Source organism: Pseudomonas sp. HD6422 (assembly GCF_025377065.1).
GTDB classification, from domain to species: Bacteria; Pseudomonadota; Gammaproteobacteria; order Pseudomonadales; family Pseudomonadaceae; genus Aquipseudomonas; species Aquipseudomonas putida_U.
Genome location: NZ_JAHWIW010000016.1, coordinates 57018 through 114349, shown reverse-complemented (window position 1 = coordinate 114349; position 57332 = coordinate 57018). Strand labels below are relative to the sequence as shown.

The window sequence follows — 57332 nt, the reverse complement described above, 5'->3', positions numbered from 1 at the left end:
GGCGAGCAGCGCCTGGCCGTCGCGTGCGGGACGCACTGCCGGCACGGGCAGGCCCTGCTCGCGCAGGTAGGCCAACGCCGCATGCTGCGCCTCGAGCTCTACCTGGGCATAGCTGGCGTGGCAGACCTTGAGCACGAACCGTCCCTGATCGCTGTCGACCCTGAAATTGAGGTCCTGCTGGCTGCCCAGCGACTGCAGGCTGCCCGCCAGATCGTAGTGCGCCCGCAGCAGGGCATGCGCCTGAGCTTCGCTGAGCGAAGGGGTGGGCTGACTGGAACGCTGGATCAGGGTGCGGAGGGGCATGAACGGGGAACCTCGGTTTTTTTCTGCGTATATCGCCACTAGCGCGGCGAATAAACAAGAGGGCTTTGAGACAAAGCGTCGGATACACGGTGCAGCCGGCACTTGCCTAGGGGGGCCGCAGCCGACAAGCTACTCTGATTAAGCACACCACCGCTGGCCAGAAGGCAATCGCACATGCGCATCCTCGTCACCGGGGGAGCCGGTTTCATCGGTTCGGCCCTGATTCGTTACCTGATCAAACACACAGAGCACGAGGTGCTGAATCTCGATAAGCTCACCTACGCAGGTAACCTCGAATCACTTCACTGCATTGCGAGCAACAGCCGCTACGAATTCGCCAAGGCAGACATCTGCGACCAGCGTACCGTCGCCGCATTGCTGGAGCGTTTCCAACCCGATGCGATCATGCATCTAGCCGCCGAGTCGCATGTCGACCGCTCCATCGAAGGCCCTGCCGCCTTCATTCAGACCAACATCCTCGGTACCTACACCCTGCTCGAAACCACCCGTGCCTGGTGGCAACGTCTGTCGACGGACAAACGCCAAGCCTTCCGCTTCCACCATGTTTCCACAGATGAGGTGTATGGCGACCTGCACGGTGTCGATGACCTGTTCACCGAAACCACGCCCTACGCGCCGAGCTCGCCGTACTCCGCCAGCAAGGCGGCATCCGATCATCTGGTCCGTGCCTGGTACCGCACCTACGACATGCCGGTGCTGCTGAGCAACTGCTCGAATAACTATGGCCCTTTCCAATTTCCGGAGAAACTCATACCACGGGTCATTCTCAACGCTCTGGCTGGCGAACCCTTGCCGGTGTACGGCAACGGCCTGCAGATACGCGACTGGTTGTTCGTCGATGACCACGCCCGAGCCCTGCTTCAGGTGCTGATCCGGGGCACGGTTGGTGAGACCTACAACATCGGCGGGCACAACGAACAGAAGAACATCGATGTGGTACGCAGCATCTGCGCGCTGCTCGAAGAGCTGGCGCCGGAGCGTCCAGCGGGCGTGGCACACTATACCGACCTGATCGCCTTCGTTAAGGATCGCCCCGGCCACGACGTACGCTACGCCATCGATGCGAGCAAGATCGAGCGCGAGCTCGGTTGGACTCCGGAAGAAAGCTTCGAGTCCGGCCTGCGCAAGACCGTGCAGTGGTACCTGGGCAACCTTGAATGGTGCGCGCATGTCCAGGATGGCAGTTACCGAGGTGTCCCCTTGGCCCACTCCGACTCGAATGACCTGATCGCATGACCAAAGGTATCGTCCTGGCGGGCGGCTCCGGCACCCGCCTGCACCCCATCACTCTCGGCGTCTCCAAGCAGCTGCTGCCGATCTACGACAAGCCGATGATCTACTACCCGATCTCGGTGCTGATGCTGGCCGGTATCCGTGACATTCTGCTTATCTCCACCCCGCAGGACCTGCCCCAGTACCGCCAGTTGTTCGGTGATGGTCATCAGTTCGGCCTCAACCTCAGCTATGCCGAACAACCGTCTCCAGACGGTTTGGCCCAGGCGTTCCTGATCGGCGAATCGTTCATTGGTGACGACTCGGTCTGCCTCATCCTGGGCGACAACATCTTCCACGGACAAGGCTTCAGCGAGCAGCTTCTGCGGGCTGTACGCCAATCCTCAGGGGCAACGATATTCGGCTACTGGATCAAAGACCCGGAACGCTTCGGTGTGGTCGAGTTCGACGACCAGGGCAAAGCCCTGTCAATCGAGGAGAAGCCGCTCGAACCGAAGTCCAGCTATGCCGTCACCGGGCTGTACTTCTACGACAACGACGTGGTCAAGATCGCCAAGGGCATCAAGCCGTCGCCACGCGGCGAGCTGGAGATCACCGACGTCAATAATGCCTACCTGCAACGCGGCGACCTGCGTGTCGAGCGTTTTGGCCGTGGCTTCGCCTGGCTCGACACCGGCACCCACGACAGCCTGCTGGAAGCTTCCCAGTACGTGCAGACCATCGAACACCGCCAGGGCCTGAAAGTGGCCTGCCTGGAAGAGATTGCCTTCCAGAAGGGCTGGATCGGTCGTGACCAGTTGCAGGCCAAAGCCGAGGAACTGAAGAAGACCGGTTACGGGCAATACCTACACACCCTGGCGAAAGAGCACGCTTGACATCCTCCCCACCCTAAAGGACGGGGATTCCTACAGGTAGACGGCCATGCCCGACCGCGAGAATGTTCCTCGCCGCGTTAATGTCGCGGTCGTGAGTGACACCACACTCACAAGTCCATTCTCTTATTCCAAGGCCGGTCCTACCTTTCGGACTACTGGGCGGGAGTGCGCCGCAATGCGAACAGGCTTGGGTGGTGTACGCTTCGTTGACTTCACGAAAAACGATGCCTGCGCTATCGCATTTGTAAGACAGCATCGTTTTCAACATGCCCCAACCGGCGTCGTGCACCGACTTGGCCATTTGGGTCTTAGCCAACGCTTTGGGCTTGACGTTGCCAACAACGATCAGCCCGCACCGCTGCACAAGCGCGGTGCTGAAGTTCGTTCAGGTAATTCCAGGCAGTGTTAACCGACCGCGCCCACGCGCGCAGAACGGGCGCATGCCTGTCCTTGATGCGCAATTGGAGGGTTTTGGTGGTTTTCATTCTGGATTGGCCTTTATCCATATTGTTCAGCAAAATAGCGCGTTTACCATGGTTTTATCAAGGTTGGTCTAGTGGAGGATTCGTTGCGTGTTATTTCCCGGAATTGATGCAACCAGCCTGGCAGGGGAATGCGTTATGGTCGGCGTCGTATTTCGCCGGCAGCGTAGGCGGTGCGTCATTGGACGGGGTTCGGCGCTACATCGAGGAGCAAGACAGGCCGGCGTAAGGGCGCGCAGTTCGCACGCCTCGCTATCCCTCCCCGCACTAAAGTACGGGGTATGTCGCGGAGAAAACCGATGAATATCATCAAGACCGCTATCCCCGATGTCGTGATCATCGAACCCAAGGTGTTCGGCGACAGCCGCGGCTTCTTCTTCGAAAGCTTCAATGCCCGCGCCTTCGCCGACCAGACCGGAGTCGATGTGACGTTTGTCCAGGACAACCACTCGCGCTCGCAGAAAGGCGTGCTGCGCGGCCTGCACTACCAACTGCAGAACCCTCAGAGCAAACTGGTGCGCGTGGTCCAGGGCGAAGTGCTGGACGTGGCCGTGGACATCCGCAAGCACTCGCCAACCTTTGGCCAGTGGGTTGCCGTGCGCCTGTCCGCCGACAACCACCGCCAGCTGTGGGTACCGGCAGGCTTCGCCCACGGTTTCGTGGTGCTGAGCGAATCGGCCGAATGCCTCTACAAGACCACCGACTACTACAACCCATCCGCCGAGCGCTGTATCCGTTGGGATGACCCGACCCTGGCGATCGACTGGGAGCTGGCCGAGCAACCGCAGCTGTCGGCCAAGGACCAGGCTGGCGTGTCGTTCAAGGACGCGGAGCTGTTCCCATGAAGGTCCTGGTGTGTGGCCGCAACGGCCAGGTCGCCCAGGCCCTGCAAGCGGAACTGGGCGGCCTCGGCGAGTTGCACCTATTGGGCCGCGAACAACTCGATCTGGCTCAACCCGAAGCGCTGCGCGAACCCTTGCGGGAACTGGCGCCCGACCTGATCATCAACGCCGCCGCACACACGGCGGTGGACCAGGCCGAACACGAAACCGAACTGGCCTTCGCGATCAACGCCGAAAGCCCCCGGGTTCTGGCCGAGGAAGCCGCCCGCCTAGGCGTGCCGCTGATCCATTACTCCACCGACTACGTGTTCGATGGCGACAAACCGGCCCCCTACACCGAGGACGACGCACCGAATCCGCTGGGGGTGTATGGCCGCAGCAAGCTGGCCGGCGAACAAGCCATCGCTGCCGTCGGTGGCGAGCACCTGATCCTGCGCACCAGCTGGGTGTATTCGCTGCACGGGCGCAATTTCCTGCTGACCATGCAACGCCTGCTCCAGGAAAAGCCCGAGCTGCGCATCGTCTGTGACCAGATCGGCGCACCGACCTGGGCCAGTACCATCGCATTCAGCACCCGCGCGCTGATCGAACGCTGGCAAAACGGCCAGGCCGGCGCCTGGGGTACCTACCACCTCACCGCCCAGGGCGAGACGTCCTGGTTCGGCTTCGCCCAGGCCATCGGCGAACAGCTCAAGGCCCGGGGGCTGCCATGCGCCGAGCTGCTGCCGATCCCGTCCAGCGAGTATCCGACCCCTGCGCGCCGACCACTCAACTCCCGGCTCGACTGCTCGCGCCTGGCCCGTGAGTGGCAGGTCAGCCAACCGCACTGGCAGCAGGCGCTGATCGACTGCCTGAAGTAGCGCATAATTGCGCCAGACCCTTCTGGCGCATTCCACCCGATGATTGCAAAGCCCACGCCTCCCCGCCGCCCACGCTGGCGCAGCCTTGCCCTCCTGGCCCTGTGCCTGGCTCCCTTGCTCTGGCCGCTGCACCACCTGGCCGAGCGCTATTATCAGGACCAACTGGCATCGCAGAATCGCCAGACCCTCGACCTGTACGTGGCCAATCTGCTCGGCACCTTGCATCGGTACGAGACCTTGCCGCAGATCCTGGGTGACCTGCCGGCATTGCGTAGCGTGCTGGCCGACCCATTGCGCCTCGAAGCGGTCACCAACGCCAATCGCCTGCTCAAGGACATCACCCGGCAGACCGGCGCCGAAGTGATGTACCTGATGGACGTCCGCGGCAACACCTTGGCCGCTTCCAATTGGGACAAGCGCGACACCTTCGTGGGACGCAACTTCGCCTTCCGCCCCTATTTCAATGAAGCCATGGCCGGCCACCTGGGTCGTTTCTTCGGTCAGGGCACCACCTCGGCCAAACGCGGCTACTTCTTCGCCGCTGCTGTGCGCGACCGCGAGCGGGTGATCGGCGTGCTGGTGGTCAAGGTCGATCTCGACCACACCGAAACCCTCTGGGGACGCACACCGGAGCAATTGCTGGTGACCGACCACAACGGTGTGGTGGTGCTCACATCGCGACCGGAATGGCGCTTTCGTGCCACGCGCCCGCTGAGCGACGCCGAGCGCCAGGCCATCATCGCCATCCAACCCTACCCGACCCAGGCGCCGCAACCATTGCAACTCAACCATGACGCCTGGATCTCGCAGAGCCGCGACATCAAGGAAACCGGCTGGCAGGTCAGCATCCTGGCGCCGCGCATGCTGGTCGACCGCTCGGTGCAGACGGTGATGGCCATCGGTGGCGCCACGCTGCTGGTGCTGATGCTATTGGCCGGCCTGCTGATGCAGCGACGCCGTCACTACATCGACCGCATCGACTTCGAGGCCAAGGGCCGCCAGGAGCTGGAAAAGCGCGTGGCCGCCCGCACCGCGGACCTAGAAGGACTCAACACCCGCCTGAAAAGCGCCGTGCTCGAGCGCGAAAACGCCCAGCAGGAGTTGGTGCGGGCCCAGGACGAGCTGGTCCAGGCCGGCAAGCTGTCGGTGTTGGGCACCATGTCGGCGAGCATCAGCCACGAACTCAACCAACCCCTGGCGGCGATTCGCAGCTATGCGGAAAACGCCGAGATCCTGCTCGACCACCAGCGTACCGAGGACGTGCGCGGCAACCTCAAGCTGATCGGCGAGCTGACCGGGCGCATGGCCTCGATCATCGCCCATCTGCGCGCCTTTGCCCGCCGCGACCGCCATGCGCCGGAAAGCGTGGCCTTGCAACCGGCGCTGGACGACGCACTGGCATTGCTGGCCAAGCGCAGGCGGGCGATGGCCGTCGAGCTGATCCGCGACTTGCCCGAGGCCACCTTCTGGGTGCAAGCCGGCGAAACCCGATTGCGTCAAGTGCTGGGCAACCTGCTGGCCAATGCCCTCGACGCCCTGACCGAGAAGGCCAACCCGCGCAAGCTCTGGCTAAGTGCCGAAAGACGTGACGACGACGTCTACCTGTACATCCGTGACAATGGCCCGGGCTTCAGCCGCCAGGCCTTGGAGCATGCCAAGGAACCTTTCTTCACCACCAAGACCCGCACTCAGGGCCTGGGCCTAGGCCTGGCCATTTGCGAGAGTCTGATGCTGGCCCTGGGCGGCGAACTGCTGCTGGGCAATCACCCGGAAGGCGGTGCCTTGCTCACCCTGCGCCTACGCGTGGCCAAGCCCGGAGCCAACCTGCAATCTTCGGAGGATACGTCGGCATGACGACCGAGCCCCTGATCGACAGCCGCGCCCAGGTGATCCTGGTCGACGACGACCCCCACCTGCGCCAGGCCCTGAGCCAAACCCTGGACCTGGCCGGGCTCAAGGTGCTCGCCCTGGCCGATGCCCAGGGCCTTGCCGAGCGTATCGAGCCGGACTGGCCGGGGGTGGTGGTCAGCGATATCCGCATGCCCGGCATCGATGGTCTGCAACTGCTCGAACAGCTGCACGGACGCGACAACGAACTGCCAGTGCTGCTGATCACCGGCCACGGTGACGTACCGCTGGCGGTGCAGGCAATGCGCGCCGGTGCCTACGACTTCCTGGAAAAGCCCTTCGCCAGCGATGCGCTGCTCGACAGCGTGCGCCGCGCCCTGGACCTGCGCCGCCTGGTCCTGGACAACCGAAGCCTGCGCCTGGCCCTGAGCGACCGCCAGCAGCTGGCCACGCGCCTGGTCGGCCATTCGCCGGCCATGCAGCGGCTGCGTGAACAGATCGGTGCACTGGCCGGGACCCGCGCCGACGTGCTGATCTTGGGCGAAACCGGCGCCGGCAAGGAAGTGGTGGCGCGGGCGCTGCACGACTTGTCCAGCCGTCGCGACGGCCCCTTCGTCGCCATCAACGCCGGCGCCCTCGCCGAGTCGGTGGTCGAGAGCGAGCTGTTCGGACACGAACCCGGCGCGTTCACCGGCGCGCAGAAGCGCCGCATCGGAAAGTTCGAGTTCGCCAACGGCGGCACGCTGTTCCTTGACGAGATCGAGAGCATGAGCCTGGACGTACAGGTGAAACTGCTGCGTCTGCTTCAGGAGCGCGTGGTCGAGCGCCTGGGCGGCAACCAGTTGATCCCCCTCGACCTACGCATCATCGCCGCGACCAAGGAGGACCTGCGCCAGGCCGCCGACCAAGGGCGCTTCCGCGCCGACCTCTACTATCGACTCAACGTGGCGCCGCTGCGCATCCCGGCCCTGCGCGAGCGCGGTGACGACATTCTGGTGCTGTTCCAGCACTTCGCCGATGCCGCCAGCGAGCGCCACGGCCTGACGCCCCATAGCCTGCAACCCGCCCACCGCGCCATGCTCTTGCGCCACGAATGGCCAGGCAATGTGCGCGAACTGCAGAACGCGGCGGAACGCTTCGCCCTGGGCCTGGAGCTGGCCCTGGATGGCCAGGCACCCACAGCGCCGGCGCCGGCCACAGCAGTCGTGACCGGCAACCTCAGCGAGCAGGTCGAACAGTTCGAGCGCTCGCTGATCGCCGCCGAACTGGGCCAACCCCACGGCTCCATGCGCAGCCTGGCCGAGGCGCTCGGCATTCCGCGCAAGACCCTGCACGACAAGCTGCGCAAGCATGGCCTCAATTTCGAAGGCGGCAGCAGCGGGCATGACGACCAAGAGGACAACCGCCCATGACCACCGACAGCCAGTACCTGCAAACGGTGCTGCATAACGACATTCCCCTGACCCGCGAGATGGGCCTGGAGGTCATCGATTGGCAGGCCCACTGCCTGCGCCTGCAACTGCCGCTGGCGGCCAACGTCAACCACAAGAGCACCATGTTCGGCGGCAGCCTTTACTGCGCCGCAGTGCTGGTGGGATGGGGCTGGTTACACCTGCGCCTGCGCGAGCTGGGCATCGACGACGGCCATATCGTCATCCAGGAAGGCCAGATCAGCTACCCGCTGCCGGTGACCGGCGCTGCGGTGGCGCGCTGCCCAGCGCCGGACGAGAAAACCTGGGAGCGTTTCCTGACCCTGTACCAGCGGCGTGGCCGAGCACGCCTGACGCTGCACACCACGGTGAGCAACGCAGGCAGCGATGAGCCCGCCGTGACCTTCAGCGGCCAATACGTGCTACATCGCTAGCGCGAGCTGGACCAACGCCTGGCGCCACCTGGCAGTGCCGGGCAACGCCAGGAAGAACGGGTTGAGCAGTGACTCACGAGGCGGATAACGGAATGCCTGGCCATCGAGCCCGATCACCTCTCCGCCAGCCCCTTCCAGCACGCCCTGGGCCGCAGCCGTATCCCACTGCGAGGTCGGCGCCAGACGCGGATAGCAGTCGGCACTGCCTTCGGCCAGCAGGCAGAACTTCAACGAGCTGCCGATATTGGCCAACTCCAGTTCTCCCACCGCAGCCCCCAGCCCGGCCAGCAACGCTTCCTGCTCGGGGCTGGAGTGACGGCGGCTGGCTACCACGGTGAAGCGGCCATCGGCTGGCGGGGTGTTGCGCACCTGTATCGCCACGACCTGTCCATCGGCCTCGGCGCGCCAGGCGCCCAGGCCGCGTCCACCGAAGTAGGCGCGCCCGTTGGTAGGCATGGTCACCACGCCAAATACCACCTCGCCATTCTCGATCAGCGCAATGTTGACGGTGAATTCCTCGCTGCCGGCGATGAATTCCTTGGTCCCGTCCAATGGATCGACTAGCCACCAGCGTTGCCAGCCCTGGCGTTCGGCCAGGGGGATATTGCAATCTTCCTCGGACAGTACCGGGATCTGCGGCGCCAGCGCCTGCAAACCGTCGACAATGACCTGATGCGCTGCCAGGTCGGCAGCGGTCACCGGGGAGTCGTCGGCCTTGCTCTGCACGGCAACGTCGGCCCGCCAGTAAGGTAGGATCGCGTTGCCGGCCAGAAGGGCGAGCTTGACGACTTCATGCATCAGTTGCTGGTCACTCATGACTCGAACAACCCCCGCTGGATCAGTAGGTCACGGGCCAGGTACAAGGCCGCCAGGGCGCGCCCTTCGGTGAACTGCGGGTGCATGGCCAGGGCCGAAAGCTCGCGCAGGTTGACCTTGTCGACCCGCATCGGCTCCGGCTCGTCGCCTTCCAGGCGCTCCTCGTAAAGGTCACTGGCCAGCACCACCTGGATCTTCTGGCTCATGTAGCCCGGCGACAGCGACAACTCGGTCAGGTGTTCCAGCTGACGCGCGCCGAAGCCGGCTTCTTCCTTGAGCTCCCGTTCAGCCGCGGCCAGCACGTCTTCGCCTGGTTCGATCAGGCCCTTGGGCAGCGACAGCTCGTACTCATCAGTGCCCCCGCAATACTCTTCCACCAGCACGGCGTGCTCAGCGTCCAGCATTGCCACGATCATTACCGCGCCGTAGCCGTTGCCCCGCCCGACCAGCCGTTCGTAGGTCCGCTCGTTGCCATTGCTGAAGCGCAGTTGCACGGCCTCGACACGGAACAGGCGGCTGCTGGCGACGATTTCGCGACTGAGGACGGTGGGTTTCTGGCGCATGGGGCGGCTCCTTGGCGTGAACGGGTTACTATACCGTGGCTTGCCGACTGATCGAGAGTTTCCCATGCCTGTTCTTCCCTGGCCCGCCATCGATACCGTCCTGCTGGACATGGACGGTACCCTGCTCGACCTGCACTACGACAACCGCTTCTGGCTGGACCACCTGCCGCAACGCTATGCCGAGCTGCATGGGGTGAGCCGGACAATGGCGGAGCTGGAACTGCAGCCGCTGTTCGAGCGCAACGCCGGCACCCTGAACTGGTACTGCCTGGACTTCTGGAGCCGCGAACTGAAGCTGCCGATCCGCGAGCTCAAGCGCGAAATCGCCGATCTGATCGCCCTGCGCCCGGATGCCGATACCTTTCTCGCAGCAATCCGCCAGGCCGGCAAGCGCGTGGTGCTGATCACCAATGCCCACCGCGATTCGCTGTCGCTTAAGTTGGAGCGGGTGGAACTGGCCCCCTACTTCGAGCGGTTGATCAGTTCACACGATTACGGTTATCCGAAGGAGAGTCCGCAGTTCTGGGATGCGTTGCAGGCCGATATCGGCTTCGAGCCGCAACGCAGTCTGTTCATCGACGATACCCTGGCGATCCTGCGCAGTGCCCGACGGTTCGGCGTAGGACACCTGCTGGCAGTGCGCCAGCCCGATAGCCAGGCACAGCCTCGCGATACCGAGGAGTTCGCGGCGGTGGAGGATTACCGGGAGTTACTGGTTGGCCTGTGAGGGCCTCTTCGCGGGCAAGCCCGCTCCCACAGGATCTCCACAGGTCCGAACATTGTGGGTTACTTGTGGGCTTGCCCTCGAAAGGGCCGAGACAGCAGGTAGAAATCAGTCAGGAATACGCAGCACCTGACCTGGGTAGATCTTGTCCGGATGCTTGAGCATCGGCTTGTTGGCCTCGAAAATCTTGTTGTACTGGTTGGCATCGCCGTATACGACAACCGAAATGGCCGACAGCGTGTCTCCTTTTTTCACAGTGACGAACCTCGCTGCCGCCACCACCGGCCCGGTCACGGTGATCTGATCATCGACGCTGGCCACCCCAGCGATGTTGCCAGCGGCGAGAATGATCTTCTCTTTCTCCTCCTGGCTGGCAACCTCCCCCTTGAGGATGACCTTATCGCCCTCTACAGTGGCGCTGATGTTCGGATTGCCCAGGCCTACGCTTTCAACGTGCTTCTTGAGCTGCTCCTCGGCATTGGCGTTGCCGGGGGTCAGCAGGTCGATCAACTTCTCGCCGGCTTCTTTCACGAAACTGAACAGGCTCATAGCGTTCTCCTTGTCGATATGGACTCGAACCTTGGAGTCTAGGGCATGAATGACAATCCCGCCCCGCTGCGACCCATCGACGCAGTCTATCAAGGCATAGACCCTAGCGATTAGACGTCACCGGCCCACACGCCTAGGCTTGTGCTATCAAATAGCCGCCGGTAATCCACGCCGATGCACAGCAAACCCCCGGTCTGCGCGGCGTCATCGCCCCTGACCCTGCCCGCTGCCAGCAACACCTACGACTACGTCCAGCTCGACGACGGCGCGAAGGCGCGCACGCCGCTGGCCGAGGAAGTGGCCCTGGCGATCGTCTACAACGGCCTCAACCAGGCAGTGATGCTGGTCAGCCCCACCGACCTCGAGGACTTCGCGGTCGGCTTCAGCGTCGGCAGTGGCATCGTCGAAGGCACCACGGAAATCTACGACCTCAAGCTTTCCGGCAGCGGATCGGCGATGTACGCCGATCTGGAAATCTCCAGCCGTGCGTTCTGGAACCTGAAGAACCAGCGCCGGCAATTGGCCGGGACCAGCGGCTGTGGCCTGTGTGGGGTCGAAGCCCTGGAGCAGGCCTTGCCGGAGTTGGCCGTGCTGCCGGGCGCACCACTGCCGCCGGCGCACTGGCTGGCCAACCTGCGTGAACGGATCGATGCCTTCCAACCGCTCGGCCAGCACTGCGGCGCAGTGCACGCGGCGCTGTTCATGAACGATCAGGGCGACCTGCTGCTGGGCCGTGAAGACATCGGCCGGCACAACGCCCTGGACAAGCTGATCGGCGCGCTGCTGCGCCAAGGCATCGACGCCACGGGTGGCCTGGCCATCGTCACCAGCCGCTGCAGCCTGGAGCTGATCCAGAAAGTCCTGCGCGCTGGCATCCAAACCCTGGTCAGCCTGTCGGCACCGACCGGCCTCGCCCTGCAATGGGCACGCAAGCACAACCTCAATCTCATCCATCTGCCCAAACACAGCGCACCGCGGGTCTATAGTCCTGCGGCGGAGTCCCATCAGTCGTGACCTCGTACCAACACATTCCAGACAACACCCCCGCCTCTTCCCCACGCTACAAGCCCTACCACGGCCCCGCCGGTGGCTGGGGCGCGCTGCGCAGCGTGGCCAAGGCCTGGGTGAGCAGCGACAACGCGTTGAAGAACATCCGCGCGCTGCTCAAGACCAACCAGAACGGCGGTTTCGACTGCCCCGGCTGCGCCTGGGGCGACTCGCCCGAAAGCGGCATGGTCAAGTTCTGCGAGAACGGCGCCAAGGCCGTCAACTGGGAAGCCACCAAGCGCCGCGTCGACGCCGCCTTCTTCGCCCGCTACAGCGTCAGCGCGCTGTTGGCGCAGAGCGACTATTGGCTCGAATACCAGGGTCGGCTCACCGAACCCATGGTCTATGACCCGCAGACCGACCGCTACCAGCCGATCGAATGGGACGCCGCCTTCGCCCTGATCGCGCGCCATCTGAACGACCTGACCAGCCCCGATCAGGCCGAGTTCTACACCTCCGGACGTGCCAGCAACGAAGCGGCCTACCTCTACCAGCTGTTCGTGCGCGCCTACGGCACCAACAACTTCCCGGACTGCTCGAACATGTGCCACGAAGCCAGTGGCGTGGCGCTCGGGCAGAGTGTCGGCGTCGGCAAAGGCACCGTGACCTTCGATGACTTCGAGCATGCCGACGCGATCTTCGTCTGGGGCCAGAACCCAGGCACCAACCACCCACGTATGCTCGACCCCCTGCGCGACGCGGTGAAGCGCGGCGCCCAGGTGGTATGCGTCAACCCGCTCAAGGAACGCGGCCTGGAACGTTTCCAGCACCCGCAGAACCCACTGGAGATGCTCACCAACAGTGACCGTCCGACCAACACCGCCTTCTTCCGTCCGGCGCTGGGCGGCGACATGGCGCTGTTGCGCGGCATGGCCAAGTTTCTCCTGCAGTGGGAACGCGAGGCCCAGGCCAAGGGCGAGCCCGCGGTGTTCGACCACCTGTTCATCGCCGAGCATGGCCATGGCGTCAATGAATACCTCGCCGTGGTCGACAGCACCTCGTGGGAGCACATCCAACAGCAATCAGGACTGGACCTGGCTGACATCGAGCTTGCCGCGCGCATGTACTGCCGCGGCAAGCGCGTGATCATGTGCTGGGCCATGGGTATTACCCAACACCGCCATTCGGTGCCGACCATCCAGGAAATCGTCAACCTGCAGATGCTGCGCGGCAACATTGGCGTACCAGGTGCTGGCCTGTGCCCGGTACGCGGCCACAGCAACGTGCAGGGCGACCGCACCATGGGCATCAACGAGCGCCCGCCGGCGGCGCTGCTCGATGCCATTGAGCGACGATTCAACTTCCCGGTCCCGCGGCACAATGGCCACAACACCGTCGAAGCCATTCACGCCATGCTCGAGGGCCGGGCCAAGGTGTTCATCGGTCTGGGCGGCAACTTCGCCCAGGCAACCCCGGATACCGAGCGTACCGCCCAAGCGCTGCGTAACTGCGAGCTGACCGTGCACATCAGCACCAAGCTCAATCGCAGTCACCTGGTCCATGGCAAACAGGCGCTGATCCTGCCCTGCCTGGGTCGCACCGACATCGACCTGCAGGCCGACGGCCCGCAAGCGGTCACCGTGGAAGACTCGTTCAGCATGGTCCACGCCTCGAACGGCCAGCTCAAGCCACTATCCCCCCAGATGCGCTCGGAGCCTGCGGTGATCGCTGGCATCGCGGCGGCCACCCTGGGCAAGAAACCGGTGGACTGGCACTGGTTGGTGGCCGACTACGACCGCATCCGCGACCTGATCGGCGACACCATCGCCGGCTTTGCCGGATTCAACGAACGCCTGCGCCACCCAGGCGGGTTCTATCTCGGCAACAGCGCCGGCAGCCGTGAATGGAAGACCAACACTGGCCGGGCCAACTTCAAGGCCAACCTGCTGCCCGACACCCTGCTCGACGAACGCGTGCGCGCCAGCGGTCAGCTACCCGACCTGATCATGCAGTCGATGCGCTCCCACGATCAGTACAACACCACCATCTATGGACTGGACGATCGCTACCGTGGCGTGCGCGGCCAACGTGAGGTGCTGTTCGTCAACGAAGCCGACATCGTGCGCCTAGGCTTCCAGCCTGGGCAGAAGGTCGACATCGTCTCGCTGTGGGGTGATGGCCACGTACGCCGGGTACAGGGCTTCACGCTCCTGGCGTTCGACATCCCCGCCGGCCAGGCAGCGGCGTATTATCCCGAGGTGAACCCGCTCATTCCGCTGGAGAGCATTGGCGACGGCAGCCATACCCCGACCTCGAAATTCGTCGCCATCAAGCTCGAGCGAGCCCGGGACGACGGGCGTATCGTGTAGACGTCAGAGGGTTGGCAATACCCTCTTGCAGCATTGAAAAAGCCCTGTTCCGCAACGGTTCAGGGCTTTGTCTTAACCTACTGAGACACGAGAAAATTCATAAAGTTTCATCATAAAAACAATAACTTAGATAATTGTGTACAACTCGTGCTACTCGTCGGATTTGCGTTGCCAGGCGCCTTCGAGACCTTCACATTTCGCCTCGTCATCCCTATGAGGCTCTCTTGATGAAGAAGTACTCCTCGATTCTGTTGTTGTCTTTCAGCTTGCTCAGCGGCGTTGCCATGGCAGGCGGCTCCACCGAGGCCGGCATTGGCGGCGCATTGGGTGGGGTACTGGGTTCAGTCGTCGGCCAGTCGATTGGCGGTAGCACCGGTGGCGCGATCGGTGCCGGCCTGGGTGGCGCCGCGGGCAGTGCCGTCGGTGCCGACAAGCACCAGCGCGGCGAAGCCGCCATCGGTGGCGCGCTGGGCGCCGCGGGCGGCAACGTGATCGGTCGCTCGGTAGGCGGCACCACCGGCAGCTATATAGGCGCGGCCGCAGGCGGCGGTGCCGGTGGCGCGCTGGGCAACTATATGGGCAACAAGGCCGATGAAGACGACCGTCATGACGGACGCCGCTACCGTCGCGGCTACGACGACGATCGTCGCCACTGGGACCGCGGCCACCACTATGGCCACCGCAAGCACAAGCGCCACTGGCGTCACTGATACCTGGAGCTAGGCCCAGGCAGTTAGAAGAGCCCCGCCCTTGCTGGCGGGGCTTTTTCATGCCGGCCGGTCGAGCGCCAGGCCGGCCAGGATGGCCTGCAACGTCTCTGGCAAGGCCAACGGACGGCCACTGGACCGCTCGACGAACACCTGCACCACCGAGCCCGCCGCGCAGGCCTCAGCCTCTCCTGGACGGAACAACGCCAGGCGGTATTCCACCGTGCTGCCCACAAGCCGCGTGACTCCCAGCCCGACCTCAAGCACGTCCGGGAAACCGGGCAGGGCGTAGAAGTCCGCCGCTGAACTGACCACGAACGCCGCCACCTCGCCTTCGCGAAGGTCCAATCCGGCCTGCTCGACCAGGAAGGCCTGGATCGCGGTTTCGAAGAAACCGTGGACGGTAGCACCGGCAATATGACCGTTGAGATCGTTGTCCTGGGGACGGGTGAGGATCGGGTGGAAGTGGAAGAAGGCGGTGCGATTGGGGGATTCGGTCATGGGAGTGGGCTCGATATCCGCGACGGGTCTATCAAGTGAAACAGAAAAGCCGCCCCAAGGGGCGGCTTTCTCATTCCAACCAGCGACAGCTTACAACTGAGGACCAGCAGCCTTGATGGCCTCGGACACGTCGAACTTCTTGAAGTTCTCGGTGAACAGCTTGGCCAGGCCTTTGGCGGCCTCGTCGTATGCAGCCTTGTCAGCCCAGGTGTTGCGCGGGTTGAGCAGCTCGGTGTCGACGCCCGGAACGGCCTTCGGCACGTCCAGGTTGATGATGTCCAGGTGCTCGGTCTCGGCACCGACCAGAGCACCGCTCTGGATGGCAGCGATCACGCCACGGGTGGTCGGGATGCTGAAGCGCTTGCCAACACCGTAGCCACCGCCGGTCCAGCCGGTATTGACCAGGTAGACCTTGGAGCCGAAAGCATTGATACGCTTGATCAGCAGCTCGGCATACTCACCGGCCGGACGCGGGAAGAACGGTGCGCCGAAGCAGGTGGAGAAGGTCGACTTGATGCCGCCGCCCGAACCCATTTCAGTGGAACCGACCAGTGCGGTGTAGCCGGACAGGAAGTGGTAAGCCGCCTGCTCGTTGTTCAGGATCGACACCGGAGGCAGAACACCGGTCAGGTCGCAGGTCAGGAAGATCACTGCGTTAGGCTCGCCACCCAGGTTGGCCTCGGCACGCTTGGCCACGTGCTCCAGCGGGTAGGCGGCACGGCTGTTCTGAGTCAGGCTGACATCGGCGTAGTCGGCGTGCTTGTTGGCATCGAGAACGACGTTCTCCAGGACTGCGCCGTGCTTGATGGCTTTCCAGATGACTGGCTCGTTCTTCTCGGACAGGTCGATGCACTTGGCGTAGCAGCCACCTTCCATGTTGAAGACGACACCTTCGCCCCAACCGTGCTCGTCGTCACCGATCAGGTAACGGCTTTCGTCGGCCGACAGGGTGGTCTTGCCGGTACCGGACAGGCCGAAGAACAGGGTCACGTCGCCTGCTTCGCCGATGTTAGCCGCACAGTGCATCGGCAGTACGTCGGCAGCCGGCAGCAGGAAGTTCTGCACCGAGAACATGGCTTTCTTCATTTCGCCGGCATAACGCATGCCAGCGATCAGCACTTTTTTGGCGGCGAAGTTGATGATCACGCAGCCGTCGGAATTGGTGCCGTCACGCTCAGGCTCGCAGACGAAGTTGGCGACGTTGAGAATCTGCCACTGGTCGCGGCCAGCCGGATTGAACTGCTCAGGGTTGATGAACAGGCAACGGCCGAACAGGTTCTGCCAGGCAGTCTGGGTGGTCATCTTCACCGGCAGGTAGTGCTCGGCGGCCGCCCCTACGTGAACGTAGGAAACGAAGTGATCCTGGGCGTTGTTGAACGCCTCGACGCGGTCCCACAGGGCATCGAACTTGTCGGCCGGGAACTTGCGGTTGATCGGGCCCCAGGCAATGGCGTCCTGGGTGGAAGGTTCTTCTACGATGAAACGGTCGGCTGGCGAGCGGCCGGTACGGTGGCCGGTCTCGACTACCAGTGCGCCAGTATCGGCCAGCACGCCTTCACCGCGTTGCAGCGCTTCTTTGACCAGTTCATCGACGCTCAGGTCGGTGTACACGGTGTTGTTGGCTTGCGTCATGAGATACCCCATCCGGCCCGAGGCCGAGTGCTCCAAACGTTTTGTAGTTGTCTCGAAAAAACTACTACAGCGAAAAAAGTGGCCGGATTATGCCAGAAACGCCCAAAAAAAGTAGGCCCCTCCTGTCAGATCCGCTCTTTTGCGCAATTCGACAGGAGATTTCCCTAAACTTAAACGTTTCAGTGACGAGTGTCTGACGCCAGGGCAGTGCCACCACCGGCAAACAGCTGGGCCACGTCGCTGGCATCGAAGAAGTAGCGTTCGTTGCAGAACTGGCAGTCGATCTCCACCGTTCCCCCGCACTCTTCCACCAGCTGCTTGGCGTCATGCTCGCCAAGACTGACCAGTGCATTGCCGGATCGTTCGCGCGAGCAACTGCATTTGAAGCGCAGCGGCTGGATATCGAACAGGCGCACGGCATCTTCGTGATACAGGCGGTGCAGCAGGGTTTCGTTTTCCAGGCTCCACTCCTCGGGCTTGAGCGTACTGGCCAAGGCGATCACATGTTGCCAGCTTTCCTCACGCTCTTCATCGTCCGGCTGACGGTCCCGCGGCAGTTGCTGCAGCAGAAGACCGCGAGCCTTGCCCGTGGTGGTATCGAGCCAGAAGCGGGTGTTGAGTTGTTGGGACTGAACGAAATAGTTGGTGAAACACTCAGACAGGTTGGCACCGTCGAGGTCGACGGTACCCTGGTAGCGCTGGCCCTTGACCGGATCGATGGTCAGGGTCAGATGGCCATCGGGCATCAACTGAGCCAGGCTCGCATCAGCCGGGATCTGGTCCGCTTCATAACGGGCCATGCCGCGGATGTCACGCTCACCCGAGCACTCGACCATCAGCAATGGGATCGGCCCCTGCGATCGCGCCTGCAGGATCAGCAGCCCGTCGAACTTCAACGCGCCCACCAACAGGGCGGTAGCAGCCATCAGTTCGCCGAGCAGCGCCTGTACGGGAGCGGGGTACTGATGACGTGCCAGCACCGCGGCATAGCTGTCCTCGAGCGTCACCCACTCGCCGCGGACATCGCGGTCGTCGAAGATGAAACGTTGGGTGAAATCGGTATCTGGCAAATCGCTCATAGGTTTTGGCTATCTGAAAATGATGACAAAATGGTTACACCGGCTATCGCGCCCTGCGAAAGCCCATGACAGAGCACTCACAAGGCGCTCCGATTTCTGTTTGCAATAGAGGCATTTTATGGACAATCGACCCCTGTTCCAAGCAAGGTGGTCTTGGGGCCCCCTGGTAGCCTGCACCGTGCTACCCATCGCTCTACTGTGTTTCTGGTTGTGGCCTTTTGGCCAGATACTCTGCCTGACTTTCGACGAGTGGCTGTTCCACAGCCTCAATGCGCCACTGGCAGACAACACCGCTTGGCGGTATGTGTGGACCGTCGGCAGCCTGCGGCCCTTCGACATCGTCGTTGGCCTGATCCTGCTGGCCGTGCTGATCCGGGGCAACTTCGTGTTCAAGGCCGGCCAGGTGCGAGAGGCCTTTTTCGGCTTTCTGGTCACGCTGATCCTATTAGTGGTGATTCGCGCACTGTTTTCCAAGTGGGTGGATGCAATGGGTTGGCAACATGACAGCCCATCGATAGTGTTCGACAACGTCGTGCACCTGAGCGACTACTACCCCAATCTGGAAAAAGCCTGGGAACTGAAAGACCGTTCCAGCAACAGCTTCCCGGGCGACCACGCCTCGGTACTGTTGATCTGGGCGCTGTTCATGAGCCTGTTCAGCCGCCGCCTGGTGCAGTACCTGGTGATCTGGGGCCTGGCCTTCCTGTTCATGATGCCGCGCCTGGTGGCCGGTGCCCACTGGGGTCAGGACGACTATATCGGCGGCCTGCTGATGGCGGTACTGGCGCTGGGCTGGAGCTGCCATACGCCACTGGCGGCCAAGGGGAGCGCCTTGCTGCTGCGTTGGACGGCGCCGCTGTTCAGGCTGATGGGCAAGTTGCCATTGGTCGGCCGGCTGGCAGTCGTTCGCTAGCAAACCGGCTCCTACAGGTATAGCGCCGGCCTGTAGGAGCCGGCTTGCTGGCTGATGAGCGCTACTCGAAACTGCCATGCAGCTGGTGAATCTGCCGGCGCTGCTTCTTGTTCGGCCGACCGTCGGTAGTCATTCCCAACGCCCCAGCCTTTCGCAGCTCGGCCGCTTGCTCGCGACGGCGCACGCTTTCCTCGGTTTCTTCATACAACGTCTGCGCCTCGGGTGCCCCACGCCGCACGACCGACAACGCCTTGACCACCACCGTGCGTTCGTCGAAGCCGGTACGCAGCACGAACTCGTCACCCACCCGGGGTTCCTTGCCTGGTTTGCAGCGCTCGCCACGGCAGTGCACCTTGCCACTCTCGATGGCCGCTTTGGCCAGCGCCCGTGTCTTGTAGAAACGTGCCGCCCAAAGCCATTTATCCAGACGAACCTTGTCGTCCTCCGCCTGCTTGCCTGCCATCCCTCTACCTCTGATTCTGTCTTTCATCGAACTGTACTACCGTAACCAGCGGATGCAAAAAATCGCTGCCGTGCTTACAGTTCACCACCTCATCCGCAGGGTGCGCTTCGTGAAGACATTTGACCATCTGACAATGATCGGCCTGCGCGAGTGGGTCGCGCTGCCCGACCTGGGCGTCGCTGGGCTGCGCGCCAAGATCGACACCGGTGCCAGCACCTCCAGTCTGCATGCCACCGAGGTGGAACCCTTCGAACGCGATGGTCAGCGCTGGGTGCGCTTTACCGCCCACCTGGGCTCGGTGGTGCAGTTGCGCCACCGCCGTTGCGAAGCGCCGCTGGTCGCCATGAAAACCATCAAGAGTTCCAATGGCCAGGCCCAGATTCGTTACGTGATCCGTACGTCGCTGGCGCTGGGCGATGAAGTCTGGGAGGTCGAATTTACCTTGGCCTGCCGAAAGAACATGCGTTACCGCCTGCTGCTCGGCTCCAAGGCGCTCGTCCAGGCGCAATTGGTCGTCAACCCTGGTCTCAAATACGTTCAAGACAAACCGGCCTTCCCGGCCACACTCTCTCCTGTCACAGGTGCTGCATGAAGATCGCTGTGCTGTCGCGCAATCCGCGTCTGTATTCCACCCGCCGCCTGGTCGAAGCCGGCACCCAGCGTGGCCACGAAATGGTAGTGATCGATACGCTGCGGGCCTACATGAACATCGCCAGCCACAAGCCGCAGATCCATTACCGCGGCAAACCGTTGGAAGGCTTCGATGCGGTGATACCGCGCATCGGCGCCTCGGTGACCTTCTATGGCTGCGCCGTGCTGCGCCAGTTCGAGATGATGGGGGTCTATCCGCTCAACGAGTCGGTGGCCATCGCCCGCTCGCGCGACAAGCTGCGCTCGCTGCAGTTGCTGTCGCGGCGCGGTGTCGGCCTGCCGGTCACCGGTTTCGCTCATTCGCCAGACGATATTCCCGACCTGATCCAGATGGTCAACGGCGCGCCGCTGGTGATCAAGGTGCTCGAAGGCACCCAGGGTATCGGCGTGGTGCTGTGCGAAACCACCAAGGCTGCCGAGTCGGTGATCGAAGCCTTCATGGGTTTGAAGCAGAACATCATGGTTCAGGAGTACATCAAGGAAGCCGGCGGCGCCGACATCCGCTGCTTCGTGGTCGGTGACAAGGTGATCGCCTCGATGAAGCGCCAGGCCAAACCTGGCGAGTTCCGCTCGAACCTGCACCGAGGTGGCGTGGCGAGCCTGATCAAGATCACGCCCGAAGAGCGCATGACCGCCATTCGTGCGGCCAAGGTCATGGGGTTGAGCGTGGCGGGGGTGGATATCCTGCGCTCCAACCATGGCCCGTTGGTGATGGAGGTGAATTCATCGCCAGGCCTGGAAGGCATCGAGGTGACCACCGGCAAGGACGTGGCCGGGATGATCATCGAGCACCTGGAGAAGAACGGCGGACCTAATCAGACCCGAACCAAAGGCAAGGGTTGATCCGAACCGCAACGGTCCCTTCACGGGCGAGCTCGCGAAGGGACCGTGCAGTCCATCACATTCAAACGGCGTTACGCGGCAGCAAGAGCCCCAGCGGCAGTCTCACCCGCGCCTCGATCCCCCCGCCGGAGCGGTTACGCAGTTCGACGTTGCCACCGTGCTGCGCGGCGATCCGCTTGACGATCGCCAGACCCAAGCCAGTGCCCTTGCCACCTCGCGCCCGATCACCGCGAATGAACGGGTTGAAGATGGTCTCCAGCTCCGACTCATCGATCCCCGCGCCGCGGTCCAGTACGCTCAGCACCACGTACGGTGCGCTCTCGTCACCCGATACGTAGGCGGCCACCTCGACCCCCTTGCCGGCGTGGTGCAAGGCATTGCCGATCAGGTTGCCCAACATGCGCTTCAAGGAAACCCGGCGCAGCGGAAACGGCGGGATCGGCTCCAGACACAGGCGCACACGCTCTTCCGGCTGGTTGTAAGGGGCCACGACTTCCCGCACCAGGTCAGCCAGGTCGACCTCCTCCACCGGCTCGTCACGGCCATCGCGGATGAAGGCCAGGAACTGGTCGAGGATCGCGTCCATGTCCTCGATGTCGCGCACCATGTCCTCGCTCAGTTCGCTGTCATTGCCCATCAGCGACAACGAAAGACGCAGGCGGGTCAACGGTGTGCGCAGGTCATGGGACACGCCCGCCAGCATCAGCTCACGCTCTCGTCCGGCCTGCTCGACATCCTCGGCCATCTGGTTGAACGCACGGTACACCTCGGTCATTTCGCTCGGCGTATCGCTGATCGGCAACCGTACGCTGCGCCCCTGCCCCAGCTGGCGAGCAGCGAAGACCAGGCGCTTGAGCGGTTGGTTGAGCTGACGTACGAAGATCCACGCCGACGCCGTGGACAGCAGGCCGATCGCCAGGAACCAACCCAGCACGTTCCAGATCTTCTGTCCGCGCAGCGGGTGCGGGTACAGCGGCACCTTCAACCAGCCGGGTCCCAGGCTCGGCGCATTCACCCACAAGGCGGGTGGTGCGTGGATGCGCAGGCGGACTTCGGTGTCCTCGCCCAACTCGGCCTGCATCTGCCGCTGGTAGATTTCACTGTACGGCCAGTGCTGCTCGCCTTCCGGCACGCCGGAGCCCGTCACGCGGATCAGGCCCGCAGCCTCGGCGATCTTGTCGCGGTTCTGTTCATCCGCCGCCCAATACGCCCGGAGGGTCAAGGCCACGCCGTGGCTGTACTGGCGGTCGACCAGCACGTCCTCGTTCATGAGCAGATAGACCAGGGTCAGGGCCTTGGAGAACAGGACGACGATCAGCACCAGCCACAGCGTGCGCGCAAAGAAGCTCTGCGGGAACCACAGCGGCGTTTTCATCGATGGCGAGGCATCATCATTTGCTGGCGTTTCCGTCCGGTACGAACACGTAGCCCACGCCCCATACGGTCTGGATATAACGCGGCTTGGACGGGTCCGGTTCGATCATGCGACGCAGGCGCGAGATCTGCACGTCGATCGAGCGCTCCAATGCATCCCACTCACGGCCGCGGGCCAAGCTCATGAGCTTGTCGCGGGTCAGCGGTTCGCGGGCATGCATGACCAAGGCCTTGAGCACGGCGAACTCGCCGGTGGTGAGCATGTGCACCTCGGCGCCGCGTTTGAGTTCACGGGTAGCCAACGACAACTCGTAGTCGCCGAAGGTGACCGTTTCGTCTTCGCTGCCCGGCGCGCCCGGCACGCTTGGCGCCTGACGGCGTAGCACGGCCTTGACGCGGGCCATCAGCTCGTCCGGGTTGAACGGCTTGCCCAGATAATCGTCGGCACCCAGTTCGAGCCCCTTGATACGGCTAAGCTCGTCGCCCTTGGCGGTGAGCATGATGATCGGGATCTGGTTGTTCGCTTGGCGCAGGCGCTTGCACGCGGACAGACCGTCCTCGCCCGGGAGCATGAGATCGAGCACTACCAGATTGAAGACTTCGCGCTGCAGCAGGCGGTCCATCTGTTCGGTATTGGGCACCGCACGGGCACGATAGCCCTTGCTGGTGAAGAAACGCTCCAGCAGGCTGCTCAGCCCCGGGTCGTCATCGACGATGAGAATCTTTTCGCCTTCAGCGTTGTTCGCAGTGCCGGTCATGAATAACTCCTCTGATATCGCCGCACATTATGGCGTAGCCACTGCCGTGCGTGCCGTGTGCATTGTTAGCAGATTTTTCCCCAGGCGCCAGTTCCCAGGCCCGGCCACTGGCCTGGCGCCATCACCGCAAGCGAGTTTCGACGGGTATAATGCGCCGCTTTCATCCAGCGCCGCCGGGCCCATGCCCTGCCGCGGCCCCGCATTCACTATTGTCAGGTGGTTTACATGGACAGCATCAACAGCCGTATCGCCGAAGAACTGGGCGTGCGTCCACAACAGGTCGAGGCGGCCGTGGGCCTGTTGGACGAAGGCTCGACGGTGCCCTTCATCGCCCGTTACCGCAAGGAAGTGACCGGCAGCCTGGACGACACCCAATTGCGCCACCTGGAAGAACGTCTGCGCTACCTGCGTGAACTGGACGAGCGCCGCACCAGCATCCTCGCCAGCATCGAGGAGCAAGGCAAACTGACCCCAGAGCTGGCCCGCGAGATCAAGCTGGCCGACACCAAGACCCGCCTCGAAGACCTGTACCTGCCATACAAGCAAAAGCGCCGCACCAAAGGCCAGATCGCCCTCGAAGCCGGCCTCGGCGAGCTGGCCGACGGTCTGTTCAACGACCCGAACCTCACCCCGGAAAGCGAGGCAGCGCGCTTCGTCGACGCGGAAAAGGGCTTCGCCGACGTCAAGGCCGTGCTTGAAGGGGCCAAATACATCCTCATGGAGCGTTTCGCCGAGGATGCCGCCCTGCTCGACAAACTGCGCAGCTTCCTCAAACAGGAAGCGGTACTCAGCGCCCGCGTGGTGGCCGGCAAAGAAGAGGAAGGCGCCAAGTTCCGTGACTATTTCGCCCATGACGAACTGCTGCGCACCGCACCTTCCCACCGCGCCCTGGCCATTTTCCGTGGCCGCAACGAAGGCGTGCTGAGCGCCTCTCTCAAGGTCGGCGAGGAGCTTCCTGGCACCCTGCACCCCTGCGAACTGATGATCGGCAACCACGTCGGCATCGAGAATCGCGGCCGCCCGGCCGACAAGTGGCTCGGCGAAGTGGTGCGTTGGACCTGGAAGGTGAAGCTCTACACCCACCTGGAAACCGACCTGTTCGGCGAACTGCGCGACAACGCCGAAGGTGAGGCCATCAACGTCTTCGCCCACAACCTGCACGACCTGCTGCTGGCCGCACCCGCCGGCCCCCGCGCCACCCTGGGCTTCGACCCGGGCCTGCGCACCGGCTGCAAGATCGCCGTGGTGGACGCCACCGGCAAGCTGCTGGACCACACCACCGTCTACCCGCACGCGCCGAAGAACGACTGGGACCGCACCATTTCGATCATGGCTGCCCTGTGCGCCAAGCACTCGGTGGAACTGATCGCCATTGGCAACGGCACCGCCAGCCGCGAAAGCGACAAACTGGTGGCGGAGCTGGTTAAAAAGTATCCAGCGCTGAAGATCACCAAGATCATGGTTTCCGAAGCCGGTGCATCGGTGTATTCGGCCTCGGAACTGGCAGCCCGCGAGTTCCCGGACCTCGATGTGTCGATCCGTGGCGCGGTGTCGATCGCCCGTCGTCTGCAGGACCCCCTGGCCGAGCTGGTGAAGATCGATCCGAAATCCATCGGCGTCGGCCAGTACCAGCACGATGTCTCGCAGGTGAAGCTGGCCCGTGGCCTGGACGCTGTGGTCGAGGACTGCGTGAACGCCGTGGGGGTCGATGTCAACACCGCCTCGGTAGCACTGCTGACGCGCATCTCCGGCCTCAATGCCACCCTGGCGCAGAACATCGTCGCCCACCGCGACGCCAACGGCCCGTTCGCCACCCGTGCGGCGCTGAAAAAGGTCAGCCGCCTGGGCGAGAAAACCTTCGAGCAGGCCGCAGGCTTCCTGCGCGTGATGAATGGCGACAACCCGCTCGACGCTTCCGCCGTGCACCCGGAGGCTTACCCGCTGGTACAACGCATCGCCGCCGACACCGACCGAGATATCCGCTCGCTGATCGGCGACAGTGGCTTCCTCAAACGCCTCGACCCGAAGAAGTTCACCGACGAGACCTTCGGCCTGCCGACCGTCACCGACATTCTCCAGGAGCTCGACAAACCAGGCCGCGACCCACGCCCCGAGTTCAAGACCGCCACCTTCCAGGAGGGCGTCGAAGACCTCAAGGACCTGGAGCCTGGCATGATCCTCGAAGGTGTGGTGACCAACGTCACCAACTTCGGCGCCTTTGTCGATATCGGTGTGCATCAGGACGGCCTGGTGCATATCTCGGCGCTGTCGGAGAAGTTCGTCAAGGATCCACGGGAAGCAGTCAAGGCTGGCGACGTGGTCAAGGTCAAGGTCATGGAAGTCGACATCCCGCGCAAGCGCGTCGGTCTTTCCATGCGCATGGGCGACACCCCCGGCGAGAAGGTCGAAGGTCATCGCGGGGGTGGCCGTGGCAACGGCGGCAATCGCCAGCAACAGGCCCAGCGCCCACGTGAAACCACCAGCGCAGCCCCGGCCAACAACGCCATGGCTGCGCTGTTCGCCAACGCCAAGCAACTGAAGAAGAAATGATGGAAATTCCCAAGGATTTGGTCCACAGCGCCTACAGCCAGCTTCTCGGCTGCCGCGTGCAACGCCTGGACACCGGCGTTGCTGAGGTGGCTCTGGCGCTGGAGCCTCAGTTGCGCAACCGTGGCCAGAAGCTGCACGGCGGGGCGATCTTCAGCCTGGTGGACATCGCCATGGGCCTGGCCTGCTCGGCCAGTCATGGTTTCGACCAGCAAAGCGTCACCGTCGAATGCAAGATCAACTACATGCGCGCCATCAGCGAAGGGGAAGTGCTGTGCACCGCCCGCGTGCTGCATGCCGGGCGGCGTACGCTGGTGGTCGACGCCGACGTAGTCCAAGGCGACAAACTGGTGGCGAAAGCGCAAGGAACCTTTGCAGTTCTATAGCCGCCAAAGCGGTATCTGCGGTATTTTTCGGCAGTGCGCTGGCACTGCCGGAACCGCGTAAACCAGGCGACAACGCCAGTTCCTTTCTACCTACCCTTGTAGACCGTTATTTCTACCCCCATATTGGGGCGACTGACGCGTGAAGGAATACATCTTGAGCGACCTCCTCAACCGCCGCCTGAGCCTGCTCGGCGCCAATCTTCCCCTGCTCAAGCAGTGCCTGCACGGTATTGAGCGCGAATGCCTGCGCGTGACCGACGAAGGTCGCCTGGCCCAGACTCCGCACCCAGAGGCATTGGGCTCGGCGCTGACCAACGAGCAGATCACCACCGATTATTCCGAGTCGCTGCTGGAGTTCATCACCCCAGCCCTGGCCGACCCAGCCCAGGTCCTCGACAGCCTCGAGCAGACCCACCGCTTCGTCTACAGCAAGCTGGGTGACGAATACCTGTGGAGCCCGTCGATGCCCTGCGTGTTGCCGGCCGAGGAGGACATCCCGATCGCCGAGTACGGCACCTCGAACATCGGCAAGCTCAAGCACGTGTACCGCAAAGGCCTGGCCCTGCGCTACGGCCGCACCATGCAGTGCATCGCCGGCATCCACTACAATTTCTCGCTGCCCGAGGCGCTGTGGCCGCTGCTGCGCGCCGCCGAAGGCAGCGACGAGAACGACCGCGACTTCCAGTCGTCGGCGTATATCGGCCTGATCCGTAATTTCCGCCGCTACAGCTGGTTGCTGATGTACCTGTTCGGCGCCTCGCCGGCCCTGGACAAAGGCTTCATGCGCGGCCACCCGCACCAGCTCGAAGAGCTCGATGCCGACACCCTGTTCCTGCCCTACGCCACCAGCCTGCGCATGAGCGACCTGGGCTACCAGAGCAATGCCCAGGCTGGGCTCACGCCCTGTTACAACGATCTGGCCAGCTACACCGACAGCCTGCGCCGGGCAGTGGGCACGCCGTATCCGCCGTATGTCGAGATCGGTACCCATGTCGATGGCGAGTGGGTGCAACTGAACACCAACATCCTGCAGATCGAGAACGAGTACTACTCGAACATCCGCCCCAAACGCGTCACCTACACCGGCGAGCGGCCGATCCAGGCGCTGACGGCCCGTGGCGTGCAGTATGTCGAGGTACGTTGCCTGGACATCAACCCGTTCCTGGCAGTGGGCATCGACTTGCCCCAGGCTCGCTTCCTCGACGCCTTCCTGCTGTTCTGTGCACTGAACGACAGCCCACTGCTGGACAACGGCGAATGTGGCCAGTGCACCGATAACTTCCTGACCGTGGTCAAGGAAGGCCGGCGTCCAGGCCTTGAACTGCAGCGCAACGGCCAGCCGATCGACTTGAGGCAGTGGGCCAACGAGTTGCTCGACAACATCCGCCCCCTGGCTGAGTTGCTCGACCAGGCCCATGGCGGCGAAGCCCACGCCAAGGCGCTGGAAGCGCAGCGGGCGAAGGTCGACGACGCTTCGCTCACCCCATCCGCCCAAGTGCTGGCGCGCATGACCGAGCATGACGAGAGCTTCGCCAAGTTCGCCCTGCGTCAGAGCCGCATCCATGCCCAGACCTTCCGCGAGCAGCCGCTGAGCCAGGATCGCCAGCAAGCTTTCGAGACCCTGGCCCGCGATTCGCTCGTCGAGCAGTCGCGCCTTGAACAGCAAGAGGTCGGTGACTTCGACCTGTTCGTCGGCGCCTATCAGGCGAGCATCCTGGCGATCAGCAACTGATGACCCGCGCTGCCACCCCCCGCAAGCCCCGCGCCAGCAGCCAGGCCAGGATCGACGCGATTCTGGCGGCGGCTCGCGAGTTGCTGGCCGAACAAGGGGTCGCGGCGTTGTCGATCTACAGCGTCGCCGAGCGGGCGCAGATCCCGCCGTCGTCGGTCTATCACTTCTTCGCCAGCGTTCCGGCGCTGCTCGAGGCACTGACCGCCGACGTGCACCGGGCGTTTCGCGAAGCGTTGAGCGCTCCGATCGACAGCAGCGCCTTCACCACCTGGCATGAACTCTCGAGGTTGATCGAGCGGCGCATGCTGGAGATCTACAACGATGATGCTGCCGCCCGCCAGTTGATCCTGGCCCAGCATGGCCTGAGCGAGGTGGTGCAAGCCGACCGCCTGCACGACATGGAATTGGGCGACCTGATGCACAAGCTGTTCGACCAGCATTTCCGCTTGCCGCAGATGCCGGACGATGTGGATGTGTTCGCCCTGGCGATGGAGTTGAGTGACCGCGTCTACGCCCGCTCGATGCAGCTGTTCGAACAGATCACACCGCGCATGGCCGAAGAAGGCATGCGCGTATTCGAAGCCTACCTGGCGCTGTACCTACCGCCCTTCCTGCCCCTGCGCATCAATGGCTGAGTAGATAGATCTACCACCTCGCGTCACCCAATGAACCTTTCAATGAGGGCACTCGCGCACGCGCGCCTTCAAAGAGATGATCGTTCATGTCCACCCCCACCCTTACCCTTCTGCCACTCACGGATACCGATACCGACAGCGCCGACCAACACCTGGCAGGAAAAGGCAATCTGCTGGTCGTCGCCCGGCAGACCCAACGTTCGAGTGCCGCGCAACTGCGAACACTGCTGAGCCAGGCGCCCGGCTTGCAGCACATCTTGCGCACGACGCTGCGTACCCAGCTGCAATTCGATCCGTCCAGTTGTGGCCTGCGGCATGATCAGAGCCAGGTGACACTGCTGACCTTCGCCGCCCGCCTGCTGGTCAGCCCGGTCTCTGCCAACGCCTTTGCCGAGTGGTCCGGCTGGGGCTTCGGCGATACCCATGCCAACTGGAGCGTCGCGCAATGGACGCAGTACCTGACCCCGGTCGTGACTGCTGCCAGGCTGCGCGCCCCTGAGGAGTACTGGCAAGGACGCATGCCAGGTACGACCATCTCCCGGCAGAGCCACGCGTGCGAGCTGTTGCGAGAACACTTCGCCAGCAGCTTGGACATCGCCTACGGGATCGCCACGGTGCAAGTCGATGATTGGCTGCATGGTCGGCAAACCGTGCTGCCCTGCGCCCAACTGGCATGGCGCCAGCCCGACAACCGAGCGCTGGTCAGTGCCTCGGCGCTGCTGATCGGCCCCTCTTCCGAAGGCTCACGCTGGTTGCTCTACCAGCCGGGTGCCAGGCACCCGGTACTGGCATTCGACACCCTCGACAGCCTACGCGACTGGAGCTTCCAGAATCGATCCAGTCTCTGGTCGAACCCGAGGTCATCGGTTACCCAGGGCACTCGCGATGATGTGGTGGTCACACCATTCGATGGCGACGGCTTCGCTACGTTGATCGCGCAAATCCTCCGCCACAACGACGCCGTGACCGACCATCATCTGCTCGAGGCCAGCCAGCGAAGCGATACCGACCCGCTGGACTGGAGCGATCTGCAAGCCTGGGAAGCAGAGCGCAGCGAGGCCGTGAGAGCATCACTGGATGCCGCCCACGAAGTTGCCATCGAAGGCGTGATCGCAGCCGATGTTGAACTGGCGCACGAGGAGGTGCACTTCGCCTGCCTGGAGCAGCACCTGCCGCTGCGTTGGCGAAACCAGCAGGTCGAGCATCAGGAAATGCTCCTGGAGCAGCACTTGGCAGGCGACGAGGAGCCGACTTCCGACAAACTCACGCAATTGCGCGAGCAGCAGGCAGCGCTGGAACAACTGCAGGATTCTCAGGAGCTGTATCTGCTCGAACTGCCTGACGAGGTGACCAGCACCGATTGGCAAGCAATCACCGGTGAACAAACACGGGAAGAACAGCTCACCGATGGTCTGACCCAGGCGCTGCTCAAAGAAGCTCGCCTCAGCCATCTGTTGGGCGAACTGTCTGCATCCCATCTGCAGTGGATCGAACAACTCGTCGACCGCCCAGAACCCAGCCTGCAGCGCCCTGTTCAGGTATGCTCGCTGGAGTTGATCGCAGGAGACCACACCTGGCAACTCTGCGGCTACCTGACCCTGCACGCCATCCCCGATCAGGACGATGAGAATCCGGATCGTTCGGTTCTGTTGTACAGACCAGGCCAGCGTGGCGGCCTGATGGCATTCGATGGCGTGGCTGCGCTCGACGCCCGCCTGTTGGCGACGCTATATGGGGCATGGCCGGATGCATTGCTCGAATCCGCCTCGCCAAGCGACCCAGCGCAGCTGTTCAGCATACTGGCAAGTGCGCCACAGGTAACGTTCAAGCGCGTGCCTATCGACACCCACTTCATGCAGCACTGCGTGCGCTCCATCGTCAACGCATTGCCTGCGCCAGCCAAACGGCAACAGGCCCGGCAACGCTTGTGCATTGGTGAAAACCGCGCCCGTGCGCTGGCGGTTGCACGCTTCGCGGAAAAGAACCGCACCGAGCATCTGCATGCACGAGTAACGTCATTGCAGCATCTTGACGCCGAACAGATCACCGAGCTGGCCAGCACGATCGAAAAACTCGAAGGCGCGTTACGGGCTTCGGGCGACTTGCTCAAGCTGAGCCTGCCAGCCCGCAAGGAGTATGCCCGGCTCAAATTGCTCAATCACTTGCGCCGCGCTTTCAACCTCAAGGAAATACCACGCATCAGCCTCGACATCGCCGACAGTGTCACCTTGCAAAAGACCGTCACCGGCCAATCGGCGACGGGCGGGGCCGGCTCACGCGATGTGCCGGTGTTCAGCAAGGAACGCAGTGAAGTCGAGCTGGAAACCTTCATCCTCTGGGCGCTAGACAACAGCCGCAGCCTGCGCCTGAAAGATGCCTCCATCAAGATCGAACCCGCCAATACCGTGCTGCAACAAAGCGTCACCACGGATTACATCGCCACGCTCATCGAACAACTCGATGTCGCCGGAAACTACGAAAAACGCATCACCGAAAGCTACCTGGGGTTCCCCCACGAATCCGCGTGGCAGGCGCAGTGGCGCCAGGAAACCCTCCGCCAGCCTTACCTGTGCCGCTTGCAAGTGCTCACGCAGCTCAGGTCGACCAGCCTCGATGCCGATGGCCAACGGTTGCTGGAGAACTTCTGTCGAGAGCAGATCGATGCAAATAATCACAGAACCATCACACACCATACCGTGGAGCTCAGGCCCGGAGTCGCCGCAGACGGTTCAAGCGACAGGATCGGCCTGACCGGTGTTCACATCATTCAGGGCACGACCGGGCCCACGCTGCTGTATCTACCCGAAGCGCCCAGTGGCGAGGTCATCAGCCAATACGCCAACGCCAGCGAAGCCTGCCAGGCCCTGCAAAACATGGCACTGGACGACGACATGGCGCAATACCTGGCGAACCAGTCCCAGGAAGGCGATCCCAAGCTTCATCACAGCTACATCAAGACCGCCCTGCAGAAGGGCTTCCGTGGCTTTATCGAAATTGGCCTGGCGCGCCCGGAGTCCTTACCGACCTATGAGTCTCGCCTGGACATGGGCCAGCGCATCCGTGCTCACCGCGCCTCTTCGCGCAGCCAGGCCGACTTGAGCCTAGCGGCTCCCGACAACTTCGATCGCTACTTCTTCCTGATGCTCAGGCTGGCTCTGGGCATTACACCTGGCGTGGGGACGGCCCTGGCGCTCTACGACGGCTGGAATGCGGCGACGGCTGCGGTCAAGGCCTTCGGCGCTGGCAACACGGAAGAGGGGCTCCAACAGTTGACCAGCGTACTGCAGTCATTGACCGATGCCGTCCTCACACTCGCGCCGCTGGCCAGCACCGCGAATACACCGGCCCTGAGTGCCCGTCAATTGACCCAGCACCGCCAACGGCTGGACCCGCTTCGCAGCGTGGGCAGTATCCGCAAATCGCCGCCCAGCCCATTCGCCGGGTACGAGGTCGAACTCCCCACCGGCCCGATGCTACGCACCAGGCACCGGCAAGGCGCGCAGGTGTTCGAGCACGTGGACAGCCAACAGCACTACATCACCCGCAACGACGCGTGGTATGCCGTGAACTGGGACCCCACCTACTCGACCTGGAGGCTCAAGCCCCAGGGCACCCGCACCTATCCCCAGCCCGTGCGTTTGAGCGAACACGGTCGATGGGAAACCCCTGGCAGGTTGAGCGGCCTTCTGGTCGATGACGGCCTGGCGGGCGGCGGTGGGGTATTGACCCGGCTGTACGACCACGGCGTAGCCTATTGGCGCACGACGCTCGGCCGACTGCGTCGTCCACTGACCGGCATGGAGCTCGCCTATGACATCAGCGAAGAGCTGCAACGCATCGGCCGCCGCATGAATGCGAAGGAGTTGGCGTACAACGCGGCTAAACGACAAGTCGCGGACCTGGACCTCATCAGCGATGGGCAACGAACAGCGATTGCCAAGGCGCGTCAGCAATGGGTCGATGAGCTTAATCGAAGTCTGGAATTCAACACGCTCAGCCTTGCGCGCCTCCAAGACCAACGCTCAACCCTGACCCCCAGTAACTACAAGAGCTTCACCAACAGGTGCAAGAAGAACATCAACGAACTGCACGTACTCGACATGAAGCTGATCTCCGAGCGCGTCATCTTTGCTACAGAGCATGTAAGACAAGCTGGAGACGCGATCCGGGATCTGCATGGACGGCTGGTGGACGCCGCGTTGATGCAGCGCCGGACTGCAGATTCCATACGGGCGAATCTTGAACTGATCGATGCCCTGCAGGAAGTGGAGCGTGTCTCCATTCGCCACCACACCAGGGCCGGCCAAGTGCAAGGCGAGGTGAAGGCTCATTACGATAAAAAGGTCAAAGGCGTCATTCTGACTCTCGACGCGACAAATGCACGACTGGTACGGGCATCGATTCTGTCAACGACCCTGTTTACCTCCCATGCAACCCAACATCCGCAGATGGGAGCGTTCATGACGCTCTTCCTCGAGCAGGGCAGGACATTCCGCAGCACACTATACAGCCAGATACAATTGCCCTCGACCGACCTGAGCGTGGCTCAGAGGCGCCGCTTCTTGCTCAATGCACAGGATCGCTATCGAACCTTCCTGAGCCACCTCACGTCTTGGGAGGATACCTTCCAGGACCTGCTATCCCCGACGGAAACCCGCGCTTTCCGACGAGTGACGCATCAGTTGATCCGCCAGATCGATGACCACCTCAAAACCAACACACCCCCTCCAACAACCGGGCAAGATGTCAGGGTCAGCCACCCACGAATGTTCGAAACCGTCGAGGGTCCGCTGATCGGCACCGAGGTCATCGAAGGTGGGCAGCCCCGCATGCACATCAACGAGCCCAACTCCAATCGAGCGCACTCCATCTATGCCAGGAACGCGGCAGGCGAATGGCAGCTAACCGGACAGCAACACGCAGCCCCGACGCAAACGGTCGCTCAGCTTGTCGATACGGCCACTGCCAGATTGAATGATCTTTCCCGGCAGCAGGCCAGGTTGCGCCAATACCAGACACCACAAAGCTTGCCGGTCGACCTCGAAGACATTGCCCAGGGCCATGCGCAGCAACTGCGATTCATCGCCGCGAGGATCCGCCAGCGGGCAGGCGATGGCATCACCGCCCAGCACACTGCCTTGATCGACAGGCTGGACACGGCCGCCGAGCAGATGAGGGCGCTGGGTCGCCAGCTACGCATTGCCCAGACCAAGGCGAGCAGCAAGCCTACCGGTGGTTACCTGGAATATCTGGTTGAACAGGGAGAAGTGGAGGTTGCCTGGTCGCGCACCTTGAAACCAAAAGTGGACCGCAGGAACAAACCGATCGAGTATCTGGAGGAATACCGTATCGATGATGCAGCGACTCAGCAGCCGCTGTGGTATGCCCATTTCCATTTCAGAACGAAGCCGGCAAGGGGTTTCAACCGACTCGAAAAAGGCCATCTGAAGTTGCCCAGCGAGCGTGACATGGGCACTGGCGCTTGGCGCGGAGACTTGAACGAAGAGCAGGCCACGAGGCTGTTCGGCAACTTGCGCCCGGCCAGCCGTTGAGCCTTCGCCTGGGCTGCCCTGCAGCCCAGGCCTTGGCCCTTACAGCTTGGCGATGGACACTTCGGTCGACTTCACGAAGGCAATCACTTCGCTGCCAACCTGCAGTTCGAGCTCCCGCACCGAACGCGTGGTGATCACCGAGGTGACGATACCCGATGCAGTCTGTACGTCGATTTCCGACAGCACCGGGCCTTCGAGGATTTCTTTCACGGTGCCTTTGAACTGGTTGCGGACGTTGATCGCTTTGATGGTCATGGTTTGATTCCTTCTCTATGGCGTCTGGGGTCTATGGCTCTGGGGTTCAGTGCGCCCAGCGCAGTTGCGTGGGCAAAGGGGCTACAGGGTCCGGCTCGGGCGGCGTGCCCGGCACCGACAACACACGGTTGAGTACTTCGCTTTCCAGCGCCGCCAGGCGATGCGAACCACGCGCCCTCGGCCTTGCCAGATCGACCGTCAGGTCCAGGCCGACTTCGCCGTCCTCGATGAGGATGACGCGATCGGCCACAGCCACGGCCTCGTTGACGTCATGGGTGACCAACAGCACGGTGAAGCCATGCTGGCGCCACAATCGTTCGATCAACTGCTGCATTTCGATCCGGGTCAGTGCATCCAGCGCACCCAGCGGTTCGTCCAGCAGCAGCAGACGCGGCTGATGGATCAGTGCCCGGGCCAGGGCCACACGTTGTTTCTGACCTCCCGACAACGCTGCCGGCCACTCGTTGGCACGGTCCGCCAGGCCTACCGCTTCCAGCGCATCCCGCGCACGTGGGCGCCAGTCACCGGAAAGCCCCAGGCCCACGTTGTCAATGACCTTCTTCCAGGGCAACAGGCGTGCGTCCTGGAACATCAGCCGGGTTTCTTCACGCGCATCGGCCAGCGGCGCGGCGCCCGCCAGCAGCTCGCCGGCGCTGGGTTGATCGAGCCCGGCCAGCAAGCGCAACAAGGTGCTCTTGCCGCAACCGCTGCGACCGACGATGGCGACGAACTGGCCGGCCGGAATATGCAGATCAATCCCCCGCAGCACTTCGCGCTGGCCGAAGGTCTTGCGCAGGCCCTTGGAGGCCAGCGGGATGCCGCGCAGCAAGCGCGGCGGCTGTTCCTTGAGCACAGTCATGCGCCCTCCTTCCTGGCCACTTGGTAGGCCGGGTGCCAGCGCAGCCATACACGCTCCAGGCCGCGCGCGGCGAGGTCGGCGAGCTTGCCGAGCACGGCGTACAGAACGATCGCCAGCACCACCACATCGGTCTGCAGGAACTCACGAGCATTCATCGCCAGGTAGCCGATGCCGGCATTGGCCGAAATGGTCTCAGCGACGATCAGCGTCAGCCACATGAAACCCAGGGCGAAGCGCACCCCCACCAGGATCGATGGCAGAGCGCCCGGCAGGATCACCTGGCGGAACAGGCCGAAGCCGGTCAGTCCGTAGCTACGGGCCATTTCCACCAACGCCGGATCGACGTTGCGAATGCCGTGGTAGGTGTTGAGGTAGATCGGGAACAGGGTGCCCAACGCGACGAGGAAGATCTTCGCCGACTCATCGATGCCGAACCACAGGATCACCAACGGGATCAGCGCCAGGTGCGGAACGTTGCGGATCATCTGCACCGAGCTGTCGAGCAGGCGTTCGCCCCAGTTCGACAGGCCGGTGATGAAGCCGAGCAGCAGGCCGATGCTGCCACCGATGACAAAGCCCAGGCCGGCGCGCCAGCCGCTGATCGCCAGGTGGGTCCAGATCTCGCCACTGCGCACCAGTTCGACGCCGGCGCTGACCACAGCGCTCGGTGCCGGCAGGATCCGCGTGGACAGCCAACCGGCGCTCACCGCCAGCTGCCAGGCCGCCAGCAGCAGCACCGGCAGCGCCCAGGGCGCCAGGCGCTGGCTTAGATGGGTAGAGGTTGCACGACTCATGACCTCGGCCCTCAGCTTTGCGCGACGGACTTGGGCAGGATGTCGTTAGCCACCATCTCGCCGAACGGGCTGACATAGCCACCGGACTTGGGCTGCTCGGGACGCTGCACGTCCAGGTGCGGGAACAGCAGTTCGGCCACGCGATACGACTCCTCCAAGTGGGGGTAGCCGGAAAAGATGAAGGTATCGATACCCAGTTCGGCATATTCCTTGACCCGTGCGGCCACGGTCGGGCCGTCGCCAACCAGGGCAGTACCGGCGCCACCACGCACCAGGCCGACACCAGCCCAGAGGTTGGGGCTGACTTCCAGCTTGTCGCGGTTGCCATTGTGCAGGGCCGCCATGCGCTGCTGACCGACTGAGTCGAAGCGTGCCAGCGAAGCCTGGGCGCGGGCGATGGTGGCGTCATCCAGGTGGGAGATCAGCTTGTCGGCAGCGGCCCAGGCCTCTTCGTTGGTTTCCCGCACGATCACGTGCAGACGAATACCGAAGCGCACTTCACGGCCTTGGGCGGCGGCTTTCTCACGCACGGCGGCGATCTTTTCGGCCACGGCACTCGGTGGCTCGCCCCAGGTCAGGTACAGCTCGACCTGCTCGGCGGCCAGGTCTTGGGCGGCCTCGGAGGAACCGCCGAAGTACAGCGGCGGACGCGGTTGCTGAATCGGCGGATAGAGCAGCTTGGCGCCCTTCACCTGGATGTGCTTGCCGTCGTAGTCGACCACTTCGCCTTCGAGCACCTTGCGCCAGATGCGGGTGAACTCGACCGAGGCTTCGTAGCGCTCCTGATGGTTCAGGTGCAGACCATCGCCAGCCAACTCCTCCGGATCACCGCCGGTGACCAGGTTGAACAGCGCGCGGCCATTGGACAGGCGATCGAGGGTGGCCGCCTGGCGTGCCGCCACGGTCGGCGAAATGATGCCTGGGCGCAGCGCGACCAGAAACTTCAGGCGCTGGGTCACCGGAATCAACGAAGCTGCCACCAGCCAGGAGTCCTCGCAGGAACGCCCGGTGGGAATCAGCACTCCGCCGAAGCCAAGGCGGTCGGCGGCCTGGGCGATCTGCGCCAGATAGCCGTGATCGACTGCGCGTGCGCCCTCGGAGGTGCCCAGGTACTTGCCGTCACCATGGGTGGGGAGGAACCAGAAAATGTTCAAGCTCATTGGAGTTGTCTCCTTGCAAAAGGGCCCAGGCCGGGGCTACGCCGCGGCACGGCGAATCGGTCAAGGCGCGCTGGCGACCTTGGCCGGTGGCGTCCAGATCACATCCTTGATGCTCAGCGGCTTGGGAATCAGCTTGAGCGCCTGGAAGGTGTCGGCGATCTTCTGTTGCGCGGCGACTACCGCCGGGGTCAGCGGCGCCGCGCCGTAGCCCTGGCGCTTGACCGAGGTCAGGGTGATGTCGGCCGGCAGCCCGAGCAGCGGCGCGACCTGGTCGGTGACCTGTTGCGGGTTGGCCTGGGACCATTCGCCCACCGCGCGCACTTCGTCGATCAACGCGCTGACCACTGCAGGGTGCTTGGTCGCATAGTCACGGGTGGCCAGGTAGAACTGGTGGTTGTCGACCAGGTCCTTGCCGTCGCGCAGGGTGCGCGCCTGCAGTTGCTGTTCGGCAGCGGCCTGGTACGGATCCCAGATCACCCAGGCATCGACGCTGCCACGCTCGAAGGCGGCGCGGGCATCGGCCGGAGGCAGGTAGACCGGTTGAATGTCGCTGTACTTCAGGCCCGCGTCCTCGATGGCGCGGACCAGCAGGTAATGGACGTTGGAGCCTTTGTTGAGGGCGACCTTCTTGCCCTTGAGCTCTTTTACCGACTGAATCGGCGAACCCTGGGGCACGAGGATGGCTTCACTGTGCGGCGCAGGTGGCTCGTAGGCCACGTACAACAGATCGGCGCCAGCAGCCTGGGCGAACACCGGCGGGGTCTCGCCGGTTACGCCGAAGTCGATCGAACCGACGTTGAGCCCTTCGAGCAACTGCGGGCCGCCGGGAAACTCGGTCCATTGCACCTGGATGCCCTGTGCGGCCAGACGCTTTTCCAGCGAGCCTTTGGCCTTGAGCAGCACCAGGGTGCCGTATTTCTGATAACCGATACGCAGGCTCTCGGCCTGGGCTTGGGTAATCGCGCCGAAGGACACAGCCGCCGCGAACAGGGCGACCAGACCACGACGCAAGAAGAATGTGCGCATAGCGCTCTCCTGTGCGAATAGGGTTCGGGTTGCACCTGCTTGCCTCGTTGACGGGCGAGTAAGGTGGATGAAGCGATGAAACGTTGGTGCGGGGTCAGATACTCCAACGGGCACTGATCAGGCGTTCGTTTAGCACACCCGGAGCCACGGGCCGGGGCCTGCGGGCCAAGGCGACGTGAAAGGTCTCCAACGAATCGAGCAGGCGCTCTTGCAGAGCCGGTGCCAGCTTGGCAGGCCCTGCGCCTTCTGCGTAGGCGATCTGGCTGTCGTCGGCGAAGATCCCTTGCAGGGTCTCCTGCGCCTTGAGTGCCGACAGCACAGGTTTCAATGCGTAATCCACTGCCAACATGTGGGCGATGCTGCCGCCAGTGGCGATCGGCAGCACGATCTTGTGCTCCAGGGCACGTTCGGGCAGCAGGTCGAGCAGGGTTTTCAGGGCGCCGGCAAACGATGCCTTGTACACCGGGGTGGCGACCACCAGGCCATCGGCCTGCGCCACCAACTGCTGGAGATGCTGCACGTGCGGGCTGTCGAAGCGCGCGTGGAGCAAGTCCTCTGCCGGAAAGTCGCGGACCAGGAAGGTCACCACCTCGACCCCACGCTCCTGCAGCCACTGGCGCGAACGCTCGAGCAGCACGCCTGAGCGTGAACGGAGACTGGGACTACCACCGATTGAGACGACCAGCATTGCAGCGCTTCCTTGTGTTGGGCTGAGGTGACATTACCAGCCGTTTAATATATCTATAAATCATATTTTTTAATTTGTTTATTCTATTTAAGCCTATACAAAAGACTCAGATTGCACGCATAAAAAAGGGCCGTCGAAACGGCCCGAAACCCCTGCAAAGGCTAAGCGCAATGCAACGCAAGAATGCCTAGCGGTTGGGCTGCGGAGTCACGCGCAGATAAGGTTTGACGGCCCGATATCCCTTGGGAAAGCGCTGCTTGATCTCATCCTCGTCCTTCAGCGCAGAGACGATCACCACGTCGTCGCCGTCCTGCCAGTTGGCTGGCGTGGCGACCTTGTGGTTGTCGGTGAGCTGGAGTGAGTCGATCACCCGCAGAATCTCGTTGAAGTTGCGCCCGGTACTGGCAGGGTAGGTGATGGTCAGTCGCACCTTCTTGTTCGGGTCGATGACGAACAGCGAGCGCACGGTCAGGGTGTCGTTGGCGTTGGGGTGGATCAGGTCGTACAGATCGGAAACCTTGCGGTCGGCGTCGGCGATGATCGGGAAGTTGACCACGGTGTTCTGGGTCTCGTTGATGTCACCGATCCACTTGTGGTGCGAATCGACCGGATCCACCGACAGGGCGATGACCTTGACCCCACGCTTGGCGAATTCGTCCTTGAGCTTGGCGGTCAGGCCCAGCTCGGTGGTGCAGACCGGGGTGAAGTCGGCCGGATGGGAAAACAGCACGCCCCAGCTGTTGCCGAGCCATTCGTGGAAACGGATCTTGCCTTCGCTGGATTCCTGCTCGAAGTCGGGGGCAATGTCGCCGAGTTTGAGGCTCATGGGGAACGGCTCCTGTGCTGTGTTCTGACGTTGTGGGTTCAATGTGCCTGCGTTCGCATAAAAACAAAAAGAATAAATAACGATGTATTTATAACTATCATTCATACGAAACTCCAGGCACAAAAAAGCCTCGCACTAAGCGAGGCTTCTTTTGCAACTACGACTTACAGGAAGCTGTAAGTGTAGTTGACGATGAAGCGGGTCTGATCCTGGTCAGCAGAGGACTCTGGACCTTCGCCACGGTAAACACCCTGGCGCAGGCTGAAGCCCAGGCCCTTGAGGGTGCCTTGCTGAACGGTGTAGTCGATGCGTGCATCGCGCTCCCACTCGTCATAGGTGCCGTGACCGGACTTGTAACGAACATCGTCACCACGCAGGTAGGAGATGGACGCCTTCAGACCAGGCACACCCAGACCAGCGAAGTCATAGGAGTACTGACCGAAGGTGGTGTTTTCACCCGCCTTGGCGAACTGGTTGATCATGCTGTCGGTGAACAGGTAGAAGCTCGCACCACCGGCACCTTCGTCGACCAGGCTGCCTTGGTTCAACCAGACGAAGCCGCCGTCGTCGCTGACCTGTTGGTGACCGACCATCAACGCATGGCTACCCAGGGTGTAGGTGAACATGGCGGACCAGGTCTTGTTGTCGACCTCACCATTGTTCTTCGCATAGCCATTGTTGTTGTTGAAGATGTAGCCAGCCTGGCCGTTCTTGCCATCGCTGCTGCTGTCGAAGTAGCGCAGGTCGGTCTTGAACGACTGATCGTCAGCGATCTTGAAGACGTGGGTCGCACCCAGGAAGTGCTGCTTATAGAAGTCTTCCAGGTTCGAGTAGTAGTACTGCAGGGTCAGGTCCGGGGTGAGCTTGTAGTCCAGGCCACCGTAACGGAACTTGTTGCTTTCCTGAGTACCGCCTGCAACGGACAGGCCGGTGCGGTTGCTCGACGCACGGCCCATGGCGTGGGTCAGTTGACCGGCGTTGATGGTCAGGTTGTCGATTTCCTTCGACTGGATGGTGCCACCCTCGAAGGTTTGCGGCAGCAGACGGCCATCGTTGGCGACCAGGATCGGCAGGTTCGGCGCCAGAGCGCTACCGAAGTGCACCTCGGTCTTCGAGAAACGCGCCTTGGCGTTAGCACCCAGGCGAGCCCACTGGCCGACAGCCGAGCCATCGGAGTCGCTTGGGAAGAAGCTGCTGTTATCGGGGTGCTTGCCGCGGCCACCGTCCAGGTGGATGCCCCACAGTGCTTGGGCATCGACACCGAAGCCGACGGTGCCTTCAGTGAAACCGGAGATGTAGTCGAGCTTGAAGCCCTGACCCGATTCGCGGTTGTCGGAACCGCCATCGCGGTTGTCACCGTTGAAGTACATGGTACGCGAGCTGAGGGACAGCTTGCTGTCCTCGATGAAACCAGCAGCGCCTGCTTGTTGGGCGAGAACCCCCACTGCCACGGCGAGAGCCAGGCTGGACTTGTACATGTTTTGCTCCTCTACGTTCTAATTCTTGTGTGTCTCAGGCGGCAGGGTCTTGCGCCCCGCTTGCCAGGGATGGGCGATTTAGCCCTAAAAGGTCACCGTTCAGTCAATATATTTCTAAACGTTTCGCGACTTTGGTCTAAGAAGCCCGTGCGCTACAGGATAATGACAATCCTATAAATCCAAAATGACCGTTTTATGAATTTCTAAGATTTTTACGGAATAACGTAGGAATCTTTACTGCGATAGGTTGTATCGACGAGGGCCCTCATACCTTTAGGTTATTTGCAAACGTTTGCCCGTACGCTAGGCAAAGTACGCCAAAAAGGAGGGAGGTTAGCAGGGAATTCTCATTTCACCAGGCGCATCACGTGCTGCCTCTTCGCGGGTGTGCCCGCGAAGAGGCCAGCGCAGATCCTTACCGGACCAGATGCAGGAACTGCATGTGCCGCTCGTACTGGTCGAGGATGTCGTTGATGATCTGCTCCTTGCTGTAGCCCACCAGGTCGTAGTTCTGGCTGCCCTCGGCAAGGTGCACCTCGGCACGGTAATAGCGGCGGTTCTTCAGGTCCTGGGCACCCAGCCCGCCGAGGGCGAACGAGGGCGTGAAATAGCCACGCATCTGCACCTGATAGATGAACGGCTGCTCTTCGCCGTGGCCGATCTTCAGGCTGACGTTGTCGTGGCTCGGGTCGTCCTGGGTGATCAGCGCCAAGCCCTTCTGCGTGAACACCTCGGTCACATCGGCAATCGCCGGGCGCACCACGTCGTCCATGAAGCGGTATACCTCGTCGCGCGACGGGAAGTGCACCGCCTGGCTCAGGCGCTGGCGCCAGCCACCGCGGCCACGGCGTGACTGGGCAAACGGCGCCAACGAGTGCATCTGGGCGATCTGCCGCTGGCTTTCCAGGTAGAACGCTTTGTGCAACCCCCACATCATGCACAGCAAAATCAGCGAGAACGGCAACGAGGTCAGCACCACCGCCGACTTGAGCGAGTCGATGCTGCCGGCGAACAACAGCCCACTGGTGATCAGCGCGGTCATCGCCCCCCAGAAGATCCGCAGCCAGTTCGGCCCATCCTCGTCCGGGCCACCGCCCTTGGCCGAAAGCGTCGACAGCACCACGGTGCCAGAGTCAGCCGAAGTGACGAAGAACACGAAACTGATGAACACCGTGACGGCGATCACCACTCTGCTCCACGGATAGTGCTCGAGCAGCAGGTACAGGCTCATCGACGGATTATCCAGCGCCGACTGGCCGAGCGCGCTCATGCCGTGGTTGATCACCTGATCCAGAGCGCTGTTGCCGAAGATCGACATCCAGGCCAGGGTGAAGCCCAGCGGGATCAACAGCACGCCGAAAACGAACTCGCGGATGGTACGCCCGCGCGAAATCCGCGCGATGAACAGGCCCACGAATGGCGCCCAGGCGATCCACCAAGCCCAGTAGAACACCGTCCAGCCGCCCAGCCAGCCGCGGTTCTCGCCGTAGGCATAAACATCGAAGCTCTTGCGCGGCAAGGCTCCCAGGTAATCACCGAGATTCTGGATGAGGGTATTGAGCAGGTGCTGGGTGGGCCCGGCGAACAATACGAACAGCAGCAACGCGCAGGCCAGGAACAGGTTGATGTCACTCATCACCCGCACGCCCTTCTCCACGCCAGCGACCGCCACAGCCACTGCCGCGCCCATCATCAGGGTGATCAGAATCACCTGCACCCACTGGCTGTGACTGATGCCGAACAGGTAGTCGAGCCCGGCATTGAGATGCAGAACGCCAAAGCCCATGTCGGCGCCCAGGCCGAACACGGTGGCGATGATGCCGAATCCATCCACTGCGTAGCCGATCGGCCCGTTGATGCGCTTGCCGATCAGAGGGTACAACGCCGAGCGCAGCGCCAGCGGCAGGTTATGTCGATAGGCGAAGTAGGCCAGAGCCATGCCGACAAAGGCGAATACGCCCCAGCCGTGCAGGCCCCAATGCAGGAACAGGATCTGCATCGCCTGGCGCCCGGCCTCGGCGGTACCGGCCTCGCCCTGGGGCGGTTGCAGCAGGTGGGTCAGCGGCTCGGAGACGCAGAAGAAGAACAGCGTGATGCTGATGCCAGCGGCGAACAGCATGCCGGCCCAAGACAGGTAACTGAACTCGGGTTCGTCGTGGTCGGCACCGAGCTTGATCTTGCCGTAGCCGGACAAGGCGGTGACCACCACGAAGACCAGATACAGGCTCATGGCGAGCATGTAGTACCAGCCCACCGTGTTGGCCGCCCAGTTCTGCGCCGCCAGCAGCCACTCACCGGCCGCCTGCGGCTGAGCGATGACCACCAGGCCGAAGATGAGGATGAAGCTTGCCGCGAAGTAGAAAACGGGGGGGTTCATGCGGATCTTGCCATTGGCAAGGGTGGAAGTCGGTGCACTCATCGGACGCGCACCTCGTCACGGGACGTGAGGTTCGGATTGAACGGGTTCAGCAAAGGAATCCTCCTGTTGAACACCGGCAGCGGACCAGCGTTTTTCATTGAACGAGCGTTCAATTTAAACATGGATCGGCTTTCAAAGCGAACCGGCTGGCTGACCGGTAGGTGTCTGCCCTGGCCCGCGAGAGGGCCGGTACAGCCGGCCCCTCACCTCAATTCTTGTCCTGGCAATCCAACTGCAAATTGGCCTGGGTGATATTGCTGTCGGCCGGCACGCTGCGGGTCAGCCACACGTTGCCGCCGATGGTCGAGCCTTTGCCGATGGTGATGCGCCCGAGGATGGTCGCCCCGGCATAGATCACCACGTCGTCCTCGACGATCGGGTGCCGCGCCAGGCCCTTGTGCAAGGTGCCCGACTCGTCGCTGGGGAAGCGCTTGGCGCCCAAGGTCACCGCCTGGTAGATGCGCACCCGCTCGCCAATGATCGCCGTCTCGCCGATCACTACACCCGTGCCATGGTCGATGAAGAAGCTCGGACCGATCTGCGCGCCCGGGTGGATGTCGATGCCGGTGGCCGAATGCGCCAGCTCCGAGCTGATACGCGCCAGCAGCGGCAGACCTGCCCGGTATAAGTGGTGGGCCAGCCGATGATGGATCACCGCCAGGATGCCCGGATAGCACAGCAGCACCTCATCCACGCTGCGCGCCGCCGGATCGCCGTGGTAAGCGGCCAGCACGTCGGTGTCGAGCAGCACACGCAGCTCGGGCAAGGCCGCCGCGAAGCCCTGGATCAGGCGCAACGCCTGGGCATCGACCTCGGCCAGGTCGGCCTTGTTCTGCCGCGCGGCGTAACGCAGCTCCAGACGCGCCTGGGCCAGCAGTGCGGTCAGTGCGGCATCGAGGGTATGGCCGACATAGAAGTCCTCGCTCTCCTCGCGCAGATCGACCGGCCCCAGGCGCATGGGGAACAAGGCCCCGCACAGCTGCTCGAGAATATGCCGCATCGCCTCGCGCGACGGCAGTTCGCGGCCACCCTGCTCGCCACTGCTGCGGCCATTGCGGGTACGCCACTGCTCACGGGCGCTGCGCAGGCCGGTGACGATGCTGTGCAATTGCCACTGCCCGGATGAAAGTTGGTCGCTCACGGTGTTCTCCTGCCACTCGGCTAATCGCTTTGTCGTTATCGTCATGCATAAGCCGCCATGACGCCACCCCCATCCTGGCCTACCCTCAAGGTTACTTTAAGACCAACCCGGGGCCCATCATGTCGAAATTCGTCAAACCGCTTGTCACTGCCAGCCTGGCCGTATTGCTCGGAACCGGCCTGTTCGGCCAGGCATTCGCGGGCGAGCAGTTGAAGACCATCCAGGAAAAAGGCGTGATCAATGTCGGCCTCGAAGGCACCTATCCGCCCTTCAGCTTCCAGGACGAGAACGGCGAGCTGACCGGTTTCGAGGTCGAGTTGTCGGAGCTGCTGGCCAAGCAGCTGGGGGTCAAGGCCAAGATCCAGCCGACCAAGTGGGACGGGATCCTCGCTGCACTGGAGTCCAAGCGCCTGGATGTAGTGGTCAACCAGGTGACCATCTCCGATGAACGCAAGAAGAAGTACGACTTTTCCGAGCCCTACACCATTTCCGGCATCCAGGCGCTGATCCTGAAGAAGAAGGCCGACCAGCTGAACATCAAGAGTGCCAAGGACCTGGCCGGCAAGAAGGTCGGCGTGGGCCTGGGTACCAACTATGAGCAATGGGTGAAGCAGGACGTGCCCGAGGCCGACGTACGCACCTACGAGGACGACCCGAGCAAGTTCGCCGACCTGCGCAATGGCCGCATCGACGCCATCCTGATCGACCGCCTGGCCGCGCTGGAATACGCACAGAAAGCCAAGGACACCGCGCTCGCCGGAGACGCGTTCTCGCGCCTGGAAAGCGGCGTGGCGATGCGCAAGGGCGAGCCCGAACTGCTGGCGGCGATCAACAAGGCGCTGGACACGCTCAAGGCCGACGGCACCCTGGCCAAGCTGTCGGAAAAGTACTTCGGTGCCGATGTGACTAAATGATCGCCGAAAGCCTGCAACTGGTCGCCGATTCGACGCCCTTCCTGCTCAAGGGCGCCGGCTACACGGTACTGCTCAGCGTCGGTGGAATGTTCTGCGGCCTGCTGCTGGGCTTCGCCCTGGCGCTGATGCGGCTGTCGAAGCGCGCACTGCTGGACTGGCCGGCCCGCGTCTACGTGTCGTTTTTTCGCGGCACGCCGCTGCTGGTCCAGCTGTTCGTCATCTACTTCGGCATGCCGCAGATCGGCATCGAGCTCGACCCGATCCCAGCATCGCTGATCGGCTTGTCGCTGAACATGGCCGCGTACATCTGCGAGATCCTGCGGGCGGCGATTTCCTCGATCGATCGCGGGCAGTGGGAAGCCGCGGCCAGCATCGGCATGACCCGTACCCAGGCGATGCGCCGGGCGATTCTGCCGCAGGCCATGCGCACGGCTCTGCCGCCACTGGGCAACAGCTTCATTTCGCTGGTCAAGGACACCGCACTGGCGGCGACCATCCAAGTCCCGGAACTGTTCCGCCAAGCCCAACTGATCACCGCGCGCACCTTCGAGGTATTCACCATGTACCTGGCCGTGGCAGTGATCTACTGGATCCTCTGCAGCATCCTCGCGCACTTCCAGAACCGCATGGAAGCGCGGGTCAACCAGCACGACCGGGAGCATTGACGATGATCGTGGTAGAAGGCCTGACCAAGCGCTTCAATGGCCAGACCGTCCTGGACGGTATCGACCTGGCCGTGCAGGCCGGCGAGGTGATCGCCATCATCGGCCCCAGCGGCTCGGGCAAGACGACCTTCCTGCGTTGTCTCAACCTGCTGGAAACCCCGGACGCCGGGCATATCCAGATCGGCGACATCAGCATTGACGCCAACCGCCCGCTGGGCACTCAGCAAGCGGCGATCCGCCGTCTGCGCCAGCAGGCCGGGTTCGTGTTCCAGAACTTCAACCTGTTCCCCCACCGCACCGCCCTGGACAACGTCATCGAAGGACCGGTGGTAGTGAAGAAGACGCCCCGTGCCCAAGCCTTGGCGCTTGGCCGCCGACTGCTGGCCAAAGTAGGACTGGCGGGCAAGGAAGATTCATATCCCCGGCGCTTGTCTGGCGGCCAGCAGCAACGGGTGGCGATCGCCCGCGCGTTGGCCATGGAGCCGGAGGTGATCCTGTTCGACGAGCCCACCTCGGCGCTGGACCCGGAACTGGTCGGCGAGGTCCTGGAGACCATTCGGGGATTGGCCGAAGAGAAGCGCACGATGATCATCGTCACCCATGAGATGTCCTTCGCCCGCGACGTGGCCAACCGAGTGATCTTCTTCGACAAGGGCGTGATCGTCGAGCAGGGCGAAGCCAAGGCGTTGTTCGCCGCGCCCAGGGAAGAGCGCACCCGGCAGTTTCTGCGTAAGTTCCTCGGGACCGCTGCGTCCGAGTAGGTCATCACGGGCCTCTTCGCGGGGCAAGCCCCACACACAAAAACACCCCTGCCCGTAAGAACGGCGCAATACCTGTAGGAGCGGGTTTACCCGCGAAGAGGCCGGCCCAGACAGAAACAATCTCCTCTTCTATCAATATTCCAAAGAGTTAGTTCATAAACCCTTAATAAGCATTTAGGGTATATGAACCGGACCACCGGACCCGCACACGTCCGTCGCGATCAGCTGCAGCGACGCATCCATTTTGGTGAGGTCAGGTATGGTCAGGATCACAATCATCCCAGTGCGTAACGGCGGGGTATCGAGTGCAGCCAAGGAGCGGTACTGATGTCCAGCCAGGCGAATTCCATTCTGCAGAGCGACCTCGACAGCTCGCCCCTGCTGCTGCCGGCCAAGGTGCTGCGCAGCGATGCCCAAGCCCTGCAAGCCGCTCGAGAACTGGCCGACGTGGCCCGCGAGCAGGCCGCCCGTCGCGACCAACAACGCAAACTGCCCTGGGCCGAAATAGAACAGTTCACCCGCAGCGGCCTGGGCAGCATCACCGTACCCAAGGCCCATGGTGGTCCTGATGTCAGCTTCGCCACCGTGGCCGAGGTGTTTCGCATCATCAGCGCCGCCGACCCGGCGCTGGGGCAAATTCCGCAGAATCAGGTCGGCATACTGCACCTGTTACGCGTGACTGCCAGCGAGGCCCAGCAGGCGCTGATCTATCGCAGCGTGCTGGACGGCTGGCGGATCGGCAATGCCGGCCCCGAGCGCGGCACCAAGGACACCCTGACCCTCAAGGCGAGGATCACCCGCCACGGCGACGGTTATCGCATCAGTGGCGAGAAGTTCTATTCCACTGGCGCCCTGTTCGCCCATTGGGTGGCGGTCAAAGCCCTGGACGATGAGGGCCGCCAGCGCCTGGCCTTCATTCGCCGTGGCAGCCCCGGGTTGCGTATCGTCGACGACTGGTCCGGCTTCGGACAACGCACCACCGCCAGCGGCACCGTACTGCTCGACCAAGTGCCGGTGGACGCGGACCTGGTGATCGACAACTGGCGCCAGCGCGACCTGCCGAATATTCAAGGCGCAGCATCGCAGTTAGTGCAAGCTGCGATCGACGCCGGGATCGCCGAAGCGGCGATCGATGACGCCATTACCTTCGTCCGCCAGTACTCGCGGCCATGGATCGAGGCCAAGGTCGAGCGGGCCAGCGACGACCTGTACGTGATTGCCGAGATCGGTCGCCTGAAGCTCGAGCTGCATGCCGCCCAGGCATTGCTGGCCAAAGCCGCCCAGGTGCTCGACGAGGTCAACGCCGAGCCCATCGACGCGACCGCTGCAGCGCGGGCGTCGATTGCCGTGGCCGAGGCCAAGGTACTGACCACCGAGATCGCCCTGCAGGCCAGCGAAAAGCTGTTCGAGCTGGCCGGCAGCCGCGCGACGCTGGCCGAGTTCAATCTCGATCGCCACTGGCGCAATGCCCGCGTGCACACGCTGCATGACCCGGTGCGCTGGAAGTACCACGCGGTGGGCGCCTATCACCTCAACGGCACGCTGCCCACACGGCATTCCTGGATCTGATTTTTGCCTGGGGCCACTGCGCAGCCCATTCGCGGGGCAAGACCGCTCCCACAAGTACGCGTTGCTCTGAGCATCAGCGCAGTTTCTGTGGGAGCGGGCTTGCCCCGCGAATGGGCCGCACAGCGGCCCAAAGGCCCGGAGAACACCATGACGACATCAGTAATCAGCAGCGATGCCCAGGCACTGGCCATCGCTGAACAAATAGCCCAGCAACTGCGCCGCGAGAGCGCTTTGCGCGACCGCGAACGCCGCTTGCCACACGCCGAACTGGGGCTGTTCAGCCGCTCCGGCCTTTGGGGCATCAGCGTACCCAAGGCATTTGGCGGCGCCGGGGTGTCCAACGTCACCCTGGCCCAGGTCGTCGCCCGCATCGCCCAGGCGGACGCTGCCCTCGGGCAGATCCCGCAGAATCACTTCTATGCCCTGGAAGTGCTACGCGTGAACGGCAGTCCCGAGCAGCAAAAACGCCTCTACCAGGAAGTCCTGGCCGGACGGCGCCTGGGCAACGCCCTCGCCGAACTCGGCACCAAGACCGCCCACGACCGCACCACCCGCCTGACCCGCGACGCTGACGGCTATCGCATCGACGGCCGCAAGTTCTACGCCACCGGCGCGCTGTACGCCCAGCGTATCCCCACTTCCGTCATAGACGAGCAAGGCGTGCAACACCTCGCCTTCGTCCCGGCCGACAGCCCAGGCCTGCAGGTGATCGACGACTGGAGCGGCTTCGGCCAACGCACGACCGGCAGCGGTTCGGTAGTCTTCGACAGGGTGCACGTCCGCGCCGAAGACGTGGTGCCCTTCCAGAGCGCCTTCGAGCGCCCGACCCCAGTCGGCCCGCTGGCGCAGATTCTCCACGCCGCGATCGACACCGGTATCGCCCGCGCCGCCTATGAAGATGCCCTGCACTTCGTGCGCACCCGCAGCCGACCCTGGATCGACTCCGGTGTCGACAAGGCCAGCGACGACCCGCTGACACTGAAGAGCGTCGGCCACCTGGCGATCCGCCTGCATGCCAGCGAAGCCCTGCTAGAACGCGCTGGGCAGTATCTGGACCTGGCCCAGCAGGACAGCACAGAGAGCAGCGTTGCCGCCGCCTCCATCGCCGTCGCCGAAGCCCGCGCCATCAGCACCGAAATCGCCCTTGCCGCCGGTACCACGTTGTTCGAGCTGGCCGGCAGTCAGGCCACCCTGGCCGAGCACAACCTCGACCGCCACTGGCGCAACGCCCGCGTTCACACCCTGCACGACCCGGTGCGCTGGAAGTACCACGCCATCGGCAACTACTACCTCAACGACCAAAACCCTCCGCGCCGGGGGACCATCTGATGGCCAGGGAAATCCTCCTCAACGCCTTCAACATGAACTGCATCGGGCATATCAACCACGGGCTATGGACCCACCCACGGGACACCTCGACGCAGTACAAGACCCTGGCCTACTGGACCGACCTGGCACAGCTACTGGAGCGTGGGCTGTTCGATGGCCTGTTCATCGCCGACATCGTCGGCACCTACGACGTCTACGGCCAGTCGCTGGACGTGACCCTGAAAGAATCGATCCAACTGCCGGTCAACGACCCACTGCTGCTCGTCTCGGCCATGGCTGCGGTTACCCGCAACCTGGGCTTCGGCCTGACCGCCAACCTGACCTACGAAGCGCCCTACCTGTTCGCCCGACGTCTTTCCACCCTCGACCACCTGACCGGCGGTCGGGTTGGCTGGAACATCGTCACCGGCTACCTGGACAGCGCCGCCCGGGCCATGGGCCTGGACCAACAGCCTGAGCACGACCGCCGCTATGACCAGGCCGACGAGTATCTGCAGGTGCTGTACAAGCTGCTCGAAGGTAGCTGGGCCGCCGATGCGGTGGTCGCCGACCGCGAGCGGCGGGTGTACGCGGAGCCTGGGAAAGTGCACAAAGTCCGCCACCAGGGCGAGTTCTATAAGGTCGAGGGCTACCATCTATGCGAACCCTCACCGCAACGTACGCCGGTCCTGTTCCAGGCCGGCAGTTCGTCGCGCGGCCTGGCCTTCGCCGGCAACCATGCCGAGTGCGTGTTCATCGGTGGCCGGGAAAAGGCCGCCACCCGCGCTCAGGTCGACAAGGTGCGCGCCGCGGCCAAAGCTGCAGGTCGCGATCCACAAGCGATCAAGGTATTCATGGGCATCACGGTGATCGTCGCGCCCACCGAACAAGCTGCCCTGGCCAAACACGCCGAATACCTGCGTCACGCCAGCCCCGAGGCGGGCGTTGCGCATTTCGCCGCGTCCACCGGGATCGACTTCGCAGCCTACGGCTTGGACGAGCCGATCGACGCCAGCCCCGGTAATGCCATCCAGTCGGCCACGCGCCAGCTGCAGGACAACGCTTGGACCCGCCGCCGTCTGCTGGAGCAGCACGCACTCGGCGGGCGCTACGCGACCGTGATCGGCTCGCCCGAGCAGGTCGCCGATGAGTTGATCGCCTGGATCGACGAAACCGGCCTGGACGGCTTCAACCTGACGCGTACGGTGACCCCGGAAAGTTTCGAGGACTTCATCGACCTGGTGATCCCGCGCCTGCAACAGCGTGGCCGCTACAAGACCGCCTACGCCCAGGGCACGCTGCGCGAAAAGCTGTTCGCCAGCGACCAGCCACAGCTGCCCGCCGACCACCCAGGTTCGGCCTATCGCCACCCCACCCCCGCCCCGACTGGAGCCCTGCACCATGCTTGAGAAACTGTTCCGGCCCGTTGCGGCCATTGCCCTGGGCCTCGGTTTGAGCGCCACTGCGCTGGCCGCCGAGCCATTGAAGATCGGCACCACCTCGGCCTTTGCCATCCCGCTGGAAGCAGCCGTCGAAGAAGCCCACAAGCAGGGGCTGGAAGTCAAACTGATCGAGTTCAGCGATTGGATCGCGCCGAACGTCAGCCTCAACAGCGGCGACATCGACGTGAACTACTTCCAGCACATCCCGTTCCTGGAGAATGCCAAAGCCGCCGCCGGCTTCGACCTGGTGCCCTACGCCCCTGGCATCATCAACAACGTCGGGCTCTACTCCAAACGCTACAAGCGTTTCGACGATCTGCCCGAAGGTGCCAGCGTGGCCATCGCCAACGACCCAATCAACAGTGGTCGGGGCCTACAACTGCTGGCCAAGGCCGGGTTGATCACGCTCAAGCCTGGCGTGGGCTACAAGGCCACCGAAGACGACATCGTCGCCAACCCGAAGAAGATCAGGATCCTCCAGGTTGAAGCCGTGCAGCTGGTGCGTGCCTACGACGACGCCGACCTGGTGCAGGGCTATCCCGCCTACATCCGTCTGGCCAAGACCTTCGATCCGGCTTCGGCACTGCTGTTCGACGGGCTGGAAAACAAGGAATACGTGATCCAGTTCGTCATCCGCCCACAAAGCAAGGCCGACCCGCGTCTGGCCAAGTTCGTCGACATCTACCAGCACTCGCCGGTGGTGCGCGAGGCGCTGAACAAGGCCCATGGCAACCTCTACCAAGCCGGTTGGGAAGGCTGACATGGGCCAGGCCAACGCCTTCCAGGCGTATACCGCGAACACCGCACCGGTTCCCGGCGGCGAACAGGCCTTGCGCCCGGAGGTGAATCAAGCCCACGTTCGCTTCATCGGCCTGGGCAAGACTTACCCAGGCCAAGTGCAACCGGCCTTGCAAGGCATCGACCTGAATATCCGCCGTGGCGAGATCTTCGGCATCATCGGCCGCAGCGGCGCCGGCAAATCGTCGCTGCTGCGCACCATCAATCGTCTGGAGCGACCAAGCCAGGGCCGGGTGCTGATCGACCAGGTAGACATCGCTCCGTTCGACGAGGATCGCTTGGTCGCCCTGCGCCGGCGTATCGGTATGATCTTCCAGCACTTCAACCTGATGTCGGCCAAGACCGTTTGGCAGAACGTCGAACTGCCGCTCAAGGTCGCCGGCATCGCCAAGCCCGAGCGCCAGCGCAAGGTGCGCGAACTGCTGGAGCTGGTCGGGCTTGAGGAAAAACACCATGTCTACCCGACGCAACTTTCCGGTGGGCAGAAGCAGCGGGTCGGCATCGCCCGCGCTCTGGTGCACGACCCCGAGATCCTGCTGTGCGACGAGGCGACCTCGGCGCTGGATCCGGAGACCACCGCCTCGATCCTCGAACTGCTGCGCGACATCAACCAGCGGCTCGGCTTGACCATCGTGTTGATCACCCACGAGATGGCGGTGATACGCGAAATCTGCCATCAGGTGGTGGTGCTCGAACGTGGCGAGGCGGTCGAACAGGGTGAGGTCTGGCGGGTGTTCGGCGCACCACGCCACGCGGTGACCCGGACACTGCTCGCGCCGTTGCAGGCCAAGTTGCCCGCAGTCTTGCAGGCAAGCCTGCGGGCCAGCCCGGCAGGCCACGACAGCGCCGTGGTGCTCAAGCTCAACGTGCTCGGCGAGCCGGCGCTGTCGGACCTGTTCGAGGATCTCGGCGGGCGTGTGCGTCTGCTGCAGGGTGGCGTCGAAACCATCGGCGCGCACGCCTTGGGCCAGTTGATCCTGGCTGTGCAGGGCTCGCCGCACGATACCCATCAACTGCTCGAACGAGCCCGGCGCTGGGCCGAGAACGTGGAGGTGCTGGGCCATGTGGTTTGATCGCTTGCTCGAAGGCTTGCTCGACACCCTGCTGATGGTTGGCGTGTCGTCGTTGATCGCGCTGCTGCTGGGGGTGCCGATGGCGGTGCTGCTGGTTACCAGTGACAAGGGCGGGATCTTCCAGGCGCCGCTGCTCAACCGGGTGTTGGGCGCCGGCGTCAACCTGTTCCGCTCGGTCCCTTTCCTGATCCTGATGGTCGCGCTGATCCCCTTCACCCGTCTGGTGGTCGGCACCACCTATGGCGTATGGGCGGCGGTGGTGCCGCTGACCATCGCCGCCACACCGTTTTTCGCGCGCATCGCCGAGGTCAGCCTGCGCGAGGTCGACCACGGCCTGGTGGAAGCGGCTCAAGCCATGGGATGCCGGCGTTGGCACATCGTCTGGCATGTGCTGCTGCCCGAGGCGCTGCCAGGGATCGTCGGTGGTTTCACGATTACCCTGGTCACCTTGATCAACTCGTCGGCCATGGCCGGGGCGATCGGTGCGGGCGGGCTGGGTGATATCGCCTATCGCTATGGATATCAGCGCTTCGACAGCCAGATCATGCTCACCGTGATCGCCATACTGGTGGCGTTGGTGGCATTGATCCAGCTGGGAGGCGATCGGTTGGCGAAGGGGTTGAACAAGCGGTGAGCTTTTAGGGTTCGTCGGGCAATTTGCAGTGACGCGGATATCGAGCGCCGCGCGGGCGGCGCTCGATATCCGCCCCCCACAAATCCCCAGCCACCCTCCTTAGCCCCAGCACAACTCCCCAGCCGGCGCCGGCCGCCCGAACCAGTACCCCTGTCCCAACTGACAATGCTGCTCCAGCAGGAACCTCGCCTGCTCGGCCTGCTCGACCCCTTCGGCATGCACCTGCAAACCCATGCTTCGGGCCAGGGCGATGATGACCTGCACGATCGCGATATCATCGTCGTCCAGCGGCAAGCCGGCAACGAAGCCCTGATCGATCTTCAACTTCTGCACCGGCAGGCGCTTGAGCCTGAGCAGCGATGAGTAACCCGTGCCGAAATCGTCGATCGCCAGGTTCAGGCCCAGTTCTCGCAGGCGGTGGAGCTGTTCCAGCGCGACCTCCGGGTCTTCCATCACCGCGCTTTCGGTCACCTCCAGCTCCAGCAGCGCAGGATCCAGGCCAGTGTCGTGCAACACGTCGGCGACCTGCCGATACAACTCAGGCTGGCCGAAAAGACGGCTGGAAATGTTCACCGCGACGAATTCGAGCCTGTGCCCTTCCCGCTGCCACTGAATCATCTGCGCGCACGACTGGCGCAGTACCCAGGCATCGATATCGGCGATCAATCCGGTGCGCTCGGCAATCGGGATGAACTCGCTTGGCGGCACCAGCCCGCGTTGAGGATGCTGCCAGCGCACCAGCGCCTCGACGCCGACCATCCGCGCCTGCATCAGATCGTGCACCGGCTGGAAGAACACCCGCAGCTCGCCCTGGGCCAGGGCACGGCGCAACTCGCCCGCGGTCTCCACCCGCTGCTGGGCATGGGCGGTCAGTTCCTCGGTATACAGTGCGTAGCAGGTTCGTCCGTTGCCCTTGGCCTTGAACAGCGCGGCATCGGCATTGCGCAGCAACTGTTCGGCGCTCAAGGCATCGGCCGGGAACAGGCTGATGCCGACGCTGGCGCTGATGAACAATCGGTGGCCGTCGAATTCGAACGGCTCGCGCATGCGCTCGATGATGGCCTGGGCCAGCTTGCCCGCCTCGCCTGCCTGCTGGCAGTTTTCCGCCAGCACGCCAAACTCGTCGCCGCCCAGGCGCGCCAAGGTCACGCCAGTGCCGAGCAGCTCGCGCAAACGCTCGCCCACCAGCCGCAGCAACTGGTCGCCGATGGTATGGCCAAGGCCATCGTTGATGCTCTGGAAATGGTCCAGGTCGAGCAGCAGCAAGGCGCAACCGCGCTTGTTGGACTGGGCCGCCGCCAGCGCCTGCTCGGCACGGTCGCTGAACAGCAGGCGGTTGGGCAGGCCGGTCAACGGGTCATGGTGAGCCAGGTAGGCCAGTTCGCGTTCGGAATGCTTGATCGCGCTGATGTCGCTGAACACCGCTACGTAGTGGCTGAGGTCACCGATGTCGTCATGAATCGCGCAGATGGTCTGCCACTGTGGATAGATCTCGCCGCTCTTGCGGCGGTTCCAGATCTCCCCGCTCCATTCGCCTTTCTGGGCCAAGGCGGCGTAGATGGTCTGGTAGAAATCGACACCATGGCGCCCCGACTTGAACTTGCTCGGACGTTCGCCGAGCACTTCATCCTGCTGGTAGCCGGTAATGCGCATGAACGCCCGGTTGACGTGCACGATCAGGCCGTGGCGATCGGTCACCAGCACCCCCTCCTGGGTGCTGTCGAACACCGCCGCAGCCATGCGCAGGCGCTCGCGATCCTCGCTGCGCAGGCGCGCGCCGATGCCAATGAAGTTGAGCAACCGGGCCCTGGACACGAAAATCAGCAAGGCACTGACCAGCACCCAGACCACCACGTTGATCTGCCGACCCACGGTCAACGCCAACGGGTCTTCGGCCATGCTGCGCAATACCGCCTCTGCCAGCACCAGCCAGAGAATCGAGAGCACCACATAGAGCGCGGCCATGCGCAAGGCGTCGCGAACGGAAACAGACATGTCGGAAAGCAAAACCCCTGGAAATGGTCGGGGCATTATAAAGGCTGAAACATGCCGTGACTTCCTATCTGAACGGCTGACTGGTTTTATTTGCTCACCCAGGGATAATCGGACCTTTCCCTGTTTTCCCGAGGGTTTATACGCCTATGTGGTACAACGGCCTGCTCGACTTGTCGGCCTGGCAACTGGTCGCGGTCACGTTGCTGATGACCCACCTGACCATCGTCAGCGTCACCATCTACCTGCACCGCTACTCGGCGCACCGCGCCCTTGAACTCAATGGCGCGCTCAAGCATGTCTTCCGCTTCTGGCTGTGGCTGACCACGGCGCAGAACACCCGCGAGTGGACTGCGGTCCACCGCAAGCATCACGCCAAATGCGAAACCCCGGACGACCCACACAGCCCCCTGCACAAGGGCCTGGGCACGGTGCTGCGCAAAGGCGCCGAGCTCTACCGCGAAGAAGCGCGCAACCCCGAAACCCTGCGCATCTACGGCAAGAACTGCCCTGACGACTGGATCGAGCGCAACGTTTATTCACGTTACAAGCTCGGCGGCATAGCCTTGATGGCAGTCATCGACCTGATGCTGTTCGGCACCATCGGCATCACCATCTGGGCGATCCAGATGATGTGGATTCCGTTCTGGGCCGCAGGTGTGGTCAACGGCCTGGGTCACGCCATCGGCTACCGCAATTTCGAATGCCGTGATGCGGCCACCAATCTGGTGCCCTGGGGCATCGTCATCGGCGGCGAAGAACTGCACAACAACCACCATACCTACCCGAACTCGGCCAAGCTGTCGGTCAAGCGCTGGGAGTTCGACATGGGCTGGGCCTGGATCCGCCTGCTCAGTCTGCTGGGTCTGGCCAAGGTGCAACGGGTGGCGCCGATCGCCCACCGCGTCGAAGGCAAGGCCAACCTGGACATGGACACCGCCATGGCGATCCTCAACAACCGCTTCCAGATCATGGCCCAGTACCGCAAGCTGGTGATCGCCCCATTGGTGACCCAGGAGCTGGGCCGCGCCGATACCTCGGTGCGCCACAGCCTGCGCCGTGCCAAGCGCCTGCTGTCCCGTGAAACCAGCCTGTTGCAGGATCGTCACCACCTGCGTATCGAAAACATGCTCGCCCATAGCCAAGCGCTGAAAACCATCTACGAGAAGCGTCTGGCACTGCAACAGATCTGGGCCCGCACCAGCGCCAACGGCCACGACATGTTGGCAGCGATGAAGGACTGGGTGCACGAGGCCGAAGCCAGTGGCATCCAGGCGCTGCGTGACTTCGCCGCCCAGCTCAAGACCTACTCGCTGCGCCCCACCGGGGCCTGATCGCCGCTGATCGGCACGCCCGTTGACAGGGCGTGCCGAGCGGAACTTCGCACCTGTTTGTCCACTCGAAATCAGCATATTGCCCGC

The 57332-nt window shown here is 63.1% G+C and carries 50 protein-coding genes and 2 pseudogenes (1 of these 52 only partly in view); 30 read left to right on the top strand and 22 right to left on the bottom strand.

All coding sequences use genetic code 11. The annotated features are described in order from the left end of the window. A protein-coding gene (locus tag KY379_RS13835; RefSeq protein WP_261242278.1) for an aminotransferase crosses the window boundary here: on the bottom strand, positions 1–303 show its start. Its footprint begins 2598 nt before the window's first position; 303 of the gene's 2901 nt are visible here — the first part of the coding sequence; its start codon is at positions 301–303; the stop codon falls past the left edge of the window. A 174-nt stretch (positions 304–477) separates the two neighbouring features. Between KY379_RS13835 and rfbB the strand changes: the two genes are divergently transcribed. Further along, entirely contained in the window at positions 478–1560 is a 1083-nt protein-coding gene (rfbB, locus tag KY379_RS13830) for a dTDP-glucose 4,6-dehydratase (RefSeq protein WP_196173651.1), read from the top strand. Continuing rightward, positions 1557–2432, top strand: coding sequence for a glucose-1-phosphate thymidylyltransferase RfbA (gene rfbA, locus KY379_RS13825; protein ID WP_196173649.1), 876 nt, complete (start codon positions 1557–1559; stop codon positions 2430–2432). The genes rfbB and rfbA overlap by 4 nt, the downstream gene beginning before the upstream one ends. A 13-nt stretch (positions 2433–2445) precedes the next feature. Here the strand turns inward: rfbA and KY379_RS13820 are convergent. Further along, a pseudogene (locus KY379_RS13820) lies at positions 2446–2799 on the bottom strand (RNA-guided endonuclease InsQ/TnpB family protein); the annotation flags it as partial. Between the two features lie 86 nt (positions 2800–2885). Here KY379_RS13820 and KY379_RS13815 point away from each other — a divergent pair. From KY379_RS13815 to KY379_RS13790, 6 genes are all read left to right on the top strand, one after another. Then, the gene (locus tag KY379_RS13815) at positions 2886–3143 is read left to right on the top strand and encodes a transposase (protein ID WP_261261835.1); all 258 of its coding nucleotides are present in this window, start codon (positions 2886–2888) and stop codon (positions 3141–3143) included. Between the two features lie 70 nt (positions 3144–3213). Continuing rightward, positions 3214–3759, top strand: coding sequence for a dTDP-4-dehydrorhamnose 3,5-epimerase (gene rfbC / locus KY379_RS13810; protein ID WP_261240966.1), 546 nt, complete (start codon positions 3214–3216; stop codon positions 3757–3759). Beyond that, on the top strand, positions 3756–4616 hold the full coding sequence (rfbD, locus tag KY379_RS13805; RefSeq protein WP_133327627.1) for a dTDP-4-dehydrorhamnose reductase: 861 nt from the start codon (positions 3756–3758) through the stop codon (positions 4614–4616). The genes rfbC and rfbD overlap by 4 nt, the downstream gene beginning before the upstream one ends. 39 nt (positions 4617–4655) lie before the next feature. After that, the gene (locus KY379_RS13800) at positions 4656–6470 is read left to right on the top strand and encodes an ATP-binding protein (protein WP_133327629.1); all 1815 of its coding nucleotides are present in this window, start codon (positions 4656–4658) and stop codon (positions 6468–6470) included. Beyond that, on the top strand, positions 6467–7876 hold the full coding sequence (locus KY379_RS13795) for a sigma-54-dependent transcriptional regulator (RefSeq protein WP_133327631.1): 1410 nt from the start codon (positions 6467–6469) through the stop codon (positions 7874–7876). Before KY379_RS13800 ends, KY379_RS13795 begins: the two co-directional genes overlap by 4 nt. Then, positions 7873–8328 (top strand): YiiD C-terminal domain-containing protein, encoded by a 456-nt coding sequence (locus tag KY379_RS13790; protein ID WP_133327633.1) that lies wholly within the window; start codon positions 7873–7875, stop codon positions 8326–8328. Before KY379_RS13795 ends, KY379_RS13790 begins: the two co-directional genes overlap by 4 nt. Here the strand turns inward: KY379_RS13790 and cysQ are convergent. Next, positions 8317–9144, bottom strand: coding sequence for a 3'(2'),5'-bisphosphate nucleotidase CysQ (gene cysQ / locus KY379_RS13785; RefSeq protein WP_133327635.1), 828 nt, complete (start codon positions 9142–9144; stop codon positions 8317–8319). The two genes, KY379_RS13790 and cysQ, sit on opposite strands and share 12 nt — an antisense overlap. Further along, positions 9141–9707, bottom strand: a complete 567-nt coding sequence (gene nudE, locus KY379_RS13780) for an ADP compounds hydrolase NudE (RefSeq protein WP_133327637.1) — start codon at positions 9705–9707, stop codon at positions 9141–9143. The genes cysQ and nudE overlap by 4 nt, the downstream gene beginning before the upstream one ends. Positions 9708–9771: 64 nt before the next feature. On the opposite strand from nudE, the gene yrfG reads away from it, so the two are divergent. Next, entirely contained in the window at positions 9772–10434 is a 663-nt protein-coding gene (yrfG, locus tag KY379_RS13775) for a GMP/IMP nucleotidase (protein WP_133327640.1), read from the top strand. A 105-nt stretch (positions 10435–10539) separates the two neighbouring features. Here yrfG and lysM read toward each other — a convergent pair whose 3' ends face one another. Then, positions 10540–10980, bottom strand: coding sequence for a peptidoglycan-binding protein LysM (lysM, locus tag KY379_RS13770; protein ID WP_133327642.1), 441 nt, complete (start codon positions 10978–10980; stop codon positions 10540–10542). Positions 10981–11154: 174 nt separating this feature from the next. Here lysM and fdhD point away from each other — a divergent pair, with 174 nt between their 5' ends. From fdhD to KY379_RS13755, 3 genes are all read left to right on the top strand, one after another. Then, positions 11155–11994 (top strand): formate dehydrogenase accessory sulfurtransferase FdhD, encoded by an 840-nt coding sequence (fdhD, locus tag KY379_RS13765; RefSeq protein ID WP_261240961.1) that lies wholly within the window; start codon positions 11155–11157, stop codon positions 11992–11994. Next, the gene (locus tag KY379_RS13760; RefSeq protein WP_261240959.1) at positions 11991–14336 is read left to right on the top strand and encodes an FdhF/YdeP family oxidoreductase; all 2346 of its coding nucleotides are present in this window, start codon (positions 11991–11993) and stop codon (positions 14334–14336) included. Before fdhD ends, KY379_RS13760 begins: the two co-directional genes overlap by 4 nt. Before the next feature lie 227 nt (positions 14337–14563). Continuing rightward, positions 14564–15046, top strand: coding sequence for a glycine zipper domain-containing protein (locus tag KY379_RS13755; RefSeq protein ID WP_133327648.1), 483 nt, complete (start codon positions 14564–14566; stop codon positions 15044–15046). A 57-nt stretch (positions 15047–15103) separates the two neighbouring features. On the opposite strand, the gene KY379_RS13750 is transcribed toward KY379_RS13755, so the two are convergent. The 3 genes from KY379_RS13750 to hslO all read right to left on the bottom strand — a co-directional run bounded on the left by KY379_RS13750 (position 15104) and on the right by hslO (position 18255). Next, positions 15104–15544, bottom strand: a complete 441-nt coding sequence (locus KY379_RS13750; RefSeq protein ID WP_261240957.1) for an acyl-CoA thioesterase — start codon at positions 15542–15544, stop codon at positions 15104–15106. A gap of 90 nt (positions 15545–15634) precedes the next feature. Next, on the bottom strand, positions 15635–17176 hold the full coding sequence (locus tag KY379_RS13745) for a phosphoenolpyruvate carboxykinase (RefSeq protein WP_133327652.1): 1542 nt from the start codon (positions 17174–17176) through the stop codon (positions 15635–15637). Between the two features lie 179 nt (positions 17177–17355). Continuing rightward, the gene (gene hslO, locus KY379_RS13740) at positions 17356–18255 is read right to left on the bottom strand and encodes an Hsp33 family molecular chaperone HslO (protein WP_261240954.1); all 900 of its coding nucleotides are present in this window, start codon (positions 18253–18255) and stop codon (positions 17356–17358) included. Between the two features lie 118 nt (positions 18256–18373). On the opposite strand from hslO, the gene KY379_RS13735 reads away from it, so the two are divergent. Beyond that, on the top strand, positions 18374–19168 hold the full coding sequence (locus KY379_RS13735) for a phosphatase PAP2 family protein (RefSeq protein WP_261240952.1): 795 nt from the start codon (positions 18374–18376) through the stop codon (positions 19166–19168). 61 nt (positions 19169–19229) lie between these two features. Here the strand turns inward: KY379_RS13735 and KY379_RS13730 are convergent, their stop codons facing one another. Beyond that, positions 19230–19631, bottom strand: a complete 402-nt coding sequence (locus tag KY379_RS13730) for an RNA-binding S4 domain-containing protein (RefSeq protein ID WP_261240950.1) — start codon at positions 19629–19631, stop codon at positions 19230–19232. A gap of 109 nt (positions 19632–19740) precedes the next feature. On the opposite strand from KY379_RS13730, the gene KY379_RS13725 reads away from it, so the two are divergent. After that, positions 19741–20223, top strand: coding sequence for an ATP-dependent zinc protease (locus KY379_RS13725; RefSeq protein WP_133327660.1), 483 nt, complete (start codon positions 19741–19743; stop codon positions 20221–20223). After that, a complete protein-coding gene (gene rimK, locus KY379_RS13720) occupies positions 20220–21125 on the top strand; it encodes a 30S ribosomal protein S6--L-glutamate ligase (RefSeq protein WP_133327662.1) in 906 nt (301 codons plus the stop codon). Before KY379_RS13725 ends, rimK begins: the two co-directional genes overlap by 4 nt. 61 nt (positions 21126–21186) lie before the next feature. On the opposite strand, the gene KY379_RS13715 is transcribed toward rimK, so the two are convergent. Further along, positions 21187–22500, bottom strand: a complete 1314-nt coding sequence (locus tag KY379_RS13715; protein WP_133327664.1) for an ATP-binding protein — start codon at positions 22498–22500, stop codon at positions 21187–21189. Positions 22501–22516: 16 nt separating this feature from the next. Continuing rightward, complete coding sequence (gene ompR / locus KY379_RS13710; protein WP_133327667.1) at positions 22517–23257, bottom strand: two-component system response regulator OmpR; 741 nt, start codon at positions 23255–23257, stop codon at positions 22517–22519. A 225-nt stretch (positions 23258–23482) separates the two neighbouring features. On the opposite strand from ompR, the gene KY379_RS13705 reads away from it, so the two are divergent. From KY379_RS13705 to KY379_RS13685, 5 genes are all read left to right on the top strand, one after another. Beyond that, a complete protein-coding gene (locus KY379_RS13705) occupies positions 23483–25807 on the top strand; it encodes a Tex family protein (protein ID WP_133327669.1) in 2325 nt (774 codons plus the stop codon). Beyond that, the gene (locus tag KY379_RS13700; protein WP_133327671.1) at positions 25807–26190 is read left to right on the top strand and encodes a PaaI family thioesterase; all 384 of its coding nucleotides are present in this window, start codon (positions 25807–25809) and stop codon (positions 26188–26190) included. Before KY379_RS13705 ends, KY379_RS13700 begins: the two co-directional genes overlap by 1 nt. A 154-nt stretch (positions 26191–26344) precedes the next feature. Next, positions 26345–27922: a glutamate--cysteine ligase gene (gene gshA, locus KY379_RS13695; RefSeq protein ID WP_261240944.1), complete on the top strand. Its 1578-nt coding sequence runs from the start codon at positions 26345–26347 to the stop codon at positions 27920–27922. After that, on the top strand, positions 27922–28557 hold the full coding sequence (locus tag KY379_RS13690) for a TetR/AcrR family transcriptional regulator (protein ID WP_261240943.1): 636 nt from the start codon (positions 27922–27924) through the stop codon (positions 28555–28557). The genes gshA and KY379_RS13690 overlap by 1 nt, the downstream gene beginning before the upstream one ends. Positions 28558–28643: 86 nt before the next feature. Continuing rightward, positions 28644–34109 carry a dermonecrotic toxin domain-containing protein gene (locus tag KY379_RS13685; RefSeq protein ID WP_261240942.1) on the top strand — a complete coding sequence of 1822 codons (5466 nt, stop codon included), beginning with the start codon at positions 28644–28646 and terminating at the stop codon, positions 34107–34109. Between the two features lie 39 nt (positions 34110–34148). Here the strand turns inward: KY379_RS13685 and KY379_RS13680 are convergent, their stop codons facing one another. The 10 genes and pseudogenes from KY379_RS13680 to epsC all read right to left on the bottom strand — a co-directional run bounded on the left by KY379_RS13680 (position 34149) and on the right by epsC (position 44755). Continuing rightward, a complete protein-coding gene (locus KY379_RS13680; RefSeq protein WP_003255829.1) occupies positions 34149–34364 on the bottom strand; it encodes a molybdopterin-binding protein in 216 nt (71 codons plus the stop codon). Positions 34365–34410: 46 nt separating this feature from the next. Next, positions 34411–35275 (bottom strand): annotated as a pseudogene (gene ssuB / locus KY379_RS13675) (aliphatic sulfonates ABC transporter ATP-binding protein). Further along, complete coding sequence (ssuC, locus tag KY379_RS13670) at positions 35220–36017, bottom strand: aliphatic sulfonate ABC transporter permease SsuC (RefSeq protein WP_261240941.1); 798 nt, start codon at positions 36015–36017, stop codon at positions 35220–35222. Before ssuC ends, ssuB begins: the two are co-directional and overlap by 56 nt. A gap of 11 nt (positions 36018–36028) precedes the next feature. Beyond that, complete coding sequence (gene ssuD, locus KY379_RS13665; RefSeq protein WP_196173635.1) at positions 36029–37177, bottom strand: FMNH2-dependent alkanesulfonate monooxygenase; 1149 nt, start codon at positions 37175–37177, stop codon at positions 36029–36031. A gap of 60 nt (positions 37178–37237) precedes the next feature. After that, on the bottom strand, positions 37238–38203 hold the full coding sequence (locus tag KY379_RS13660) for a sulfonate ABC transporter substrate-binding protein (protein WP_196173633.1): 966 nt from the start codon (positions 38201–38203) through the stop codon (positions 37238–37240). 94 nt (positions 38204–38297) lie between these two features. Continuing rightward, positions 38298–38891, bottom strand: a complete 594-nt coding sequence (gene ssuE / locus KY379_RS13655; RefSeq protein WP_196173631.1) for an NADPH-dependent FMN reductase — start codon at positions 38889–38891, stop codon at positions 38298–38300. A 187-nt stretch (positions 38892–39078) separates the two neighbouring features. After that, complete coding sequence (locus KY379_RS13650; RefSeq protein WP_133327690.1) at positions 39079–39717, bottom strand: peroxiredoxin; 639 nt, start codon at positions 39715–39717, stop codon at positions 39079–39081. A 164-nt stretch (positions 39718–39881) separates the two neighbouring features. After that, entirely contained in the window at positions 39882–41195 is a 1314-nt protein-coding gene (locus KY379_RS13645) for an OprD family porin (protein WP_133327692.1), read from the bottom strand. Positions 41196–41610: 415 nt separating this feature from the next. Continuing rightward, positions 41611–43572 (bottom strand): choline transporter BetT, encoded by a 1962-nt coding sequence (betT, locus tag KY379_RS13640; protein ID WP_196173668.1) that lies wholly within the window; start codon positions 43570–43572, stop codon positions 41611–41613. Between the two features lie 250 nt (positions 43573–43822). Next, positions 43823–44755: a serine O-acetyltransferase EpsC gene (gene epsC, locus KY379_RS13635; protein ID WP_196173629.1), complete on the bottom strand. Its 933-nt coding sequence runs from the start codon at positions 44753–44755 to the stop codon at positions 43823–43825. Between the two features lie 119 nt (positions 44756–44874). Between epsC and tcyJ the strand changes: the two genes are divergently transcribed. The 9 genes from tcyJ (at position 44875) to KY379_RS13590 (ending at position 53919) form a co-directional block, all read left to right on the top strand. After that, entirely contained in the window at positions 44875–45669 is a 795-nt protein-coding gene (gene tcyJ, locus KY379_RS13630) for a cystine ABC transporter substrate-binding protein (RefSeq protein WP_133327700.1), read from the top strand. Beyond that, entirely contained in the window at positions 45666–46334 is a 669-nt protein-coding gene (gene tcyL, locus KY379_RS13625) for a cystine ABC transporter permease (protein ID WP_261240940.1), read from the top strand. The genes tcyJ and tcyL overlap by 4 nt, the downstream gene beginning before the upstream one ends. 2 nt (positions 46335–46336) lie before the next feature. After that, positions 46337–47095, top strand: coding sequence for an L-cystine ABC transporter ATP-binding protein TcyN (gene tcyN / locus KY379_RS13620; RefSeq protein ID WP_133327704.1), 759 nt, complete (start codon positions 46337–46339; stop codon positions 47093–47095). A 327-nt stretch (positions 47096–47422) separates the two neighbouring features. Continuing rightward, complete coding sequence (locus tag KY379_RS13615; protein WP_196173625.1) at positions 47423–48664, top strand: SfnB family sulfur acquisition oxidoreductase; 1242 nt, start codon at positions 47423–47425, stop codon at positions 48662–48664. Positions 48665–48811: 147 nt separating this feature from the next. Further along, the gene (locus tag KY379_RS13610) at positions 48812–49993 is read left to right on the top strand and encodes an SfnB family sulfur acquisition oxidoreductase (RefSeq protein ID WP_261240938.1); all 1182 of its coding nucleotides are present in this window, start codon (positions 48812–48814) and stop codon (positions 49991–49993) included. Next, positions 49993–51381 (top strand): LLM class flavin-dependent oxidoreductase, encoded by a 1389-nt coding sequence (locus tag KY379_RS13605; RefSeq protein WP_261240937.1) that lies wholly within the window; start codon positions 49993–49995, stop codon positions 51379–51381. Before KY379_RS13610 ends, KY379_RS13605 begins: the two co-directional genes overlap by 1 nt. Continuing rightward, positions 51374–52174, top strand: a complete 801-nt coding sequence (locus KY379_RS13600) for a MetQ/NlpA family ABC transporter substrate-binding protein (RefSeq protein ID WP_133327715.1) — start codon at positions 51374–51376, stop codon at positions 52172–52174. Before KY379_RS13605 ends, KY379_RS13600 begins: the two co-directional genes overlap by 8 nt. A gap of 1 nt (position 52175) precedes the next feature. After that, positions 52176–53285, top strand: coding sequence for a methionine ABC transporter ATP-binding protein (locus KY379_RS13595; RefSeq protein WP_133327821.1), 1110 nt, complete (start codon positions 52176–52178; stop codon positions 53283–53285). After that, positions 53275–53919, top strand: coding sequence for a methionine ABC transporter permease (locus KY379_RS13590; protein ID WP_133327717.1), 645 nt, complete (start codon positions 53275–53277; stop codon positions 53917–53919). Before KY379_RS13595 ends, KY379_RS13590 begins: the two co-directional genes overlap by 11 nt. Positions 53920–54018: 99 nt before the next feature. Here the strand turns inward: KY379_RS13590 and dibA are convergent, their stop codons facing one another. Then, complete coding sequence (dibA, locus tag KY379_RS13585; RefSeq protein WP_261240935.1) at positions 54019–55914, bottom strand: phosphodiesterase DibA; 1896 nt, start codon at positions 55912–55914, stop codon at positions 54019–54021. Positions 55915–56060: 146 nt separating this feature from the next. On the opposite strand from dibA, the gene desA reads away from it, so the two are divergent. Further along, positions 56061–57245, top strand: coding sequence for a delta-9 fatty acid desaturase DesA (gene desA, locus KY379_RS13580; protein ID WP_133327721.1), 1185 nt, complete (start codon positions 56061–56063; stop codon positions 57243–57245). Positions 57246–57332 lie beyond the last annotated feature (87 nt).

Excerpts from the sequence above, each read along its gene's own strand:
- rfbB (WP_196173651.1), top strand. The coding sequence starts at position 478 with ATGCGCATCCTCGTCACCGGGGGAGCCGGTTTCATCGGTTCGGCCCTG.
- rfbA (WP_196173649.1), top strand. The coding sequence starts at position 1,557 with ATGACCAAAGGTATCGTCCTGGCGGGCGGCTCCGGCACCCGCCTGCAC.
- KY379_RS13815 (WP_261261835.1), top strand. The coding sequence starts at position 2,886 with ATGCGCAATTGGAGGGTTTTGGTGGTTTTCATTCTGGATTGGCCTTTA.
- rfbC (WP_261240966.1), top strand. The coding sequence starts at position 3,214 with ATGAATATCATCAAGACCGCTATCCCCGATGTCGTGATCATCGAACCC.
- rfbD (WP_133327627.1), top strand. The coding sequence starts at position 3,756 with ATGAAGGTCCTGGTGTGTGGCCGCAACGGCCAGGTCGCCCAGGCCCTG.
- KY379_RS13800 (WP_133327629.1), top strand. The coding sequence starts at position 4,656 with ATGATTGCAAAGCCCACGCCTCCCCGCCGCCCACGCTGGCGCAGCCTT.
- KY379_RS13795 (WP_133327631.1), top strand. The coding sequence starts at position 6,467 with ATGACGACCGAGCCCCTGATCGACAGCCGCGCCCAGGTGATCCTGGTC.
- KY379_RS13790 (WP_133327633.1), top strand. The coding sequence starts at position 7,873 with ATGACCACCGACAGCCAGTACCTGCAAACGGTGCTGCATAACGACATT.
- cysQ (WP_133327635.1), bottom strand. The coding sequence starts at position 9,144 with ATGAGTGACCAGCAACTGATGCATGAAGTCGTCAAGCTCGCCCTTCTG.
- nudE (WP_133327637.1), bottom strand. The coding sequence starts at position 9,707 with ATGCGCCAGAAACCCACCGTCCTCAGTCGCGAAATCGTCGCCAGCAGC.
- yrfG (WP_133327640.1), top strand. The coding sequence starts at position 9,772 with ATGCCTGTTCTTCCCTGGCCCGCCATCGATACCGTCCTGCTGGACATG.
- lysM (WP_133327642.1), bottom strand. The coding sequence starts at position 10,980 with ATGAGCCTGTTCAGTTTCGTGAAAGAAGCCGGCGAGAAGTTGATCGAC.
- fdhD (WP_261240961.1), top strand. The coding sequence starts at position 11,155 with ATGCACAGCAAACCCCCGGTCTGCGCGGCGTCATCGCCCCTGACCCTG.
- KY379_RS13755 (WP_133327648.1), top strand. The coding sequence starts at position 14,564 with ATGAAGAAGTACTCCTCGATTCTGTTGTTGTCTTTCAGCTTGCTCAGC.
- KY379_RS13750 (WP_261240957.1), bottom strand. The coding sequence starts at position 15,544 with ATGACCGAATCCCCCAATCGCACCGCCTTCTTCCACTTCCACCCGATC.
- KY379_RS13745 (WP_133327652.1), bottom strand. The coding sequence starts at position 17,176 with ATGACGCAAGCCAACAACACCGTGTACACCGACCTGAGCGTCGATGAA.
- hslO (WP_261240954.1), bottom strand. The coding sequence starts at position 18,255 with ATGAGCGATTTGCCAGATACCGATTTCACCCAACGTTTCATCTTCGAC.
- KY379_RS13735 (WP_261240952.1), top strand. The coding sequence starts at position 18,374 with ATGGACAATCGACCCCTGTTCCAAGCAAGGTGGTCTTGGGGCCCCCTG.
- KY379_RS13730 (WP_261240950.1), bottom strand. The coding sequence starts at position 19,631 with ATGGCAGGCAAGCAGGCGGAGGACGACAAGGTTCGTCTGGATAAATGG.
- rimK (WP_133327662.1), top strand. The coding sequence starts at position 20,220 with ATGAAGATCGCTGTGCTGTCGCGCAATCCGCGTCTGTATTCCACCCGC.
- KY379_RS13715 (WP_133327664.1), bottom strand. The coding sequence starts at position 22,500 with ATGAAAACGCCGCTGTGGTTCCCGCAGAGCTTCTTTGCGCGCACGCTG.
- ompR (WP_133327667.1), bottom strand. The coding sequence starts at position 23,257 with ATGACCGGCACTGCGAACAACGCTGAAGGCGAAAAGATTCTCATCGTC.
- KY379_RS13705 (WP_133327669.1), top strand. The coding sequence starts at position 23,483 with ATGGACAGCATCAACAGCCGTATCGCCGAAGAACTGGGCGTGCGTCCA.
- KY379_RS13700 (WP_133327671.1), top strand. The coding sequence starts at position 25,807 with ATGGAAATTCCCAAGGATTTGGTCCACAGCGCCTACAGCCAGCTTCTC.
- KY379_RS13690 (WP_261240943.1), top strand. The coding sequence starts at position 27,922 with ATGACCCGCGCTGCCACCCCCCGCAAGCCCCGCGCCAGCAGCCAGGCC.
- KY379_RS13685 (WP_261240942.1), top strand. The coding sequence starts at position 28,644 with ATGTCCACCCCCACCCTTACCCTTCTGCCACTCACGGATACCGATACC.
- KY379_RS13680 (WP_003255829.1), bottom strand. The coding sequence starts at position 34,364 with ATGACCATCAAAGCGATCAACGTCCGCAACCAGTTCAAAGGCACCGTG.
- ssuC (WP_261240941.1), bottom strand. The coding sequence starts at position 36,017 with ATGAGTCGTGCAACCTCTACCCATCTAAGCCAGCGCCTGGCGCCCTGG.
- ssuD (WP_196173635.1), bottom strand. The coding sequence starts at position 37,177 with ATGAGCTTGAACATTTTCTGGTTCCTCCCCACCCATGGTGACGGCAAG.
- KY379_RS13660 (WP_196173633.1), bottom strand. The coding sequence starts at position 38,203 with ATGCGCACATTCTTCTTGCGTCGTGGTCTGGTCGCCCTGTTCGCGGCG.
- ssuE (WP_196173631.1), bottom strand. The coding sequence starts at position 38,891 with ATGCTGGTCGTCTCAATCGGTGGTAGTCCCAGTCTCCGTTCACGCTCA.
- KY379_RS13650 (WP_133327690.1), bottom strand. The coding sequence starts at position 39,717 with ATGAGCCTCAAACTCGGCGACATTGCCCCCGACTTCGAGCAGGAATCC.
- KY379_RS13645 (WP_133327692.1), bottom strand. The coding sequence starts at position 41,195 with ATGTACAAGTCCAGCCTGGCTCTCGCCGTGGCAGTGGGGGTTCTCGCC.
- betT (WP_196173668.1), bottom strand. The coding sequence starts at position 43,572 with ATGAACCCCCCCGTTTTCTACTTCGCGGCAAGCTTCATCCTCATCTTC.
- tcyJ (WP_133327700.1), top strand. The coding sequence starts at position 44,875 with ATGTCGAAATTCGTCAAACCGCTTGTCACTGCCAGCCTGGCCGTATTG.
- tcyL (WP_261240940.1), top strand. The coding sequence starts at position 45,666 with ATGATCGCCGAAAGCCTGCAACTGGTCGCCGATTCGACGCCCTTCCTG.
- tcyN (WP_133327704.1), top strand. The coding sequence starts at position 46,337 with ATGATCGTGGTAGAAGGCCTGACCAAGCGCTTCAATGGCCAGACCGTC.
- KY379_RS13615 (WP_196173625.1), top strand. The coding sequence starts at position 47,423 with ATGTCCAGCCAGGCGAATTCCATTCTGCAGAGCGACCTCGACAGCTCG.
- KY379_RS13610 (WP_261240938.1), top strand. The coding sequence starts at position 48,812 with ATGACGACATCAGTAATCAGCAGCGATGCCCAGGCACTGGCCATCGCT.
- KY379_RS13605 (WP_261240937.1), top strand. The coding sequence starts at position 49,993 with ATGGCCAGGGAAATCCTCCTCAACGCCTTCAACATGAACTGCATCGGG.
- KY379_RS13600 (WP_133327715.1), top strand. The coding sequence starts at position 51,374 with ATGCTTGAGAAACTGTTCCGGCCCGTTGCGGCCATTGCCCTGGGCCTC.
- KY379_RS13595 (WP_133327821.1), top strand. The coding sequence starts at position 52,176 with ATGGGCCAGGCCAACGCCTTCCAGGCGTATACCGCGAACACCGCACCG.
- KY379_RS13590 (WP_133327717.1), top strand. The coding sequence starts at position 53,275 with ATGTGGTTTGATCGCTTGCTCGAAGGCTTGCTCGACACCCTGCTGATG.
- dibA (WP_261240935.1), bottom strand. The coding sequence starts at position 55,914 with ATGTCTGTTTCCGTTCGCGACGCCTTGCGCATGGCCGCGCTCTATGTG.
- desA (WP_133327721.1), top strand. The coding sequence starts at position 56,061 with ATGTGGTACAACGGCCTGCTCGACTTGTCGGCCTGGCAACTGGTCGCG.